General features: G+C 47.8%; 48 protein-coding genes and 1 pseudogene (2 of these 49 cut by a window edge). 20 read left to right on the forward strand and 29 right to left on the reverse strand.

Annotated features, from left to right (window positions below; translation table 11 throughout):
• Both argS and NHN17_RS00540 read left to right on the forward strand, forming a co-directional pair.
• Positions 1 to 1025, forward strand: partial view of an arginine--tRNA ligase gene (gene argS, locus NHN17_RS00535; RefSeq protein WP_255040137.1) — the 3' portion only. It extends 706 nt beyond the left edge of the window; only the last 1025 of its 1731 coding nucleotides appear in the window; its start codon lies beyond the left edge, outside the window; the stop codon is at positions 1023 to 1025.
• A gap of 123 nt (positions 1026 to 1148) precedes the next feature.
• Positions 1149 to 2168: a GGDEF domain-containing protein gene (locus NHN17_RS00540; protein ID WP_255040138.1), complete on the forward strand. Its 1020-nt coding sequence runs from the start codon at positions 1149 to 1151 to the stop codon at positions 2166 to 2168.
• An 82-nt stretch (positions 2169 to 2250) separates the two neighbouring features.
• Here the strand turns inward: NHN17_RS00540 and NHN17_RS00545 are convergent, their stop codons facing one another.
• Positions 2251 to 2859 carry a DUF924 family protein gene (locus NHN17_RS00545; RefSeq protein ID WP_255040139.1) on the reverse strand — a complete coding sequence of 203 codons (609 nt, stop codon included), beginning with the start codon at positions 2857 to 2859 and terminating at the stop codon, positions 2251 to 2253.
• A gap of 308 nt (positions 2860 to 3167) precedes the next feature.
• Between NHN17_RS00545 and NHN17_RS00550 the strand changes: the two genes are divergently transcribed.
• The 3 genes from NHN17_RS00550 to NHN17_RS00560 all read left to right on the forward strand — a co-directional run bounded on the left by NHN17_RS00550 (position 3168) and on the right by NHN17_RS00560 (position 6327).
• Positions 3168 to 3602 carry an HIT domain-containing protein gene (locus NHN17_RS00550; protein ID WP_255040141.1) on the forward strand — a complete coding sequence of 145 codons (435 nt, stop codon included), beginning with the start codon at positions 3168 to 3170 and terminating at the stop codon, positions 3600 to 3602.
• A 118-nt stretch (positions 3603 to 3720) separates the two neighbouring features.
• Positions 3721 to 5511, forward strand: a complete 1791-nt coding sequence (locus tag NHN17_RS00555; RefSeq protein WP_255040143.1) for an IS1/IS1595 family N-terminal zinc-binding domain-containing protein — start codon at positions 3721 to 3723, stop codon at positions 5509 to 5511.
• Positions 5512 to 5565: 54 nt separating this feature from the next.
• On the forward strand, positions 5566 to 6327 hold the full coding sequence (locus tag NHN17_RS00560) for a hypothetical protein (protein ID WP_255040144.1): 762 nt from the start codon (positions 5566 to 5568) through the stop codon (positions 6325 to 6327).
• A gap of 121 nt (positions 6328 to 6448) precedes the next feature.
• Here NHN17_RS00560 and NHN17_RS00565 read toward each other — a convergent pair whose 3' ends face one another.
• From NHN17_RS00565 to znuA, 5 genes are all read right to left on the reverse strand, one after another.
• Positions 6449 to 6694 (reverse strand): FeoC-like transcriptional regulator, encoded by a 246-nt coding sequence (locus tag NHN17_RS00565; RefSeq protein ID WP_255040146.1) that lies wholly within the window; start codon positions 6692 to 6694, stop codon positions 6449 to 6451.
• Entirely contained in the window at positions 6691 to 8970 is a 2280-nt protein-coding gene (feoB, locus tag NHN17_RS00570; RefSeq protein ID WP_255040147.1) for a Fe(2+) transporter permease subunit FeoB, read from the reverse strand. Before feoB ends, NHN17_RS00565 begins: the two co-directional genes overlap by 4 nt.
• Positions 8970 to 9197, reverse strand: coding sequence for a FeoA family protein (locus NHN17_RS00575; protein WP_255040148.1), 228 nt, complete (start codon positions 9195 to 9197; stop codon positions 8970 to 8972). The genes feoB and NHN17_RS00575 overlap by 1 nt, the downstream gene beginning before the upstream one ends.
• A 354-nt stretch (positions 9198 to 9551) precedes the next feature.
• Positions 9552 to 13133, reverse strand: a complete 3582-nt coding sequence (locus NHN17_RS00580) for an ATP-binding protein (protein ID WP_255040149.1) — start codon at positions 13131 to 13133, stop codon at positions 9552 to 9554.
• Positions 13134 to 13437: 304 nt separating this feature from the next.
• Positions 13438 to 14397 (reverse strand): zinc ABC transporter substrate-binding protein ZnuA, encoded by a 960-nt coding sequence (gene znuA / locus NHN17_RS00585; protein WP_255040150.1) that lies wholly within the window; start codon positions 14395 to 14397, stop codon positions 13438 to 13440.
• A gap of 93 nt (positions 14398 to 14490) precedes the next feature.
• Here znuA and znuC point away from each other — a divergent pair, with 93 nt between their 5' ends.
• Together znuC and znuB are read left to right on the forward strand one after the other, a co-directional pair.
• Positions 14491 to 15276: a zinc ABC transporter ATP-binding protein ZnuC gene (gene znuC / locus NHN17_RS00590; RefSeq protein ID WP_255040151.1), complete on the forward strand. Its 786-nt coding sequence runs from the start codon at positions 14491 to 14493 to the stop codon at positions 15274 to 15276.
• Positions 15269 to 16054 carry a zinc ABC transporter permease subunit ZnuB gene (gene znuB, locus NHN17_RS00595; protein ID WP_255040153.1) on the forward strand — a complete coding sequence of 262 codons (786 nt, stop codon included), beginning with the start codon at positions 15269 to 15271 and terminating at the stop codon, positions 16052 to 16054. The genes znuC and znuB overlap by 8 nt, the downstream gene beginning before the upstream one ends.
• Before the next feature lie 277 nt (positions 16055 to 16331).
• Here the strand turns inward: znuB and NHN17_RS00600 are convergent, their stop codons facing one another.
• From NHN17_RS00600 to sdhC, 9 genes are all read right to left on the reverse strand, one after another.
• A complete protein-coding gene (locus NHN17_RS00600; RefSeq protein WP_255040154.1) occupies positions 16332 to 16634 on the reverse strand; it encodes a VF_A0006 family four-cysteine protein in 303 nt (100 codons plus the stop codon).
• Positions 16635 to 16760: 126 nt separating this feature from the next.
• Positions 16761 to 17633 carry a succinate--CoA ligase subunit alpha gene (sucD, locus tag NHN17_RS00605; RefSeq protein ID WP_255040155.1) on the reverse strand — a complete coding sequence of 291 codons (873 nt, stop codon included), beginning with the start codon at positions 17631 to 17633 and terminating at the stop codon, positions 16761 to 16763.
• Complete coding sequence (sucC, locus tag NHN17_RS00610) at positions 17633 to 18799, reverse strand: ADP-forming succinate--CoA ligase subunit beta (protein ID WP_255040156.1); 1167 nt, start codon at positions 18797 to 18799, stop codon at positions 17633 to 17635. Before sucC ends, sucD begins: the two co-directional genes overlap by 1 nt.
• A 129-nt stretch (positions 18800 to 18928) precedes the next feature.
• A complete protein-coding gene (gene odhB / locus NHN17_RS00615; protein ID WP_255040157.1) occupies positions 18929 to 20146 on the reverse strand; it encodes a 2-oxoglutarate dehydrogenase complex dihydrolipoyllysine-residue succinyltransferase in 1218 nt (405 codons plus the stop codon).
• A 31-nt stretch (positions 20147 to 20177) separates the two neighbouring features.
• Positions 20178 to 22988, reverse strand: coding sequence for a 2-oxoglutarate dehydrogenase E1 component (gene sucA / locus NHN17_RS00620; RefSeq protein WP_255040158.1), 2811 nt, complete (start codon positions 22986 to 22988; stop codon positions 20178 to 20180).
• A 108-nt stretch (positions 22989 to 23096) separates the two neighbouring features.
• The gene (locus tag NHN17_RS00625) at positions 23097 to 23810 is read right to left on the reverse strand and encodes a succinate dehydrogenase iron-sulfur subunit (RefSeq protein ID WP_255040159.1); all 714 of its coding nucleotides are present in this window, start codon (positions 23808 to 23810) and stop codon (positions 23097 to 23099) included.
• Between the two features lie 15 nt (positions 23811 to 23825).
• Positions 23826 to 25592: a succinate dehydrogenase flavoprotein subunit gene (gene sdhA / locus NHN17_RS00630; RefSeq protein WP_255040160.1), complete on the reverse strand. Its 1767-nt coding sequence runs from the start codon at positions 25590 to 25592 to the stop codon at positions 23826 to 23828.
• On the reverse strand, positions 25593 to 25940 hold the full coding sequence (gene sdhD / locus NHN17_RS00635) for a succinate dehydrogenase, hydrophobic membrane anchor protein (RefSeq protein WP_255040161.1): 348 nt from the start codon (positions 25938 to 25940) through the stop codon (positions 25593 to 25595). It lies immediately after the preceding gene.
• A complete protein-coding gene (gene sdhC / locus NHN17_RS00640) occupies positions 25934 to 26314 on the reverse strand; it encodes a succinate dehydrogenase cytochrome b556 subunit (RefSeq protein WP_255040163.1) in 381 nt (126 codons plus the stop codon). The genes sdhD and sdhC overlap by 7 nt, the downstream gene beginning before the upstream one ends.
• Positions 26315 to 26721: 407 nt before the next feature.
• Here sdhC and NHN17_RS00645 point away from each other — a divergent pair, with 407 nt between their 5' ends.
• The gene (locus NHN17_RS00645) at positions 26722 to 28011 is read left to right on the forward strand and encodes a citrate synthase (protein ID WP_255040164.1); all 1290 of its coding nucleotides are present in this window, start codon (positions 26722 to 26724) and stop codon (positions 28009 to 28011) included.
• 255 nt (positions 28012 to 28266) lie between these two features.
• Here NHN17_RS00645 and NHN17_RS00650 read toward each other — a convergent pair whose 3' ends face one another.
• The 3 genes from NHN17_RS00650 to NHN17_RS00660 all read right to left on the reverse strand — a co-directional run bounded on the left by NHN17_RS00650 (position 28267) and on the right by NHN17_RS00660 (position 32587).
• Positions 28267 to 31020 (reverse strand): cation-translocating P-type ATPase, encoded by a 2754-nt coding sequence (locus NHN17_RS00650; protein WP_255040165.1) that lies wholly within the window; start codon positions 31018 to 31020, stop codon positions 28267 to 28269.
• 449 nt (positions 31021 to 31469) lie between these two features.
• Complete coding sequence (locus NHN17_RS00655) at positions 31470 to 32228, reverse strand: Nif3-like dinuclear metal center hexameric protein (RefSeq protein WP_255040166.1); 759 nt, start codon at positions 32226 to 32228, stop codon at positions 31470 to 31472.
• A gap of 152 nt (positions 32229 to 32380) precedes the next feature.
• Positions 32381 to 32587 (reverse strand): DUF2517 family protein, encoded by a 207-nt coding sequence (locus NHN17_RS00660; protein ID WP_255040167.1) that lies wholly within the window; start codon positions 32585 to 32587, stop codon positions 32381 to 32383.
• Positions 32588 to 32720: 133 nt separating this feature from the next.
• Between NHN17_RS00660 and NHN17_RS00665 the strand changes: the two genes are divergently transcribed.
• Positions 32721 to 33524, forward strand: a complete 804-nt coding sequence (locus NHN17_RS00665) for a DUF1853 family protein (RefSeq protein ID WP_255040168.1) — start codon at positions 32721 to 32723, stop codon at positions 33522 to 33524.
• A 97-nt stretch (positions 33525 to 33621) separates the two neighbouring features.
• Here NHN17_RS00665 and pgm read toward each other — a convergent pair whose 3' ends face one another.
• Both pgm and seqA read right to left on the reverse strand, forming a co-directional pair.
• Positions 33622 to 35268 (reverse strand): phosphoglucomutase (alpha-D-glucose-1,6-bisphosphate-dependent), encoded by a 1647-nt coding sequence (pgm, locus tag NHN17_RS00670; RefSeq protein WP_255040169.1) that lies wholly within the window; start codon positions 35266 to 35268, stop codon positions 33622 to 33624.
• A gap of 39 nt (positions 35269 to 35307) precedes the next feature.
• Positions 35308 to 35862: a replication initiation negative regulator SeqA gene (seqA, locus tag NHN17_RS00675; RefSeq protein WP_255040238.1), complete on the reverse strand. Its 555-nt coding sequence runs from the start codon at positions 35860 to 35862 to the stop codon at positions 35308 to 35310.
• Positions 35863 to 35964: 102 nt separating this feature from the next.
• On the opposite strand from seqA, the gene NHN17_RS00680 reads away from it, so the two are divergent.
• The 3 genes from NHN17_RS00680 to fldA all read left to right on the forward strand — a co-directional run bounded on the left by NHN17_RS00680 (position 35965) and on the right by fldA (position 37713).
• Positions 35965 to 36732: an alpha/beta fold hydrolase gene (locus NHN17_RS00680; protein WP_255040170.1), complete on the forward strand. Its 768-nt coding sequence runs from the start codon at positions 35965 to 35967 to the stop codon at positions 36730 to 36732.
• Between the two features lie 77 nt (positions 36733 to 36809).
• Entirely contained in the window at positions 36810 to 37031 is a 222-nt protein-coding gene (locus NHN17_RS00685) for a DUF2788 domain-containing protein (RefSeq protein WP_255040171.1), read from the forward strand.
• 154 nt (positions 37032 to 37185) lie between these two features.
• On the forward strand, positions 37186 to 37713 hold the full coding sequence (fldA, locus tag NHN17_RS00690; RefSeq protein ID WP_107350255.1) for a flavodoxin FldA: 528 nt from the start codon (positions 37186 to 37188) through the stop codon (positions 37711 to 37713).
• 82 nt (positions 37714 to 37795) lie between these two features.
• Here the strand turns inward: fldA and NHN17_RS00695 are convergent.
• Positions 37796 to 38046 (reverse strand): annotated as a pseudogene (locus NHN17_RS00695) (DUF4442 domain-containing protein); the annotation flags it as partial.
• 201 nt (positions 38047 to 38247) lie between these two features.
• Between NHN17_RS00695 and fcrX the strand changes: the two are divergent.
• Positions 38248 to 38694 (forward strand): ferric iron uptake transcriptional regulator FcrX, encoded by a 447-nt coding sequence (gene fcrX, locus NHN17_RS00700; RefSeq protein ID WP_255040172.1) that lies wholly within the window; start codon positions 38248 to 38250, stop codon positions 38692 to 38694.
• Positions 38695 to 38826: 132 nt separating this feature from the next.
• Here fcrX and glnS read toward each other — a convergent pair whose 3' ends face one another.
• Together glnS and nagE are read right to left on the reverse strand one after the other, a co-directional pair.
• Positions 38827 to 40491 carry a glutamine--tRNA ligase gene (gene glnS, locus NHN17_RS00705; protein WP_255040173.1) on the reverse strand — a complete coding sequence of 555 codons (1665 nt, stop codon included), beginning with the start codon at positions 40489 to 40491 and terminating at the stop codon, positions 38827 to 38829.
• A gap of 490 nt (positions 40492 to 40981) precedes the next feature.
• The gene (gene nagE / locus NHN17_RS00710) at positions 40982 to 42472 is read right to left on the reverse strand and encodes an N-acetylglucosamine-specific PTS transporter subunit IIBC (RefSeq protein ID WP_255040174.1); all 1491 of its coding nucleotides are present in this window, start codon (positions 42470 to 42472) and stop codon (positions 40982 to 40984) included.
• A 255-nt stretch (positions 42473 to 42727) separates the two neighbouring features.
• On the opposite strand from nagE, the gene nagB reads away from it, so the two are divergent.
• The 5 genes from nagB (at position 42728) to asnB (ending at position 49726) form a co-directional block, all read left to right on the forward strand.
• Complete coding sequence (gene nagB / locus NHN17_RS00715; protein WP_255040175.1) at positions 42728 to 43528, forward strand: glucosamine-6-phosphate deaminase; 801 nt, start codon at positions 42728 to 42730, stop codon at positions 43526 to 43528.
• A 14-nt stretch (positions 43529 to 43542) separates the two neighbouring features.
• Positions 43543 to 44679 carry an N-acetylglucosamine-6-phosphate deacetylase gene (nagA, locus tag NHN17_RS00720; protein ID WP_255040176.1) on the forward strand — a complete coding sequence of 379 codons (1137 nt, stop codon included), beginning with the start codon at positions 43543 to 43545 and terminating at the stop codon, positions 44677 to 44679.
• Positions 44680 to 44681: 2 nt separating this feature from the next.
• Positions 44682 to 45896, forward strand: a complete 1215-nt coding sequence (gene nagC / locus NHN17_RS00725; protein WP_255040177.1) for a DNA-binding transcriptional regulator NagC — start codon at positions 44682 to 44684, stop codon at positions 45894 to 45896.
• Between the two features lie 230 nt (positions 45897 to 46126).
• A complete protein-coding gene (locus tag NHN17_RS00730) occupies positions 46127 to 47713 on the forward strand; it encodes a cation:proton antiporter domain-containing protein (protein WP_255040178.1) in 1587 nt (528 codons plus the stop codon).
• Positions 47714 to 48061: 348 nt separating this feature from the next.
• Positions 48062 to 49726 carry an asparagine synthase B gene (asnB, locus tag NHN17_RS00735; protein WP_255040179.1) on the forward strand — a complete coding sequence of 555 codons (1665 nt, stop codon included), beginning with the start codon at positions 48062 to 48064 and terminating at the stop codon, positions 49724 to 49726.
• Positions 49727 to 49807: 81 nt separating this feature from the next.
• On the opposite strand, the gene NHN17_RS00740 is transcribed toward asnB, so the two are convergent.
• The 5 genes from NHN17_RS00740 to htpG all read right to left on the reverse strand — a co-directional run bounded on the left by NHN17_RS00740 (position 49808) and on the right by htpG (position 55862).
• Complete coding sequence (locus NHN17_RS00740) at positions 49808 to 50347, reverse strand: outer membrane beta-barrel protein (RefSeq protein ID WP_255040180.1); 540 nt, start codon at positions 50345 to 50347, stop codon at positions 49808 to 49810.
• Positions 50348 to 50488: 141 nt separating this feature from the next.
• On the reverse strand, positions 50489 to 51793 hold the full coding sequence (locus tag NHN17_RS00745; protein WP_255040181.1) for an inosine/guanosine kinase: 1305 nt from the start codon (positions 51791 to 51793) through the stop codon (positions 50489 to 50491).
• A gap of 163 nt (positions 51794 to 51956) precedes the next feature.
• On the reverse strand, positions 51957 to 52952 hold the full coding sequence (gene hemH / locus NHN17_RS00750) for a ferrochelatase (protein ID WP_255040182.1): 996 nt from the start codon (positions 52950 to 52952) through the stop codon (positions 51957 to 51959).
• Positions 52953 to 53134: 182 nt separating this feature from the next.
• Positions 53135 to 53779 (reverse strand): adenylate kinase, encoded by a 645-nt coding sequence (gene adk / locus NHN17_RS00755; protein ID WP_255040183.1) that lies wholly within the window; start codon positions 53777 to 53779, stop codon positions 53135 to 53137.
• A 184-nt stretch (positions 53780 to 53963) separates the two neighbouring features.
• A complete protein-coding gene (htpG, locus tag NHN17_RS00760; protein WP_255040184.1) occupies positions 53964 to 55862 on the reverse strand; it encodes a molecular chaperone HtpG in 1899 nt (632 codons plus the stop codon).
• A 257-nt stretch (positions 55863 to 56119) separates the two neighbouring features.
• Between htpG and NHN17_RS00765 the strand changes: the two genes are divergently transcribed.
• Together NHN17_RS00765 and NHN17_RS00770 are read left to right on the forward strand one after the other, a co-directional pair.
• Positions 56120 to 56986, forward strand: coding sequence for a winged helix-turn-helix domain-containing protein (locus NHN17_RS00765; RefSeq protein ID WP_255040185.1), 867 nt, complete (start codon positions 56120 to 56122; stop codon positions 56984 to 56986).
• Positions 56977 to 57525, forward strand: coding sequence for a regulatory protein ToxS (locus NHN17_RS00770; RefSeq protein ID WP_255040186.1), 549 nt, complete (start codon positions 56977 to 56979; stop codon positions 57523 to 57525). The genes NHN17_RS00765 and NHN17_RS00770 overlap by 10 nt, the downstream gene beginning before the upstream one ends.
• A gap of 19 nt (positions 57526 to 57544) precedes the next feature.
• On the opposite strand, the gene NHN17_RS00775 is transcribed toward NHN17_RS00770, so the two are convergent.
• On the reverse strand, positions 57545 to 57671 hold the 3' portion of the coding sequence (locus tag NHN17_RS00775) for a hypothetical protein (RefSeq protein ID WP_255040187.1). It continues 32 nt past the right edge of the window; 127 of the gene's 159 nt are visible here — the last part of the coding sequence; its start codon lies off the right edge, out of view — the gene reads right to left on this strand; the stop codon is at positions 57545 to 57547.

Here is a 57671-nt window from a genome sequence, read left to right on the forward strand (position 1 = left end):
CTATGATCCAGAACCAGCGCAACTACGACCGCCTAAACGTATCGCTAAGCCGTGATGACGTGATGGGTGAGTCAATGTACAACGACATGCTGCCTGGCATCGTTGCTGACCTAAAAGAAAAAGGTCTAGCGGTTGAAGATGACGGCGCACAAGTTGTGTTCCTCGAAGAGTACAAGAACAAAGACGGCGAGCCTATGGGTGTGATCATCCAGAAGCGCGACGGCGGTTTCCTTTACACCACCACTGATATCGCTTGTGCCAAATACCGTTACGAGCAACTTGGTGCAAACCGTGTGCTTTACTTCATCGATTCCCGCCAGCACCAGCACCTAATGCAGGCTTGGACTATTGTCCGTAAAGCTGAATACGTACCAGAAGCGGTAAGCCTTGAGCACCATGCTTTCGGTATGATGCTGGGTAAAGACGGCCGTCCATTCAAGACACGTGCCGGTGGTACCGTTCGCCTAGCCGACCTTCTTGACGAAGCCGAAGTGCGTGCAGCGAAACTTATTGAAGAGAAAAACCCAGAGCTAGGTGCTGAAGAGAAAACCAACATTGCCAACACGGTTGCAATGGCTGCGGTGAAGTATGCGGATCTGTCTAAGCACCGTACAACAGACTACATCTTCGACTGGGACAACATGCTAGCGTTCGAAGGTAACACAGCTCCGTACATGCAGTACGCATATACCCGTGTCGCTTCTATCTTCAAGCGTGCTGATGTTGAGCTTGCTGATCTGACTCACCCTGTCGTGATTAACGACGAGAAAGAACAAGCATTGCTTTCTACCCTACTTCAGTTCGAAGAAGCAGTACAAAGTGTTGCTCGTGAAGGTCAGCCACACCTGATGTGTACTTACCTGTTCGATCTTGCCGGTAAGTTCTCAAGCTTCTACGAAGCCTGCCCAATCCTGAACGCTGAAGAAGAGATTAAGCAGAGCCGTCTGAAACTGGCCCTACTGACTTCGAAGACAATCAAACAAGGCTTGGATCTTCTGGGTATCGAAACCCTTGAGCGCATGTAATAAAACGCTGACATAATTCGGTAAATATCTAATAATTCATAGCCTTCTAAGGTATCCTTAGAAGGCTATTTTATTCTTTATAGCCACGTTGCGTCAGAAGACCCGTAATAATGGATGTTAGGTATGAGTAACGACAGCTTTGCGAAATCAACGGAGATCTTGAAACAAGCCGTTCCCCTGATGATTAAGCATAGGGTCCCCACCACTCCAACCAACTATGCTCTGTGGTATACCTATAGCTCTCAGCAAAACCCCTCGCTTAATATGGCGCTCGACCATGGTATCGAAGCAATTGGCCATTGTACGCCGACGTTGTGCGAGACCCTATACCAAAACCATCTCGCCAGCCAAACTGACAGCGACGTCAGGCAACTCAAACTTAGCCTCACTGCCATGATACAGGAACTCTCACACAGCATGGCTGATACCCTGTCGGATACCAACAGCTTCCACAATGCACTGGAGTCAACTTTCGGCCAGCTGGAGCAGGTTGGAAAAGATGGCATATCCCTTGAAGAAACCATAGGCTTGGTCCGCGAACTGCTCCGCGAGTCTCAGCAAATGCGCCAGTCAACCGGGCTATTCCAAGGCCAACTTTATTCAGCCCAACAAGAGATCCAAACCTTGCGGGCTGCGCTAAATAAAAGCCAACAGCAAGCCAATGAAGATGCACTGACCAAGCTCTACAATCGCCGAGCCTTTAATCAGGATATTCAAAGTTATCTCGACAACCAGATCCCCACCAGTCTCATTTTACTCGACATTGATCACTTCAAATTTTTCAATGATGAGTTCGGTCATCTTATGGGCGATCAAGTTTTGAAAATGGTAGCCAAAAGGCTAACGGAGTGTTGCCGTGATTATGCCAAAGCCTATCGCTTTGGAGGGGAGGAATTTGCTATTTTGCTGCCACATAAATCACTGCCTTCGGCCCGCCAGCAAGCGGAAACCATGCGTAGGGCCATTGAGAAAATTTCGGTACTCGACAAGAGGTCCGGACAGCGGATCAATTCAGTGGCCGCCTCTTTTGGGCTCAGCAGCTCCCAGGAAGGGGAGCACAGTATGGCACTTATCGAACGCGCCGATCATTTCCTCAACCAAGCCAAGCAGCTAGGTCGAAACCGCGTACTGCCGATTTCCTAGCCTAACACTGTCCAATAAAGCCCAACGCAACATGCTATCGCGATAAGTCAACCGCCGACTGACTAACCGCCTGAGCCCTTAGCTACTGACCAAACCGCTGACCGCCTTTATGCTGCAGCCACCCCAGCTCCTCCTGGGTCGATAAGCGACCAAAAGCCGCATTACGGTGCGGGAAGCGACCAAAGCGCTTAATGACATCATGATGGCTGACCGCATACTGATAGAACCCTTCGAAAGTCTCAGCATGTGCAGGGCTGACAGCCTGCATCAAACGGTCAAAACGAAATACCGCTTCCTCCTGATCCTCAATAGCTTCTGAATGTTCAAGAGGCAAATAGAAAAACACCCGTTCTATCGGCGTAAGTGCCAAGTCTTGATCCTTTGCCAAACCACGCTTGCACAGGGCCAGAGCCAATGAGTCATAGCGAAATGCCGCACTTAAGCCGCGGTAAATATTACGACTGAATTGATCGAGCAGAATAATCAGTGCGAGGGTTCCTCTTGGCTCCTCGGTCCAGGCGCTTAGTTCACCTAACCCAGCCTGGCTCACTTGCTGCTGGAAGCGTTCAGCGATAAGTTGATCCGTTTCTTCCCCACCACGGAACCATAGTTTATTCCGATCCGTGACCGTTACTTCCTCACCTATCTCACCGAACCAAAAGTCCAGCACATCTTGATATTGAGCACCCATGTCTCACTCCTATCTAGAACTTCGTCACGATACCGCTGATTCTTCAACGCGGATAAACCCGAACCCACTTTCTGATCACAACCTATTTCACTGACGCGCAATTAAATTACCGACAACCATGGCAGAAAGCATTGCTACTGCATTATATTCACATTATCGTATTGCCATCAGTGCAGCTCTTGATACCGGTATACCCAAGTAACCTACATCTTGAGGTTACTTGGGTATATCCTACCCCAAAGCCCATTTTTGGCTGTTGGCAAATATCTCAGCATGTGAGCTGCACAATACAATTAAGGAATAGCCCTATGCAATTTTCACTTCATCCGAGACTGGCCGCAGATACTACTATTGTAGGTAACCTTCCCTTGTGTCAGGTTTTGCTTTCCAAAGAAGCGCTAGGTCCTTGGTTAATATTGGTTCCCCGTAAAAACGACCTTCGCGAAATCCACCACCTGCCTGAAACCGAACAGCTTCAATTAATGAAAGAGTCCTGCGCTGTAGCGACGGTGCTAGAAAAAGATTATCAGGCCGACAAAATCAACGTCGGCGCCTTGGGAAACCTTGTCCCGCAACTGCATGTCCACCATATTGCCCGCTTTAAAAATGATGTTGCTTGGCCGGGCCCTATCTGGGGCAATACCGACGGCACCCAGCGCGATGACGCTCTGCAACAAGCTCTTACCGAAGAGTTAAGGACCGAGCTGAGCCACATCGACGGTTTCAGCGTCGTGGAATCATAAGGTAAAAAAAAAGGCAACCCGCAGGCCAAGGCGTTCGGTTAAAGTGTTGCTAAAACCTTGATTTAGTCAACAAACAGCCCTATATACAGTATGTTATGTACTTATATGGGGCTTTTTTGTGGGTAAAATATCTTTCTCAGATACGCTTAGACTCCCTCTTCCACATGATGGAGTGCAAGTTAACTTCTGTAAGAACCCTGCATGTAAAAATTTTGCTGAGCCACCCTTATTTTCCAACAGGTTCGACAACGAAGGGCTTCCCTTACCTGCTGGCAGCAGAACCGATCCTCTTTACAAGAAAAGTGGAGCTTCGAATGGTGAATGTTCGTTGCACTGTAAAGAGTGCGATGGTTATTCAGCAATAAAGAGCAATGAGGGTGTCAAAGAGGAACTGGACAGGATTAGTGCCTACCTGAAGCCTAAAGAATTGTCATGCCCAAATGAGGAGTGCGACAACCATAAGTTACCAATAAGCAGTAACTCAACAGCCTATAAGAAAAGCGGTAAGACCAAATCAGGCTCTCAGCGATATCAATGTCTATCTTGTAAAAAAACTTTCAGTGATACAAACCACCGAAGATCACAACGTCGTTCAGAGGTGAACAAAAGACTTTACCTGAGCATCGTTAATAAAGTCCCTGTTAGACGGGCTTGTGAGATGCTGGAAATTGCACCCGACACATACTATCGAAAACTGGATTTTCTTCATGAACAAGCTCTCACTTATATACGGGAGCGTGAACTAAAGTTGTTTGAGCAGTTTAGTAGCCGCCGCATTTATTTAAGCACTGACAGGCAAGCTCACTTTAGCAATTGGACAAACAGGAAAGATAAAAAGAACTGTGAGTTCCACGCTATTGGGACAGCTTGTAATCGCAGTGGTTACGTATTTGGTTGGCACTTCAACTTCGACAAGAATTCAAACAGTCAACAAGTAGAAGAAGAGATCCAATCTAGCCCTACCCAAAAACTTAGAGCCATGAGGAGGCATGCACGGCTATGGACGGAAAGCGACTTTGAGCAACTAAAGCGCTCCAGTAAGAACAATAGCTACCCTGCATCAATAACTGATGACATTGAACATCAGTGTCTAGATGAAAGTAAGCGTGGTAATCAAGAGCAAAGCGAAGTAATTGATGACACAATTACACTGCCAAGCGTTGGTATGCAAGTACACAGCGATTACACGATGTACGCACATTTCCACCTTCTGGAAAAGCTCCTTCATAACGTAGACAAAGTCTATTTCTATCTCGATCAAGATACGGGTATCAAAAACGCATTTCTTTCAGCATTTAATTCAAGAGTCTTGGATGGCTCAGCAGATGCTTTTTACGTTCGAGTGGAAAAAGAACTGACAGTCAATCAAAAGGAAGCAAAGGTTGCGCAGTGGCATCGAGATTTCTTCGACTTTGCGGGCTTTCATTTTTCTTCAGCAACAAAGGCAGAGCAAAGCCTAATACTTCAGCAAATGCTGATGAAACATATGGAGAAGCCACTATCCATAAAAGGCTCAACTGAGAAGTGGCTATATTACCCTAAGTCTACAATGGCAGAACCTAGCAAGGTTGTAGCGCCATTAACACTACCAATTGATCCTCATAGCAAAAGACTTTCTGCATTAATATCAAATGCGAGTCTTCATGGTATCGACCGATTCTTTATGCAAGCGAGGCGTAGAGTGAACATGTTTGAACGCCCATTTTCAAGCGGTACAAACAACCGTAGAGTTTGGCATGGTTACAGCCCCTATAAGCCTGATATGTATCTAAAACTAGCTGATCTATATCGCTTGTTCTATAACTTCGTTTCAAAAGGAAAGGATGGCAAGACTCCAGCGATGAGGCTAGGCATTGCAAAAGGGGCTGTATCTCTAGAAAAGATCATCTATCACAGTGAAACAACTTAAAGTAGGTATGATAAAGGTATTTATTATCATACAGTTAAATTAAAGAGGTAACTCATGGATACAGAGCAGTACGTAAAAGATATTTTAGAGAATCATTTTGAATTAACTGTTGAAAAAATACCTGAAACACAGACAAAAACTCCTGACTTTTTCGTTACAGGAGAAGAAGAACAGTACCTAATAGAAGTAAAAAGAAAAGAAGCTAATCCAGCCCTTGAAGAAGCTAGAGAGGAAGCATTTGCGAACGATGAAATGTTTGAAATTAGCCAAACGATTGATACTACGAACATTTTGCAGAAAGTCATCAGCAATGCTAACAAACAAATCAGAGCACATGCTGAAGGTGATGAACTACTTAGGGTTATATGGGTTCATTGTACAGGCGTAGCCCATGAGGCAATAGCTGATCAGTTAATAACTGGTCTATATGGCAGTGAAACAATTGTTAGCTTTGGGGACTCAAAGCAGCTATCAGGAAACTGCTACTACTTCGGTCACAGCCAGTTTTACAGATATCACGACATAGATGCTGTGATGGTTACGAATCAGAATGATTCGGCAATTCTCTGTCTGAACAATTATTCCCCACGCTATGAGCGTATGAAAGGCTCAAAGTTGGCCTCAAAAATGACCAAAGGTGTTAGAGACCCTATAGTCGAGGCGGAATCAGGAAAAGCATTAATAGTGGATGGCGAAGTTGACCGCAGGAATCCAGAGGAAGTGCTTAGGTTCCTCAAAGATAAGTACGAAGAGGAAAAGCTAATGGTTATGCCTATGACTCACTTTGAAGTACATACAGCGATTCCGCACCAGTAAAACAAAATCGGCGTGAAAAGCAACTATTTGCTCATCACGCCGATTTTTTTAGTTCAGCAACACATTATCCGAACGCCTTGCCCGCAGGCTGCCTTTTTCTTTTCGCTTGCTTGCTTGCTTGCTAGCCACGCATAACGGTGACTGAAAGCTCATCACTCTTGAGCGGGCGATACCAGATTTCTTGCGCGCTCTGGCAACACCCATCACTATCGCAGCCGATCAGCTCCTTGCCCAACTTGCCTTTGCGGATCCATACCTCCAGCATGGCCTCGACGCCGTCTTCGGACATTCCGAACCGCATTGCCAATGCCTTGCGGCTGGCGCGACCGTGTTGCTCAATATACTGTTTCAGCTGCTGCAGGATCATAGGGTGACGAGCTCCTCAGTTTGCATTTGCTGTCCCTTACGCTTGAAGGTAATAAATAGGCCAGCATTGATAGCCGTGAACAAACCAATCCACATCATGCTCGTTGCCGGGTGATCGGCAAAGTGAGCGATCTGGTAGTAATAAGTTGCAAAGGTATACGCCAGTAACATGGTATATGACGCAATGAACAGCGAATACTTCTGGCCAAATTCACGCACATAAGCCCCCATAGCTGCTGCACAAGGCGTGTAGAGCAAAATGAAGATCAAATATGCCATTGCCGCTGCAGAACTCACAAAGTGCGCCTGAATGTTACCAAAGATTGATACATCGACTTCCTGCTCTTCTGCAACCGCCGCTGTATCATCTAATTCCCCGACATCAATACCTAATGGGTCAGAGTAGCTTAGTCCAGATAGGTTATCACCAATGCTCGCTACCGCTTCTTGTAGGCTTCCCGCCAAGTCATACTCGGCTTCTTCCTCTCCTTCAGCAGGCGCATACAAGTTATTCAGAGTTCCCACTACAGCTTCTTTGGCAAAGATCCCCGTCAGAATCCCCACGGTTGCAGGCCAGTTATCGTCCTTCACACCAATGGGGGCCAGCACAGGTGTTATTACCTGAGCCGTTTTTGCCAGTACCGAGTTTGGCGTATCTTCGTTACCGAACGAGCCATCGGTACCCAATGAGTTGAAGAAGCTCAAAATAGCCACAACCATGACGATGGTCTTACCGGCACCCAACACAAACTTTTTCAGCTTCTGCCAAGTTTTGATGCCCACATTACGCAGTGTCGGCATCTCGTAGTCTGGCATTTCCATGATAAAGCTATCGCTGCTACCTGGATAAATAGTATGGCGTAGCACCAAACCGGTCAGAACGGCAGCCGCAATACCCAGCAGGTACAAGCCAAACACCACATTCTGGCCGTTTTCAGGGAAGAAAGCCGCCGCAAATAGCGCGTAGACCGGAAGTCGAGCACCGCAAGACATGAATGGCGCCATTGCGGCTGCCAGTTTGCGCTCACGCTCTTGCTCCAGCGTACGGGTTGCCATGATTGCCGGTACGTTACAACCAAAGCCCAGCACCAATGGTACGAACGCTTTACCCGGTAAGCCGACTTTTTGCATCACCTTATCAAGAACGAAAGCTGCACGTGCCATATAACCTGAGCTCTCGAGCATTGCCAAGAACAGATACAAACAGGCAATAACCGGAATAAATGTTGCGACAGTCTGGATACCACCACCGATACCATCGGCAATCACAGTCACCAGCCATACCGGCAGGTGATCATCAAGTAGGTAATGGCCTCCATCCACCAGAATTGCGCCAACACTGATATCGAAAAAATCGATAAAGGCGCTACCGATGTTAATGGAGAACATGAACATCAGGTACATCACGACAAAGAAGAAGGGGATACCGAATGCACGGTTGAGCAATACGCTGTCAATATTGTCACTCAGACTACGACTCAGTTTACCTTCCTGACGGCGGACTTTGCTGCAAAGTTGATGCAAGTAGCTATAGCGGACATCGGCAACCTGGATATCAGGATCGACATCAACCATCAAGTTATTGCGAACATTACATACCTGATTCTTTTGCTCTTCAGAGAGCCCGTTGATCACTAAGGTGTCATTTTCCAGCACCCTGATTGCTTGCGCGCGACTGTTTAGTTGATCAGCGGTAAAAAATGTTTCTGTCTCGGCAATAGCTTGCTCAAATTGGGTACCGTAATCCAGTGTTAGTTCGTTAACCGCAATCCCCTGAGCCAGCATTTTGTGCAGATGGATTTTAAATTCATTCACCTGCTTGAGGTTATTTGCCGACAGACTCAATACCGGACAACCCAACGCTTTTTCGAGCCCTTTGATGTCCAATTTCTGGCGCTGACGTTCTAGCACATCCATTTTATTCAGCACGACAACCATTGGTCGGCCCAACTCACGCAACTGAAGGGTCATGTACAGGCTACGCTCAAGACAAGAAGCATCAACCACGTTGATGATGACATCCGCCGGCATGGTCAATATAGCGCGAGAAGCAATCGCTTCATCCAAACTATTGACGTCGTTGGCACTATCAAGATTGTAAATACCTGGAAGATCAGTCAGCGCAAAGCTATCGCCAGCACACTCGTAACGGCCCGTTTTCTTTTCTACTGTTACCCCAGCCCAGTTACCAACCTGCTGCTTGGCCCCTGTCAGGCCGTTGAACAAGGTTGTTTTACCGCTGTTAGGGTTACCTACTGTCAGAATACTGTACGGCATCAGTTCACCTCCACATCAATGCTTTCTGCAAGTTGTTTACGCAACGCAATATCCACACCGCGTACTCGCACCTGCAGAGGATCCCCTAAAGGTGCCACACGAATAACACTCACAGGCGTATTGGGCAGCATCCCCATAACCATGAGCTTTTTACGGGTAGCGGCTGGTAAGCCAGCTAAACTGATAACCCTTCCTTCGGCCCCGCATGACATTTCTGACAGTTTCATTCTGAATCGCCACCCTAAATAAGAATAATTAGCATTAGTGCTTACAATGTTACAGATTGAAACACATTGTTTGTTGTTTTAAATCAAAAAAAAGCCCTCATTTTTGCAGTAATTGTTTGCAAAATTGACAGGTGGCACACTTAAAAATCCAACTGGTTGCTTTTTAAGCATTCGGATAAAAACATCAACGCACATACTTTAAAACAATTATTTATATTAAAGCTGGGTCATGGATTGTTCGATTTCATATATGAGCGCCACATATACCCAGGCGGCATTGCGCCACCTAGGTAAATAAGCATAAAAGGAAGAATATGTTAGGTACGTGATATGATCGGTCGACCATATCACGCGCTATTCTTTATCAGAGGAGACGCCACTGGCAAACTCAGAAGGTGATTGACCACAATAGGCCTTGAACCTAGCGTTAAAGTAGGAAGCATCCTTAAACCCACATGCAAGAACAACATCTGACACCTTGTCTCCTTGCCTAAGCATTACCGCCGCTTGTTCAAAGCGAAACTGAGTGACGTAGTCTGTGAAAGGTGCACCGAACTCCCGCCTGAAACGACGCTGGAAAGTCCGCTCCGACATCAGAAGCGTCTTGGCTGCTGCTGAGGAACCAAAATCCGGGTAATGAAAATGATCCGAGACCAAAGACTGAACATTATCTTGCCATTTACTTCCTTGATACTCTTCAAAAGATGGCCCCTTCTCTAGATTCGCTTGCTGTTGCCTAAGCAAGTGGTCAATTTCAACGAGCATCGATTGAGCCTGCAGTGGCTTCGTCAATACTCTATCGGCCCAGCTGACGGAGAGAAGCTCATGTTGGTTACTCTTTGTCGCACTGCTGACAGCTACCATTATCGGTCCATGTTTGCCAAAAAAGTCATCCCTTAAACCTTTAAGCAACTCAAAATCACTTGGCTCAAGCACTGACAGGTCAACAAGTAAAACATCAGGGAAGGGGCCATCAAGCAACATTAGATCCTCATAATCTCCCCGTGTATGAGTAACATGAAAGCGCTCAGATAACTGTTTGCTCCACTCAGTATCAGCGTCAGCCTCTTCACCGATAGCCATAATCCAAAAGCCTAATTCTAGCGACTCTTTCTGGACTCTTTGCACTGAACTCCCTGAGAGGCTGGCAATTAATGGCAGGCGAAGAATAAATTCACTCCCTACACCTTGATAACTAATTACCGAAATTGTCCCCTGGTAAGTCTCCACCAGTTGCTTAACGGAACTCAGACCCAGGCCAAAGCCTCCTTCGGGACTGTATTGTGGCTTTTCTTGGTAATAGCTATCGAACAAATGGGCTTTCGTCTGCTCTGACATTCCACGGCCGGTATCACTGACCGAAATAACCAGCTGCTGTTCCTGCTCCTTAACATTGACGGTGATCCCCCCTTTGCTATCCGTGTATTTCATTGCATTGGATAATAAGTTGCCCAGCATGATCTCGAGGTGATAAGGGGCAAGATCAATACATGTCTCAGCTGAGATATGATCTTCAAGACAAAGGGCTATCTGCTTTTTCTCGGCTTCGATTTGCCAGCTCATACAGCAAGCCTGAATAATCGGGCCGACTAATTGTTCACAAGGTTTGTCAGGTTCGACCAACGCAAAAACATCGCGGGCCAACAGTTGCTCGGTGACGTGCAAGGCGTGGGTTATATTCCTCTCGGTAATATCAATTTTGCTCGGGGTCTGGCAGTACGGTCGAAGATCTGACAATAAACCGAGCGACAGCTGCAATGGGGTTCTCAGCTCATGGGAAAGGTGTGCCATGATATGCTGCCGAACATCCAATATTCGCTGCAAATGCACATTACTCGCATTGAGTTGTTTCTTCTGCAACTCAATTTTGGCCGTCTTATGAAATACAGCCTGCTTGAGCTGCTGCGTTTGATCCCGAAATACCCGACTACGCCAGTAGAAGAGCAACAACACCAGTAACAACACCGATAAAACCACAAAGCCTATCAACGCTTGATAAACTCGCCACGCAGATTGGACCGTGAAAACATGGCTCAGTTCGCCGCCTTCGTCAGCAGATGGCTTAACTCGACGAACTTGCAATGTGTAACGCCCGGCAGACAAGGCCCCTACGGATAACAGTGGCTGCGTGGCAATTTGCCACTCTCCAGCCTGTTCGTTTTCATCAACCAAACGATATTGATACAAGAGTGAGCTTGACGGCATGGTCTCGAGCTTAAAGGCAATTGTCGATCCGTAAGGCAAGCGTCTCAGCTGGCTCCAAGAATCTCCCAGTGGCCAAATATCATCATCAACCCATACCGCACTCAGCGACAATTCAGGCTCGACGATATTTTCGTCGAACAATACCTCATCAGGAATACTCAGCAGCCCTTGTCGATACCCTAGCACCAACGCGTTCATGTCATCATGCAAGCAGGCACGAGAGCCCACATCATCAGGCAGTAAACCGCTACCGAAGCCAAAGTGCTGCTTTAAATCTGCATAATAGCTTACAAACGAAAGCCCATTGCTTGAGGAAAGCCATACCCCATTACTGCCACCAGCTAGACAATATGGTCGAACAAGCTCGGACGAAAGTTGAACTTCTTGCAATTTGATCGGCTTCAGGCCCTGAGATACCAACAGCGTGTAATTCGTCGCCACCCACAATTGTCCCATTCGATCTTCATAAATATCAACGATCCCCCCATGCTCATCAGTACCCGGCACGAAGTGGAGCATGCCTGCATCAAACTTGTACATACCATAGGTTGTGCCTACCCAGATCTGATGTTCACTGTCTTCCACGATACTGGTGATATGCTCGCCGCCCACCGGATCCCTCAACCAGTAATTGCCAAAAGGCATCCACTCCCTGAACTCCGGCCAATATCGGTACAGCCCGTTTTCAGCCCCGACCCAAACCGAGCCGAAATGATCCACCTCGACCCGATTGATTGTATGGCCTTGTATATCTTGCGGCATGCTGATGCGCTGTATACGGGACTGTCCAACCTCATAAAACGCCAACCCTTTCTCCAGCAATATCCAAAGTCGACCCTCAAACAAAATCAGCTGTTTGATTGCACCTAAGTCAGGGACGTGCTGGATAACATCGAACATTGGCGAGAGTTCAAATAAGCCATTATCGGTCGCCAACCAATAATGACCATTACTGGCATAGGCAACATCAGTAATCAAACCAGCATCTATTTTCCCACTCCCTTTACCCAGCAGCATTCGGTTTAGCCGCTGAGAACCCACTGGCAACTGACTCACTCCCTTTGGAGTAGAGACCCATAAGTTCCCCTGACGATCTTGGTGAAGATCCAACACACGGCGGTCAGGTAACGCATACTGATCGTAATCAGAGGGCATAAAATGCTGGCTTACCGTCATATCCAGCCCCATCAAATAGAGCCCCATGGTGCTGCCAACCCACATTCCTTCATGGGTTGCTTGCAGGCTAAGTACAGCCCTTTCGGTCCCTTGACCATCGAGAGACTGCAATATGCCGTCCTTGCCTTTGATTACCCCTCGCCGCGTACCAAACCATAGCTCACCGAGCAAATCTTGCTCCACAGCCGTAACATAGTGATCATCTAGTATTTTCGTGGGTGGTAAGTCCGGTGACTGGTATTCGTAAACCCCCTGCTGGGCGGCAACATACAGGTAATTGTCAGCCACATATAAACCCGATAGCTTTATCGGATGGGGAAAGGGCAAGAAGTGCACATTCGGTTCGTCCTCCGAAAGGCGGTACAATCCCCTGCGATTGGCAAACCAGGCGTCATTGTCCAGTTGGACTACCGACTCAATCGGGATCTGACTAATATTGTGCCTTTCCAGTAGGGCTAGTTGCGGAGAATAGGAGTAGGCATGGCTGTCTTTGACCAACCAAAGTGTTTTGTTGACCACGGATATCAACCAGCCACAGCCCCTTATTGGAATCATTGACAACTTTACGAACGGACAGTGTGCTTATCCCGTTTAGTTCTGACATTGAATGGAAGAGGAAGCTCGAGGCAAAAGCTGGCGTCGAATTAACCAGTCCCATGACCAAGATAAAGGCCACAAGTAATAATCGTCTGTCCATAACAGCGTAAATTAAATCCCAACCTCATGAAAACCCCGTTATTATGCAGTATTGACCATTTTAATATAAGCTGAGATTTATAAAATGAGGCAAAATGCATAAAAAAACGCACCTGAATGCGTTTTTTTATCTTTCTCATGCATCAAACCACAGGGAGAAAAACTATTCTGATTTCAGGCACTGGCTAAAACTGTTGCCCAATGTCTGGAGGAATTCCACATAGCTACCATCACCATAGGCAATATCGGTACCCATTGGATCCAGCGTTCCAATATTGACTCCCGTCCCCCTTACAACACTGTCAACCACAGCAGGTGAGAACTGAGGCTCACTGAAAACACAGTGCGCGTGCTGATCTTTCAATGAATTACGAATTGAAATCAAAGTTTTAGCACCTGGTCGACGGTCCGGTTCAACCGTAAAGTGACCAAGGTTGTTAAGACCAAATTGCTCTTCAAAATAACCATAACCATCATGGAAGACAAAATAGCCGCGATCAACGACAGGGGTTAACGTCTGCTCGATAGCCACCATTGCCGTTTTCACTTCATCAATAAAATTAACAAGGTTTGCTTCAAACTTATCTTTATGGGCTGGGTCAAGTGCTACCAACTTGTCAGTGATCACTTGCGCGGCTTGGACTGCCTGCTCTGGGCCTAACCAAAGGTGAGGGTCAATACCATCGTGGCTGTGGCCATGGTGATCGTGATCGTCGTGATCATGACCTGCGTGGTCATCATGCCCGTGATCATCGTGATCATGACCTGCATGTTCGTCGTGAGCTTCACCATAATGGCGGAAGTGAATGCTGTCCTGCTCCGTCAACGTCAGGACGTTTTCCTTGTCCTCAAGAATCTTGGTCAGGAACCTCTCCAGTTCAGGGCCAACCCAAATAACCAAGTCTGCATCATTGAGCTTTCTCGCATCCGAAGGACGCAGCGCATAATCATGTGGTGATGCACCTGCTGGCAGCAGTGTCTCTGTCGACGTTACGCCTTGGGTCAACTCCTGGACAATCATGGTGATTGGCTTCATGGTCGAAACCACTTTGAGGTCTTGAGCGTAAAGTGAAGGTGAACACAACAAGCCAAGGGTGCTACATGTAAGGAGTAAACGGCGCATATAAGTTTCCCTGAATAATTCTTGATTACAACATTTGCCGAAGATGTTATATTATAACATCTCACTTTGGCAAATATCTAAGCAAAGAAATATATGACCTCCTTAGTTGAATTACAGTCGGTCACAGTCACATACTCGGAAAGGCATGTGCTGGATCAGGTTTCCCTGAAATTAGAGCGGGGCCAGATCACTACCCTGATTGGCCCTAATGGTGCCGGCAAGTCGACACTTGTCAAAGTCATCACGGGTTTGACCAAACCAACAGTAGGAAACATTATTCGCCAGAAAGGACTTCGGATTGGCTATGTGCCGCAAAAATTGGCACTCAACAACACACTTCCGCTTAGCGTTGACCGCTTCATGCGCTTAGCCGGTCGTTACAAAGATGCACAGCGTATCGAGGCACTCGAACTTGTCAGCGGTAAGCACCTGCACCATAGCAATATGCACTCGCTATCCGGAGGTGAGATGCAACGCGTATTGCTCGCTAGGGCGCTACTGCAAAAACCAGACTTGCTGGTGCTTGATGAGCCAGTGCAAGGGGTTGATGTCAATGGTCAGCTAGAGCTGTACAGCCTGATCCAAACCCTGCGTGATAAGCTTAACTGCGCCATTTTGATGGTCTCTCACGACTTGCACCTGGTAATGGCAAAAACTGATCATGTTATTTGCCTGCACCATCATATTTGCTGCTCTGGCGAACCAGAGGCGATCACCAGTCATCCATCGTATGTTGCACTGTTTGGCCGCCACCAATGTGAACAACTGGCGCTATATCAACACCACCATAACCATGAGCATGATTTATCTGGCAACCCAGTCGGTCCCTGCCAGCATGAACACCAGCATTCAGAACAACAAGAGATAAACAATGCTTGATTTATTGCTGCCCGCACTGATTGCGGGCATTGGCATCGCCGTGCTTGCCGGCCCACTGGGCTCCTTCGTCGTTTGGCGTAAAATGGCGTATTTTGGTGACACCCTATCTCATGCCTCACTACTGGGTATTGCGCTTGGGTTCTTGTTCAATATCAACCTAAACCTTGCATTGCTCATTTGCTGCCTGGCATTAGCTGTTATTCTTGTCGGCCTACAAAAACAAAAATATGTGGCGACCGACACCCTACTCGGCATACTCGCGCACAGTGCCCTGTCGCTTGGCTTGGTGGCTGTCAGCTTCCTTGATCATGTCCGTATCGACCTGATGTCATACCTATTTGGTGATTTGCTCGCGGTCACACCTTCTGATCTACTGTGGATATATGGTGGCGGTGCGATTGTGATGACGATGCTGATCACCTTATGGCGACCATTACTATCAATGACCATCAATGAAGAGTTGGCACTGGTCGAAGGGGTAAATGTCGATCTAATGCGCCTGCTGCTGATGATTATGGTGGGTATGGTAATTGCCGTTGCGATGAAATTTGTTGGCGCGCTGATCATTACCTCCTTGCTGATCATCCCTGCCGCCACTGCACGCAAATTCTCACGCAGCCCGGAAATGATGGCCGCGCTGGCATCAGGATTGGGTATTATTGCCGTTATGTGTGGTCTAGCCATGTCTTGGCACTATGACACTCCGGCAGGTCCGTCTGTGGTAGTAGCTGCCGCTGCTTTGTTCCTGCTCAGCCAATTCAAGCGAGCCGAAGCCTAATTTCTATAAAAAAGGTAAACACAGCAGTCCATCCCGGGCTGCTGCCCTTCTCTTCCCCACAGCTATGCCAACATTTCAAACCAACAAACTGTAATCAAATTATACCAATCTGGATAAGTCGTTGATCAAGTATTTGCACTGGAAAAATCGTTGTTATCAAGGCAGAGATTGCAGTAACTAGTGGCTCTAATTACAAAATATCTAACGCAGAGAACAGCGATTTTAACCTGCAAGACTGATCAAATATTTATGTAGGTTGGTATTAAGCCTCACCTTGTCAGTTAAACAAACTGCGATGACGACTATTGCACGCGCTCTTTACTTGCATGGCTGTTCGTAGGTGCTTGGTTTCTGGTAGGTAGTCAAGCAGGCATTGGAAATACGCCTCATCTTTGTCCGACAACATGAAGTTATCGATATAGAGCCGATGACAGGCGTTGGTCATCAAGTTGGCTGATGTACCATTTTCGGCCAATGATACATGTTCGAGAATGCAGGTCTCGTAACCTTCCTTGTCTTCTTTCGCCACGCTAAACGCCGGACTTAACGCGAATATCAGCAGTAAGGCCACCTTTCTCACTGTCAGCCCTCCGGATCACTTACCTCTCCTAAGCATATACGTATACCCATCTAGCTACCTACGACCATGTGTAGCCAATAAAAAACCCGCCATTGGCGGGTTTGATATATGCGAGTATTTGGGAATTTACCAACCAGTCACTTCACGCAATGCTTTACCGATATCGGCAAGGCTCTTCACAGTTTTCACACCTGCCGCTTCCAATGCCTGGAATTTATCTTCTGCGGTACCCTTACCACCAGAAATAATCGCACCAGCGTGGCCCATGCGCTTACCCGGAGGCGCAGTAACACCTGCAATGTAAGAAACGACCGGCTTGCTGACGTGTTCTTTGATATAGGCAGCCGCTTCTTCTTCTGCGGTACCACCGATCTCACCGATCATAACAATTGCTTCGGTTGCCGGATCTTTCTCAAATAGCTCAAGCACATCAATGAAGTTCGAACCTGGAATTGGGTCACCACCGATACCGACACAGGTCGACTGGCCGAAGCCTTCGTCTGTGGTTTGCTTGACCGCTTCATAGGTCAATGTACCCGAACGAGATACAATACCGACTTTACCCGCTTTGTGGATATGGCCCGGCATGATACCGATCTTACACTCATCCGGTGTGATCACACCCGGACAGTTAGGACCGATCATACGTACGCCAGCTTCATCAAGACGAACTTTAACATCCAACATATCCAGCGTTGGAATGCCTTCTGTAATCGTCACAATCAGCTCGATACCTGCGTCAATCGCTTCAAGGATCGCATCTTTACAGAACGGCGCTGGTACATAGATAACCGTTGCCGTTGCGCCTGTGGCTTCAACGGCTTCACGAACAGTATTAAATACCGGCAAGCCGAGGTGCTTGGTGCCACCTTTACCCGGTGATACCCCACCGACCAACTGCGTTCCGTACTCAATGGCTTGCTCTGAGTGGAATGTCCCCTGACCGCCAGTAAAACCCTGACATATCACTTTGGTGTCTTTATTAATTAGTACAGACATTATTTACCCTCCGCTGCAGCAACAACTTTTTCCGCTGCTTCAGTTAGGGAAGTCGCAGCAATGATATTCAAACCACTCTTCGCTAAGGTTTCAGCCCCTAGCACCGCATTGTTACCTTCAAGACGGACGACAACCGGCACTTCGACACCGACTTCTTCGACCGCACCAATGATCCCTTCAGCGATCAGATCACAGCGAACGATACCGCCAAAAATGTTAACCAATACCGCTTTTACATTGGTATCAGACAAGATGATCTTGAATGCTTCAGTAACACGCTCTTTGGTCGCACCACCGCCGACATCAAGGAAGTTCGCTGGCTGACCACCGTGCAGGTTTACAATATCCATAGTCCCCATTGCCAAGCCAGCACCATTGACCATACAGCCAATATTGCCATCAAGTGCAACGTAGTTTAGCTCCCACTGTGCTGCATGTGCTTCACGCTCATCTTCCTGCGAAGGATCGTGCATTTCGCGAAGCTTAGGCTGGCGATATAGCGCATTGGAGTCAATGTTGATCTTGCCGTCAAGACAAAGCAGGTTGTCATCACCGGTGATCACCAATGGGTTGATCTCCAGTAGAGCAAGGTCATAATCAGCAAACATGTTACCCAGGCCTAGGAAGATCTTAGTAAATTGCTTGATCTGGTCGCCTTTCAGGCCCAATTTGAATGCCAGCTCACGGCCTTGATAAGGCTGCGGGCCAACGAGCGGATCAATCGCCGCTTTGTGGATTAGCTCAGGGGTTTCCTCAGCCACTTTTTCAATTTCCACACCGCCTTCTGTCGACGCCATGAACACGATACGACGTGTACCACGATCGACAACTGCACCTAAGTACAATTCATTGGCAATATTCGAAGCTTCTTCAACCAGGATCTTGGTCACTGGCTGGCCATTTGCATCTGTCTGGTATGTTACCAGGTTCTTACCCAACCACTTCTGGGCAAAACCCTTGATTCCTTCTTTGGTGTCATGAAGCTCCACACCACCCGCTTTTCCACGGCCGCCAGCATGAACCTGGCATTTCACGACCCATTTATCGCTACTGATTTTACCTGCTGCTTCTGCAGCTTCTTGTGGCGTATCGCAAGCATAACCTTCTGGAACTGGCAGACCGTACTCGGCGAACAGCTGTTTCGCCTGATATTCATGCAAATTCATGATGTTCTATCCGTTTTCTTATCCCTTGAGGGATTGTTATATCCATGTGAAATACTCTTCGGTATTTCTTCGATTGTAACTGCAAGAATGGCAGGCCAACTGTCGAGCCACACCGGCCTGCCTGCAAGGTTACACGTCTAAAAGCAGACGTGTAGGATCTTCAAGTAGTTCTTTGATGGTAACCAAGTAACCTACTGACTCACGACCATCAACCAAACGGTGATCATAAGACAGGGCTAGGTACATCATCGGTAAGATTTCAACCTTGCCATCAACAGCCATTGGACGGTCAGCAATCTTGTGCATACCCAAAATTGCAGACTGAGGCGGGTTGATAATTGGCGTCGACATCAATGAGCCAAATACACCGCCATTGGTAATGGTGAAGTTACCGCCGATTAACTCATCAACGGTCAGTTTGCCATCGCGTCCCTTGATTGCCAACTCACGGATACCTTTTTCAATTTCCGCCAAGCTCAGCTTGTCACAGTCACGTAGAACCGGCGTCACCAAGCCACGTGGCGTTGATACCGCAATGCTGACGTCAAAGAAGTTGTGATAAACGATATCGTCACCATCAATCGAGGCATTGACCTCAGGAAAACGCTTCAGCGCTTCAACAACAGCTTTCACATAGAAAGACATAAAGCCCAGGCGAATACCGTGGCGCTCTTCAAAGATGTCTTTGTACTGCTTGCGCAGATCCATGATTGGCTTCATGTTGACTTCATTGAAGGTCGTCAGCATCGCCGTGCTATTCTTCGCTTCAAGCAAACGCTCTGCCACACGCTTACGTAGGCGAGTCATCGGTACGCGCTTCTCGCTACGGTGAGCAAGCGGCGCTTCAATCTTGGCTTCCACAGCAGGTGCTACTGGCGCAGGCGCTGACTTGCCCTCTTTCACATAGGCTTCAACATCATCGCGTGTAATGCGGCCACCGACACCGGTACCTTTTACATCACCGGCGTTAATGCTGTGCTCAGCCAGCAGGCGACGCACAGCAGGGCTTAACGCTTCATTGGTCTCATCCCCCAGCGCTGCAGTATTGCGCTTGTTAGGCGATGACTCTGCTTCAGCAGGGACGTCCTGAGTCGGTTCGCCAGCAACTGCACCCGCCTTGATCTTACCGATCAGCTGCTTGGTCAGTACTGTGGTACCTTCACCTTCGAGAATTGCTTCAAGAATACCGTCTTCCGGTGCCGGTACTTCCAACACCACTTTGTCTGTTTCGATATCAACCAGAACTTCATCACGGCTTACAGTATCGCCTGGCTGCTTGTGCCAAGTAGCTACTGTTGCATCTGCAACTGATTCAGGTAAATCGGGAACCAGAATTTCGATCGTCATATCGGTTTTGTCCTTTTTGTTCCAGTTCTTACTAATTTATTGTCAATGCGTCTTCAATCAACGCTTTTTGCTGTTTCAGGTGAACCGACATGTAGCCTACAGCCGGTGATGCCGAGGCTGGGCGGCCTGCATACTCTAGCTGAGCACCGGCCGGAAGCGCAGAACGGAAGTTGTGCTGGCTGGAGTACCATGCACCTTGGTTCTGAGGCTCTTCCTGACACCAAATAAAATCAGTCACATGCTGATAGTCTGACAGGGCAGCTTCAACGTCTTCTTTCGGGAATGGGTAAATCTGCTCAATACGAACGATGGCAACGTCAGTTTGCTCGTTCTTACGACGCTGCTCCAGCAGGTCGAAATACACCTTGCCCGAACAGAACACCACGCGTTTGACCTGTTTCGGATCAAGATCGTCCACTTCACCAATCGCTGGTTGGAAAGACCCGTTAGCCAAATCATCCAAAGTGGACGTACATAACGGGTGGCGCAATAGCGATTTCGGTGACATCACCACCAGTGGACGACGCATAGGACGAACGACCTGGCGGCGCAGCATATGATATACCTGAGCAGGCGTAGATGGGATCACCACCTGCATATTCTGCTCGGCACACAGCTGCAAGTAGCGCTCAAGACGCGCCGATGAGTGTTCTGGACCTTGACCTTCATAGCCGTGAGGCAGCAGCATGGTCAAGCCACACATACGGCCCCATTTCTGCTCACCGGAGCTAATGAACTGATCAATCACTACCTGGGCACCATTGGCGAAATCACCAAACTGGGCTTCCCAAAGCGTCAGGCCACTTGGCTCTGCCGTTGCATAACCATATTCAAAGGCCAGCACCGCCTCTTCTGACAATACCGAGTCGAAGACTTGGAATGGGCCCTGTTTGTCATGGATATTGGCAAGCGGGATATACGTACTGGCGTCGCCTTGATTATGAAGCACCGAGTGACGGTGGAAGAACGTACCACGGCCTGAATCCTGACCAGTGATCCGGATACGGTGACCTTCATCGACCAAGGTGGCATACGCTAAGGTTTCAGCCATCCCCCAGTCTACAGCCTTCTCTCCGGCAGCCATCGACAAGCGATCGTTGTAGAGTTTCTGCACTCGACTCTGAAGCTTGTGACTTTCTGGGAACTGACACACTCGCTGGGCCAATTCGTTCAAGCGTATTGGATCAACCTTGCTCGGCCAATCGACTGTCCAGTCATGACCGATATACGGTTCCCAGTCAACAGAATGGAGCTTCATCGGACGCCATTCTTTGACCACACACTCACCACGATCAAGGGCATCACGGTATTCATTAATCAACGAGGTTGCCGTTTCCAGAGATACAGCCCCTTCATCGGTCAAGGCATCAGCATAGATCTTACGCGGCGTTGGGTGCTTCTTGATTTTTTGGTACATCAACGGCTGAGTCGCATTGGGCTCGTCCGCTTCATTGTGACCATGGCGACGGTAACAAACCAAATCAATCACTACATCGCGCTTGAAGGTGTTACGGAAATCAAGGGCGATACGGGTAACAAATGCTACGGCTTCAGGATCATCGGCATTCACATGAAAAATCGGCGCCTGCACCATCTTGGCGATATCGGTACAGTACTGGGTTGAGCGCATATCGCGTGGGTTAGACGTAGTAAAGCCAATCTGGTTATTCACCACAATACGAACAGTACCGCCGACACGGTAGCCGCGCGACTGTGACATATTGAATGTTTCAGCAACCACCCCTTGCCCCGCAATCGCCGAATCACCATGGATAGTGATCGGAAGTACTTGTGAGCCGTCTTTATCACCCAAGCGGTCTTGTCTTGCTCGTACCGAGCCGACAACCACCGGGTTTACAATTTCCAGGTGAGACGGGTTGAATGCCAATACGAGATGGACGTCACCGCCTGGTGTTGCAAAGTCAGCCGAGAAACCTTGGTGATACTTCACATCACCGGTACCCCACGTGTCATCATGCTTACCGGCAAACTCGTCGAACAAGTCCTGTGGCTTTTTACCCAGAACGTTAACTAGCATGTTCAGTCGACCACGGTGAGCCATGCCGACCACTACCTCACGGGCACCATTGGTACCAGCATAGCGGATCAGCTCTTTAACCATAGGGATCAGGGCGTCACCACCCTCGAGTGAAAATCGTTTTGCGCCAGGGAATTTAGCGCCTAAATAACGCTCAAGCCCTTCAGCAGCCGTTAGCTCATCCAAGAAAGTCAGTCTTTCCTCCTCGGAGAATGCGCCACGGCCCACCACCGACTCAAGACGCTGCTGAAGCCAGCGTTTTTCATCAGTATTGGTAATGTGCATGTATTCAGCACCGATTGAACCACAGTAGGTTTTTTTCAGTGCGTCATAAAGTTCTGACAGCTTCATGGTCTCCTGCCCAATGGCAAAAGAACCGACATTGAATGTCTCGTTGAAGTCGTCGACGGTCAGGTTATGGTACTCAGGATCGAGATCGGATACTCGCTCCTGCTGCCATAGCCCCAACGGATCTAAGTTTGCATGCTGGTGCCCGCGGAAACGGTATGCGTTAATCAACTGCAATACCTTAACCTGCTTAGCATCAACATCTGGATCGCTGACGGTAGCACTTAGATGGGTTGTTTCCTTCGCTAGACGCCGGAAGTAGTCACGAACCCGCGAGTGAGGCTGTTCAACAACCGTCTCATTCACGACAGGCAGCTCACTGAAAACGTGACGCCATTTCTCATCTACTAATTCTGGGTCGCTAAGATACAACTCGTAGAGTTCCTCTACATAAGTTGCATTGGCGCCAGCCAGGTGTGAAGACTCAAGCCAAGCCTTCATAACGCCGTTTTGCATTGTTTTCCCTTAACCACTAGTTATCGCCATTTTCCCGGTTATCAGACCGGAATTGAAGCTGGCTCCAGAGAGCGAATCATAAAGCCAGCATATCGATAATACTTATATTTATACCGCGCGTTTTAACAACATCGTCTTGATGTGTCCAATCGCTTTCGTCGGATTTAACCCTTTAGGACAAACATTTACACAGTTCATGATGCCATGGCAACGAAAAACGCTAAAAGCGTCGTCCAGATCGGATAAACGTTCATCAGTTGCAGTATCACGACTATCAATTAGCCAGCGATAGGCAGCCAGCAGACCAGCTGGTCCGATGAATTTATCCGGATTCCACCAAAATGATGGGCACGACGTCGAACAACATGCACACATAATGCACTCGTAAAGTCCATCAAGGTGAGCACGCTCTTCCGGCATCTGCAGGTTTTCACGCGCCGGCGGCTGGGCACCGTCATCGATCAGAAATGGCTTCACTTTGGCGTAGTTGGTGTAGAACTGTTCCATATCAATGATCAAGTCACGGATAACGGGCAGGCCAGGCAACGGGCGAATCACTATCGTGCTCTTGTCGGTCAACACTGACAGCGGTGTGATACAAGCCAAGCCATTTTTACCATTCATATTGATGCCGTCGGAACCACATACCCCTTCGCGGCACGAACGACGGAATGACAGGGTCGGATCTTGCTCTTTGAGCAAAATCAGCGCATCAAGCACCATCATGTCAGAGCCTTCTGGCACCTCAAGGGTATAGCCCTTCATGTGCGGCGCATTGTCTACATCAGGGTTATAGCGGTAAATCGAGAAATTCAGTTTCATAATTCTATCCTCCCCTTAGTATGTACGCGCTTTCGGCGGAAATGCCTCACGATGAACCGGTGCCATATTGACATCACGCTTAGTCATCTGCTCTGTCTCTGGGTTGTAGATAGAGTGGCACAGCCATTGTTCATCATCACGCTCAGGGAAGTCGAAACGGGCATGGGCTCCTCGGCTTTCGGTACGGTAATTCGCCGCGACTGCCGTTGCGTATGCCGTTTCCATCAGGTTTTCAAGCTCTAGACACTCAACACGCTGGGTGTTGAACTCGGTCGATTTATCCGACAAATGCGCATTTTTCAGGCGCTCACGAATCACTTTCAGCTCTTCCAAGCCTTTCGCCATTGCATCTCCTTCACGGAATACCGAGAAGTTGTTCTGCATGCACTGCTGAAGATCTTTACGGATTTGCGTCGGATCTTCACCACCCGTACTGTTTTCCCAGCGGTTATAACGCTCAAGAGACGCCTCGATATCCGCTTCAGTGGCAGGTTTCGCTTCCGCTTGCTTCTGCAGTGTTTCACCAAGATGAAGCCCTGTTGCACGGCCAAAGACCACTAAGTCAAGCAAGGAGTTACCGCCAAGACGGTTCGCACCATGCACCGATACAGAGGCAATTTCACCACACGCAAATAGGCCCTGAATCTCAACATCAGTGCCACGTTCATCTTGTTTGATCGCTTGACCAGACACTTGGGTTGGGACGCCACCCATCATATAGTGACAAGTAGGAATAACAGGAATAGGCTCTTTAACAGGATCGACATGAGCAAAAGTACGCGACAGTTCACACACACCCGGTAGGCGAGACTCCAGCACCTCTTTGCCTAAGTGATCAAGCTTCAGCTTGATATGTGGCCCCCAAGGGCCATCACAGCCGCGACCTTCACGGATCTCAACCATCATTGAGCGAGCAACCACATCACGGCCAGCCAAATCCTTCGCATTTGGTGCATAACGCTCCATAAAGCGTTCGCCGTCTTTGTTGAGCAAGTAGCCACCTTCACCTCGGCAGCCTTCTGTCACAAGTACACCAGCCCCCGCAATTCCCGTCGGGTGGAACTGCCACATTTCAATGTCCTGCATCGGTACGCCAGCACGAATTGCCATCCCCACGCCATCACCGGTATTGATGTGTGCGTTGGTTGTTGAGGCGTAAATACGACCGGCACCGCCGGTAGCAAGAATGGTGGCCTTCGATTTGAAGTAACACACTTCACCCGTTTCCATACAAAGCGCAGTACAGCCTAAAATAGCGCCGTCTTCGTTCTTGACCAGATCAAGTGCATACCATTCAGAGAAAATTGTTGTTTTATGTTTAATATTCTGCTGGTACAGGGTATGGAGCAATGCATGGCCAGTACGGTCTGCTGCCGCTGCCGTTCGTGCCGCTTGCTCACCACCAAAGTTCTTCGACTGGCCGCCAAATGGACGCTGATAAATAGTGCCATTATCAAAGCGAGAAAACGGTAGACCCATTTTTTCTAGTTCAATAACAGATTTTGGCCCGTTCTTACACATGTACTCGATTGCATCTTGGTCACCGATATAGTCCGACCCTTTAACGGTATCGTACATATGCTGTTCCCAGTGATCTTCATGTGCATTACCAAGGGCGACTGTGATGCCCCCTTGTGCCGATACGGTATGAGAACGGGTTGGAAATACTTTGGAAAGCAACGCACACTTTAGGCCCTGCTCAGAAATTTGTAGTGCGGCACGCATTCCTGCACCACCAGCACCGATTACTACGGCATCAAACTCTCGTACTGCAATGCTCACTTACGCACCCCACACAATAAAGAAACCTGAAAACAGGTAAACAAAAAGAACAGCGACGACACCAAATTGAATACCCGCTCGAAGCGCGGCAGGCTTAATGTAGTCCGTTAGTATTTGCCAGAGGCCGATCCAGGCATGAATTAAGATCGACAACAAAGCCAACATGGTGAAAACCTTAGTACTTAGCTTGCCAAAAAAGGCCGTCCAGGTTGCAAAGGTCAGTTCTGGGCCAAAGGCGAAGAAGCCCACCATATAAAGGGTGTACAGCGTAAGAATGATGGCGGTAGCACGGATCAGAATAAAATCATGAATTCCATTGCGGCCGATTGTTGAGACGTTGCTTACCATACCAGGCCTCCTGCAAACAAAGACAGAACACCGACGATGACAAAACTCACTTTGGCACTTTTGATCCCGGTTTCCATTTCTTCAAAATACCCCATGTCCATCATCAAATGACGGATACCCACCACGATGTGATAGAACAGCGCTGTCAGAATGCCCCACAGCACCAGTTTCACGAAAAAGCTGTCTACGATACCAGCAGCGCTCGCGAATCCGTCAGGGGATGAAAGGGAAAGGCTTAACAGCCATAGCAGGATAGCCACGGCAACGAAGGTGATCACGCCGGAGACGCGATGCAAGATAGACGCTATCGCAGTTAGGGGAAAGCGAATCGTCTGTAGGTCGAGGTTGACAGGTCTTGGCTTATTTACTTTCACGGTGATTGCCCACTCAGCTCCATTGAAGCAATGTTATTGTTATCACTCCCTGCTTCCACTGACGCCGAACAAGTGCATTAACACAACTGTAACCCTAGGTTGCAATTATGTTTTACATGCAAATGTAAAACAGTGCCTTACCTAACTTACTCTAATTATTGACAACTTTGGCAATTGTGTCTGGCGGCGGCAGAACCAGAGACCTGCCGCGAGTATACGCCCCGCAACAATCAAATACAAACACTGTTACATGACCTCTAACACGGTTTTAGAAATTTGCATCTTTTTATCCAAAGTTATTAACAAGTGCACACAAGCGGGCACAAAAATTGACATTTGGGCCGCTGAACGGTACAACAAACGTACATCCGCCTTGGATTAGGATTATAAAAACAAAGGAGATTGTTATGGCAGACAAGAAAGCTACTCTTCACATTGAAGGGAAAGCACCCGTCGAACTGCCGATTATCGGGGGCACTGAAGGGCCTGAAGTAATTGATGTACGTAAGCTTGGAGCTAACGGTTATTTTACATTCGACCCTGGTTTTCTAGCCACTGCATCATGTGAATCTCAAATTACTTACATTGATGGTGATAAAGGTATTCTGCTTCACCGCGGATATCCGATTGACCAATTAGCCAATAACGCCGACTACCTGGAAGTTTGTTACATCCTTCTTTACGGTGAAGTTCCGACCCGCGAGCAGTACGAAACATTCCGTACCACTGTTACTCGTCACACCATGGTGCATGAGCAAATCTCAAGCTTCTTCCATGGCTTCCGCCGTGATGCGCACCCGATGGCTGTAATGTGTGGCGTAGTGGGTGCATTGGCTGCGTTCTACCACGATTCACTGGATATCAATAACGATACCCACCGTGAAATCACTGCATTCCGCCTATTGTCGAAAATGCCGACATTGGCAGCAATGTGTTACAAGTATTCAAACGGTCAACCTTTCATCTTCCCACGTAATGATTTGGATTATGCAGAGAACTTCCTGCATATGATGTTTGCTACACCGTGCGAAGAGTATGAAGTTAGCCCTGTTGTCGCGCGTGCAATGGATAAAATCTTTACCCTACATGCCGATCACGAGCAAAATGCATCAACCTCAACCGTTCGACTAGCAGGCTCTTCAGGCGCTAACCCATTTGCCTGTATTGCCGCAGGTATCGCTTCACTATGGGGTCCTGCGCACGGCGGAGCCAACGAAGCTTGTCTGAAGATGCTGGAAGAAATCGGCAGTGTTGACAAGATCCCTGAGTTTATTGAACGCGCGAAAGACAAAGATGACCCATTCCGTCTTATGGGCTTCGGTCACCGTGTTTACAAGAACTACGATCCACGTGCAACAGTGATGCGTGACGCCTGCCACGATGTTCTTCAGGAGCTGAATATTCAGGATCCTCTATTGGATGTCGCGATGGAGCTTGAGCGTATTGCCCTATCCGATGAGTACTTCGTAGAGAAAAAACTGTACCCGAACGTCGATTTCTACTCCGGTATTATCCTGAAAGCGATCGGTATCCCAGTTTCAATGTTTACGGTTATCTTCGCTATGTCACGAACGATTGGTTGGATTGCCCATTGGAATGAAATGCATAACGATCCTGGCAACCGCATTGGCCGTCCTCGTCAGCTGTACACCGGTTACAACCAGCGTGAATTCAGTCCGCTGCATGAACGTGAATGATAGATAGTCTTCACTAAGTGAAAGGGCCTTCGGGCCCTTTTTTGTTATCGGGCGATGGGCGATGGGCGATGGGCGATGGGCGATGGGCGATGGGCGATGGGCGATGGGCGATGGGCGATCACAATTATTGATAAATCCTCCACATGTCAAACTATTACTTTTACTGTTTGTTCTTCCACTAGCCAATAGCCGTTCCTGCTATAGCCAGAAATACAAAAGGGCCCGAAGGCCCTTTTTATATTTAGCTATTTGCGATTAAACAAACTTGATCTTAGTCACTTCTTTCAAGCCAGATAGTACTAGCGTTGGAAGAGATGCAGCTAGGAACACAGTGATTAGGTGACTAGCCGTTAGACCTTCAGTGCTGAAGATGAACTGACCAACGCCTGTATAAATCACACCTAGAGACAACGTTGCAGAGACCGCTACCGCACCCAACAAAGATTTGTTGGTGAATGGGTTCTTGCGGAATAGCGTAGTAAACGAACGTGAATCAAAGATGTGCCATAGCTGACAGAACACTAGCATTGCAAAGGCCATTGTCTGTGCGTAGTTAGCACTTAGGCCAGCGTTCATTGCCCAGTTGAATGCCAAGAAGCTCATGCCACCCTGGGTAAGACCGCGAATCACGATACGCGTACCTAGGTGATCGCTAAAGAAGCTTTCGTTACGCTTACGAGGTTTACGCTCCATCAGATCTTTTTCTTCTGGATCAACACCTAGTGCTAGTGCTGGTAGACCATCAGAAACCAGGTTGATCCATAGGATCATCAATGGCGTTAGTGGCAGTGCCACTTCTGGACCCATGAACAGGAAGGCAAACAGGATTACCGATACTTCACCCACGTTCGCAGTCAGTGCCTGACGGATAAACTTGCGTAGGTTATCGAAAATCTGACGACCTTGACGTACAGCCTTAACAATGGTGCTGAAGTTATCGTCCAGCAAGATCAGGTCACCTGAGTCTTTAGCAACCGATGTACCAGTAATACCCATAGCAACACCAATGTCAGCACGACGAAGGGCTGGTGCATCGTTCACACCGTCACCTGTCATCGCAGCAACTTCGTTGTTGTGCTGTTGAGCCTGAACGATACGCAGTTTGTGCTCTGGTGTTACACGGGCAAATACGGCAACGTTCGGACAGATACGACGTAATTCTTCATCGTCCATGTCATCTAGCTGGCTACCCGTCACAACCAAGTCTTCTTCGCTGCGGATAATACCGATTTCACGGGCAATTGCAGCAGCTGTAAGCGCATGGTCACCAGTGATCATTACCGTACGCACACCAGCGTCGTAACAGCTATCAACCGCGGCACGTACTTCAGGGCGTGGTGGATCCATGATGCCGTATAGGCCAAGAATCGTTACATCTTTCTCAAGCTCTGCAGGATCACGCTTTAGGTCAGCTTCAGACAGCTCACGGATACCTACCGCTAGTGTACGAAGTGCCTGGTGTGCAAAATCCTGAATCGCAGCTTCATAGCTAGCGACTAGCTCTTCTGCTGGGTTTGCTGCAACGGCTAGGTTACCTTCAACAGCGGCTGGCTGGTTAGCAACCACTTCACCGTTAACCATGAAACCAGAAGCGTTGCGTAGAACAACATCAGGCGCACCTTTGATTGCAAGGAAGTGCTTACCTTCTGGACCCTTAACAATGACGGAAGCCATTTTACGAGATGAATCGAACGGGAACTTATCAACAATCGAGTAGCCACCCGTAGACAGCATTTCAGCTTGCTGAAGACCTGCTTTAGCAGCAGCAACAATCAGTGCACCTTCGGTTGGGTTACCACGTACAGAAGACTTGTCGCCATCTTGAAGGTACTCAGCATCGTTACATAGTGTCGCAACAACCAAGCCTTGCATCATCTCAGGGCTGTCTTTCACATCAGTACTGTGTGAAAGCGGCTTAAATTCACCTTGAGGGGAGAAACCTTTACCACTTACTTCCCAGTTACGGCCAGATGCATCGTAGGCTTTCATCACCTGCATTTGGTTCTGAGTCAGGGTACCTGTCTTATCAGAACAGATAACCGTTGTAGAGCCTAGCGTTTCAATTGCTGCTAGCTGCTTAGCCAGTGCATTGCTCTTAACCATACGGGTTGACCCCATGGTAAGAACGATAGTAACAACAGTTGGCAGACCTTCAGGGATTGCTGCAACAGACAGTGAAATACCTGTATTTAGGATTTCAAGCCATGGCATACCGTGGTACAGGCCAATAACACAAACAACCGCAACCACGCCCAACGCTACAGCCATTAGTGTTTTGGCGATAGTGTCCATGCGCTCTTGCATCGGAGTCTTGGTTTCTTCAGTGTTTGCCATCATATCAGCGATGTGACCAACTTCAGTCTGCATGCCGGTACTCACTACGATACCCAAGCCAGTACCTGAGGTAACCATAGTCGTCATGAAGCCCATGTTAATCTGGTCGCCTAGGCCAATATGGCCATCTTCCAGCGCATCAGCTGTTTTATCAACAGGCTCAGATTCACCAGTTAGTGCAGCTTCATCAATTGATAAGCGATTCGATTCAACGATACGAACATCAGCAGCAAGAATGTCACCTGTGCTGATCTTTAGGACATCACCCGGGACAATATCGCGCGCTGGGATATCCATCCATTCGCCATTACGACGAACCTGCGCCATCGGTGCAGCCATATCGCGCAAAGCTTCCATCCCTTTCTGGGCTTTAAATTCCTGCCAAAAAGCGATAAGTACGTTGATAACGATGATGACACCGATTGCTACGGCATCAATCAAGTGACCAGTAAAGAAGGAAACAATCGCACCGACCCCTAGAATAAAGATCAATGGATTCATAAATTGGTGGGCTAGCAGCTCAAGCACAGTCTTACCGGCTTGCTCTTGCAGTTCATTGGCGCCAAATTGCTCCTGGCGCTGTTTCACTTCTTCAGAAGATAAGCCATTCTCGGTTGACGTACCCAAATTGGACACAGTACTGGCAACCGTTTCGGTAAACCATTTTTTAGTCATGGGGGGAATCTCCAATTAAATACATTCAGTCGACATCAGTACAAATTCAAACTGATAAAAAGCATTCGCTGAATAGGTCAAAGTAATTTAAAACTCGTTATTAAAGGCATCGTGCCAATTAATTTTTATTACATCCCTGAACGCTTACTGAATAAAGCATTCGAGTTCATTAAAACGAGTAAATTTAAATTACCTGAAACAACGGTGAGTTGTAATTAAATTTCGCATGACCATACGATAATTCAGGTCGAATCTTTGACAATTATCAAGTTTCAGACCGAATCCAGCTTAAAACCCAACAAAAATTTGAAACAAAGTATGAGTTAGACCCAGATCTAACAGAAACAATACCTCCAAAATAACGAAAGATGAAATTTTACAACACAAATTAAAAGGCTTAATGCGCTCGCATTAAGCCTTTTTGCGCCACCAAAATGGTTAATTTAGTGTTAAACTGGGTTATCTATATCGATAAACTCTACATCTAAATTATTTTTTTCCGCTAAGTAATCACCTAATGATTTAATTCCATAGCGCTCAGTTGCATGATGACCAGCACTAAAATAATGAATGCCTAACTCTCGGGAAATATGAACTGTTCTTTCGGAAATTTCTCCTGAAATAAATGCATCCAACCCTTTATTTGCGGCTAATTCTATAAAGTCTTGGCCACCACCAGTACACCATCCCACCGTTTTTATTTCTTGTGGCGCATTATCGCTAATATGCAACGGCTCACGATGTAAGGTAATGGAAAGCCTCGCAGCCAACTCTTCACCACTTAGCGGCTGAGCTAACTGACCATAAATTGCCACCGAATTCGGATTACCCTCTTCCAAGCCTCCTAGCACTTCGATATCCAGCAATTCAGCCAGTTTTGCGTTGTTGCCTAATGTCGGATGTACATCCAAAGGCAAGTGGTAAGCATATAGGTTGATACCATTTTCAATAAGCGCTTTGATACGACGATATTTCATGCCGCGAATTTCAGCGGGCTCTCCCTTCCAGAAAAAACCATGATGTACTAATAGCGCATCAGCTTGCTCTGAGATCGCTCGGTCTATCAAGGCCTGACAGGCTGTTACCCCAGTGATGATCTTCTTAACCTCTGACTTACCTTCAACCTGCAAGCCATTTGGACAATAGTCTTTGATCTGGTGTGGGCTCAGCAACTCGTTAAGCACTGATTCTAATTGGATATTGTTCATCGTCTATTTCCTTCTCCGCAATCTCGATATTTTATACCCAAACCCCAGTGCCTGTTGACCTAAAAAAACTGCCGATTGGCAGCTTTATTTAGTAAGGTCACTATATAACCAAGCTTTTTGAGGTTACTGATGTGTAGGAATGGCAGTCATACTCAATAGAGATGCTGAGCTGCAAGCTCGGTCTGGCTCAACCAAACGGGTTTGGTACTGGTTTTCAACCATACCCGATGCAGGTAACTATAAAGCCGTGAGCGTGTTTCCATTGCGGTGAACATCATGACAGGAAAAGTGACCACACCAACAGTGACAACAAATGTACGGCGAACCAAAATACGCAATGGTGAATAGCGAGTATACATAACGCCTCCTTGGCCAAGCAAAACAACAGACTGGTCTTACCTCTATAAGATATGTAATTTCATTAGGCATCACTACCTAAAAACAAGGACTTATTAGTCTTTATCATTATAAAAAGAAGGGCCTTATAGCAAAATGTCTAACCTTTACAATAAAACAACAGCTAGAGAGCATGTTAATAACAGCCTCAATGCCATCCTAAAGCTCTCTCCTCTCCTGGCCGCCCACCCTTTTATTGCTGACCAAGAATGGCTTGACGATTTTGCTAGCCAAGCCGTACTCCCCAATGAGGTTGAATATCAAGGTGGGCGCCGTTTGGGTTACTTCTACCAATGGTTGTGGCAACAACTGATCCTACACCACCCTCGTTATGAACTGCTTGCTGAGGAAGTCCAACTGACGGTCAACAAGCGCACTCTTGGCGCGATTGATTTTCTGGTAAAGGATTTACACAGCGGGCGGGTCGAGCACTGGGAGGTGGCGATTAAATTCTTCCTTGCCTATGAAGGTAGTTGGCCCGGCCCCAATGCCCGAGATAACCTGGATAAAAAAGCCAATAAGATGCTCAGCCATCAACTGATGATTTCTGACCATCCCGCTTTCATTAAGCAGTACCAAACGCAATTTGGAAAGATTGAGCGCCGCCGCCTGATCATGCAAGGTCGCTTGTTCTACCCAGCCTTCGAGGGTTATACCGGCTCAGATATCAAATTAGCAAAAGGTGCCACGCATGGATTGTGGTGCTACTCTCAGCAAGCGGCGGGCTTAGATCTGCGTCCCATCGCCAAACCGGAGTGGATCGCGCCACCTTGCTTCAGACAAATTGCCGATGAGCCAGTGCTGACATCCGTCAGCAATCCGACTATGGCTATCGCACCTGATGATAAAGTGTGGTTCGTAATGCCCGAACACTGGCCACAGTCTTCAATGAAAAAATAGCCAATAGCCAATAGCCAATAGCCAAAGATACAGACATAAAAAAACGCCCGCTATTAACGGGCGCTTTCAATACCATTCGCGAAAGAACAGCGAAAAGTTACAGGCCAGCGTCGGCAAATACCTTACTGACAATTTCCTGCGCTTCTTTCTCAAGCAAAGCCAAGTGTTCTTTGCCTTTGAAGCTCTCGCAGTAGATCTTGTAGATATCTTCCGTACCTGACGGACGGGCAGCAAACCAGCCATTTTCAGTCGTCACTTTCAGACCACCAATCGCAGCACCGTTACCTGGCGCATGCGTCAGGCGTGCAGTGATCGCATCACCCGCTAACGTTTCAGCGGCAACCATTTCTGGAGACAGCTTGCTCAGTACCGCCTTCTGCTCACCGTTAGCTACAGCCTGCAGGCGGTTGTACTCAGACGCACCGTGTTTGGCAGCCAGCTCTTCGTAGTATTGTTGCGGGTTCTTACCCGTTACAGCGGTGATTTCTGCCGCAACTAAGCAAAGCAGGATACCGTCTTTGTCGGTAGACCAAGGTGTGCCGTCCATGCGTAGGAATGATGCTCCCGCACTTTCTTCACCACCGAAACCAAGCTCGCCGCTGTAAATACCATCAACAAACCATTTGAAGCCTACCGGTACTTCGCAAAGCTCGCGGCCAAGATCAGCAACAACGCGGTCGATCAGCGCACTGGACACCAATGTTTTACCAACAGCAACTTCCTGTGCCCAATCAGGGCGGTGGCGGTAAAGATAGTCAATACATACCGCTAGGAAGTGATTAGGGTTCATCAGGCCAGCAGGCGTCACAATACCGTGACGGTCATAATCAGGGTCGTTACCGAATGCCAAGTCGAACTTGTCTTTGTGTGCCAGCAAGCCAGCCATCGCGTAAGGCGACGAACAGTCCATGCGCACCACACCATCTTTGTCCAAAGACATGAAACGGAATGACGGGTCGATAGACTCATCCACCAGCGTAAGATCCAAGCCGTAATGCGCAGCAATCTGACGCCAATACTCAATGCCTGAACCACCTAGTGGATCAACACCAATTTTCAGGTTGGCTTTCTGGATCGCGGCCATATCAATAACATTGACCAGATCGTCAACGTAAGGTGCCACCAAGTCACGCTCTTCAACCAGGTCGCTAGCAAAAGCGTCTGCGATTGGTACGCGCTTAACATCAGCCATACCCGCTGCAATGATTTCATTGGCACGAGTTTCGATTGCTGTTGTCAGTGCACCTTCCGCCGGGCCACCATGGACCGGGTTATATTTGATCCCACCGTCTTGCGGTGGGTTATGCGATGGCGTGATAACAATACCGTCGGCTTTGTCTTCCTGTACCTTGTTGTGGCACAAAATAGCATGGGAAATACCCGGTGTTGGGGTATAGCCATTATCTTGCTGAATCACAACCTGCACACCATTAGCGACCAATACTTCAAGCGTCGAGGTAAATGCTGGCTCAGACAGTGCGTGGGTATCTTTACCGAGGAAAAGTGGACCTGTTACGCCGTTGGCAGCTCGAACTTCAGCCACAGCCTGGGTAATAGCCCAAATGTGGTGCTGGTTAAAGGTTCCTTTGTCGGCAGTTCCACGATGGCCAGAAGTACCAAATGCGACCTTCTGTTGCGGATTTTGAGCGCTTGGCTCAATCAGGAAATAATTTGCCACCAACGCGGGAATATTGTGCATATCTTCTTGCAGGGCGCGCTGCCCCGCACGAGGATGAATAGCCATTAACGTATCCTTGTAAAAACTAAATTGACATAATGCCGGTTAAATTTCACCGCAAACTTTTTCAATGATGTCGCCACCGAAGCCCATCTTGACCATCAGCTGTTCAACCATCTGACGTTTACGATCTGTATTCGTGTTCGTGATCACCCAAAAAGGTGTTTCCGGAATTGGCTTAGGCTTAGTGGTTTTGCCACTCGCTAGCAGCTTCTCTTCAGTATCGGCAAAATAAATACGGGTACGCCCTTTAATAGCAGCCGCTTCAGAGAAGCCTTGAGGATCAATACGATAAAGCGAGGTTAATACCAACATAAATCGGCCAATCGCTTTTTCCTGCACAGCAAACTCGTCAGAAATCAGCAACGAACGCATTTCTTTCACGCGATCATTATTAGGTACCACGTTGCCCGCATCTTTGCTCACCACGACCCCTTTAGGACGTACGGGCATGACTACATCATGTTGCAAGGTCGCAACAGATTGATGGTCAGGCACCATCAGCAAGCGGCGCAGGATATCCGAGGCACTTTCACCAATGTGCTGGGTCTGGCTCGCGATATAACGATATAGCTCTTCGTCTACCTCAATAGTCTTCATCGTAGTGTTCATTATCGTTCCGTTTAAAAATCACCGAGAGATTATAACGTGATCCGAGGTTATACTCTACGGTAAAGCGTTAACTACAAGAGAAAATAGTCTGTGAATCTTCATTACCAAGTCGATGGGCAAGGCGATGTGATCGTCTTGATCCACGGCCTGTTTGGCAGCGCTGATAATCTTGGCCTAATGGCCAGATCATTGAAAGATAAATATAAAGTGATCAGCGTTGATCTGCGTAATCATGGCCGCTCCCCACACAGCAATCAGTTCACCTACCGCGAAATGGCACAGGATATCCTTACCGTTATCAACCAACTCGACATCGAGCGCTTCTCGCTGATTGGTCATTCTATGGGCGGCAAGGTGGCAATGGCAGCAACCGAGCTCGCCGCTGCCCGGATCAACCATTTGTTGGTCTTGGATATGGCTCCGGTTCACTACCACGTCCACCGCCACGAAAACGTGTTCAACGGGCTGCGCGAAGTCTCTCGCCACACCGTCAGCAAACGCAGTGAAGCCGAACCTTTGCTTGCTAAGCATGTGGTTGAGCCGGGTGTTCGCCAGTTCCTGCTCAAATCCTTTGCCAAACAAGAAAGCGGTGTGTTTGACTGGCGCTTCAATGTCGAAGGTCTGATTGCCAACTATGGCACTATCATGGGCTGGCAAGATATCGCACCGTTCACTGGCAAGACCTTATTTATCAAGGGCCAGAATTCTGAGTATATTCTACCGGAACACCGCGCAGCGATTGGTACCCAATTTCCCAATGCTAAGGCACACTTGGTGGCCAATACTGGCCACTGGTTGCATGCTGAAAAACCTGAAACGGTTAATCGTATCATTTTGAACTTCTTGCAGGCTGCTTAGCGTTAACAGGCGGGTATTGTCTATGATATAGTGCGCGCCTGGCTCAAAAGTGACGATAATGTGGAAAGGAGACACAGATGTTGTATGAGCACATGGATTTGCTTGAATCTATTGGGCTAGATTTGCTCTTTGCCGCGATATTTTTCTTTATCGGCATGGCCATTAAAGACGTGCTAAAACAAGGCAATGTTCCGCCTTTTGGCCGAAAAATCGTCTGGCTGGTTCTTTTCCTTGGGTGTGCCGGTTTTGTAACCAAAGGCCTGATCCAAATCAGCTGGGAAGGCGCAGGCATCGGTTAATACTTAACGAATACTGTCATTGATTGCCAAAAGCAGCAGCGTGCTGACTTTACTTACCGCGATCATTGACCATCAGGGTAACTCCTGACAAGGCTATTTCTATACGTTGGCAAGCAAGCTAACGGTCAAACATTAATAATGGGTAATTTCTACTATGGCAAGTGTAGGACTCTTCTTTGGTAGCGACACTGGTAACACAGAAGCGGTCGCTAAAATGATCCAGAAACAGCTGGGCAAAAAGCTAGTTGAAGTCAAAGATATCGCAAAATGCAGCAAGGAAGATATCGACAACTTTGACCTACTGCTGCTAGGTATCCCAACTTGGTACTACGGTGAAGCACAGTGTGACTGGGATGACTTCTTCCCAGAGCTAGAGCAAATCGACTTCTCAACCAAACTGGTTGCTATCTTTGGCTGTGGTGATCAGGAAGACTACGCTGAATACTTCTGTGATGCGATGGGCACAGTACGTGAAATCGTGGAAGGTCGTGGCGCGACTATCGTTGGCCACTTCTCGACTGAAGGCTTTGAGTTCGAAGCATCTAAAGCTCTGGTAGACGACAACCACTTCATTGGCCTGTGTGTTGACGAAGACCGTCAGCCAGAATTGACCGAAGAGCGTGTCCAGAAGTGGGTCAACCAGATTTTTGATGAAATGTGCCTAGCAGAGCTTGCTGACTAATATTTTATCGACCTGAGACTTAATGCCGGGCTTGATGCCCGGCATTTTTATATCTGAAAAACTTATACCAATCTGGATATATCCAAACGAAATATTCTTTACCGAGGTTCCCTATTAGCATCAAGGCGCACACCGGATCGGTCAGCGAAAAACCCCAACGACGTATTGAGTATGATTAGCATTTTTATTCCACAATATTAACTTTAGCTTGATCCGTACATCTCGGTAATCATCAGAAATGCAAACAATACGTATTCCCAAACCCCAGAAGGAAGGCCTTATATTCAGGGCAAAGTTAACAATTAACGGTCGGAAAAATAGGTATACGAAAATACTCGTCACAACGGATACGATGAGCTTGCTTTACCTCGCAAATGTACATTCCCACAACAATCAGGCAACAAAAAGAAAAGTTAGATATCAGCAAGATTGACCTGTTTTTAGGTTTATTGTTACCTTGTGGTCACTTATAATGAGGAAAGAAGAGCAAGACTACCGTATCATGAGGGTGCGGGTAGCCAATAGGAAACTCCAATGTCAGATAACAATCACGCACTAAAACAAGCTGGCCTGAAAGTAACCCTTCCACGCCTAAAAATTCTGGAAGTGCTACAGCAGCCGGATTGCCAGCATATCAGTGCTGAAGACTTGTATAAGAAGCTAATCGATATCGGTGAAGAAATTGGCTTGGCGACGGTATACCGCGTTTTAAACCAATTTGACGATGCAGGCATTGTTACGCGTCACCACTTTGAAGGCGGTAAATCGGTATTCGAACTGGCAACACAGCATCACCATGACCACCTAGTATGCCTAGACTGTGGTAAAGTTATTGAGTTCTCTGATGACATCATCGAAGAGCGCCAAAAAGAAATCGCTGCTAGCTTCAATGTTCGCCTTACCAACCACAGCCTGTACCTGTACGGTCACTGTGCAGAGGGCAACTGCCAAGAAGACAGTTCACTACACGACAAAAAATAATTAGGCCCAAGTAAAAAACAATAAGGCCAGGATCTCAACACTTGGCCACTCAAGCAGCCGCGTTTTTGTTGTTGTACACAAATAAAAAAACCAGCCAATAGGCTGGTTTTTTCTTATCAGGCTCAGGGAAGCTTAGTCGCCAATCTTCGCCCAAGTATCACGCAGGCCAACAGTGCGGTTGAAGACTAGCTTCTCTTTCGAAGAGTCTTTGCTGTCGACACAGAAGTAACCCATACGCTCGAACTGGAACGCTTTTTCCGCTTCACCTTCAATCAATGATGGTTCAACCACGCCATTCATCACGCTGAGTGACTCAGGGTTGATCACAGAGACGAAGTCATCTGCTGCACCTGGGTTTGGCACTGTGAATAGGCGGTCGTACAAACGGATTTCAGCTGGGATACCCTGCTCTGCAGATACCCAGTGGATCACGCCTTTAACCTTGCGGCCATCCGCTGGGTTTTTACCTAAGGTTTCGTTATCGTAAGAACAGAAGATAGTCGTAATATTACCCTCTTCGTCCTTTTCGATACGCTCAGCCTTGATCACATACGCACCACGCAGGCGAACTTCTTTGCCGAGCACCAAACGCTTATACTTCTTGTTCGCTTCTTCGCGGAAGTCTTCACGCTCGATGTATACCTCACGAGTGAACGGTACCTGACGGCTCCCCATCTCTGGCTTGTTCGGGTGATTAGCCACTTCCAGCATTTCAGCGTCGCCATCGAAGTTTTCGATCACAACTTTTACTGGATCCAGAACAGCCATCGCACGCGGTGCGTTCTCGTTCAGGTCATCACGGATACAAGATTCCAACGAGCTCATTTCAATGGTGTTATCTTGCTTGGTCACACCAATACGCTTACAGAACTCACGGATCGACGCTGAAGTGAAACCACGGCGACGCAAGCCCGAGATAGTTGGCATACGCGGATCGTCCCAACCATTTACCAGGTTCTCGGTTACCAGCTGGTTAAGCTTACGCTTAGACATCACTGTGTACTCAAGATTCAAGCGGCTGAACTCGTACTGGCGAGGCTGACAATCAATAGTGATATTGTCCAGCACCCAGTCATAAAGACGACGGTTATCCATGAATTCCAAGGTACAGATAGAGTGCGTAATGCCCTCTAGCGCATCCGAAATACAATGGGTGAAGTCGTACATCGGATAGATGCACCACTTGTCACCGGTTTGGTGGTGAGTGGCAAAACGCACACGGTAAATAACCGGATCACGCAACACCATAAACGGTGATGCCATGTCGATTTTAGCGCGTAGGCTCATTTTGCCTTCTTCAATTTCGCCGTTCTTCATTTTCTCGAACAGCTCAAGGTTTTCTTCTACGCTGCGATCACGGTACGGGCTGTGCTTACCGGCTTCGGTAAGAGTGCCACGGTATTCGCGCATTTGCTCTGGACTTAGCTCATCAACGTACGCTAAGCCTTTATTAATCAATTCAATAGCAAACCCGTGCAGCTTATCGAAGTAGTTCGATGAGTAACAAATCTCACCGCTCCACTCAAAGCCCAACCAGTTAACATCGTTCTTAATAGACTCAACGTATTCGATGTCTTCTTTCTCAGGGTTTGTATCATCAAAACGAAGATTACATTGACCCTGATAGTCCTGAGCAATACCGAAGTTCAAACAAATAGATTTAGCATGGCCGATGTGCAGGTAACCATTCGGCTCCGGCGGGAATCGGGTATGTACGCTTGTATGTTTGCCACTAGCTAAATCCGCATCAATAATCTGGCGGATAAAGTTAGTTGGACGAGCTTCAGATTCACTCATCAATTAGACCTCGTGTGCTTACAGGATTTTTAAGTCCCCTATGATCCATAAATATAGGGGCCGACTCAACAAATAGTGTACATTGTTTGTCGATATGAATAAAAAAACCCCGTAATAGCACGGGGTATCTAAAAGAATAGGTCGAAACTGGCAAGGTTAGCCCCGCCAATTGCAATTACAGCGTGACTGAGCGACGAAAACGCTGGCGGTCCGCACTCACTGCACGTACCTCTGCCCCCGACATCAGTCGAATATTGCCGCGCCAAACCCGGCATGCTGATTTTCATATGCAACGGCCCCCAGTACAGCACCAACCGCTGATAGCCTTCAGGGAAAACAAACATAACAATAAGCGAAAACCGCAGGCACAAACCTGAAAGGAAGGCGTTTCTTTGAAGTGTATGGTCGCAGGTGACTATTGAGTCTGATGGAATATCGGCCTCCGATTGGAGGCCGATAAAGTCGTTATCTATGACTTAAGAAAAAGTCATTAAGGCAGTTTTACCGCTGATAGATCTTCACTTGGAGAGACTTTCTTCATCTCACCAGCAACGATTTCAGCTAGAGGGCCCAGGATAACCTGTAGGTTGTTAGAACCCAGTTTAACCACACCCATTGCACCCAGTGCTTTCAATGTCTTCTCATCAGCAAGGCTGCTGTCTTTTAGCGTTAGACGTAGACGAGTAATACATGCATCGATGTTTTCTAGGTTAGATACACCACCTAGAGCAACAACGTACTGCTTAGCTAGCTCACCCGTTTCCTGAGAACCACCTGCATTCGATGCTGTTTCATCTTCGTCTTCACGGCCAGGCGTCTTCAGGTTGAACTTAACGATAACCGTACGGAAGATTGCGTAGTATAGGCCGAAGAATACTAGGCCCTGTACAATCAGCATGTACCAGTTAACCGCTAGCGGGTTACGTGTTGATAGAACCATATCAACCAGACCTGCAGAGAAACCGAAGCCTGCAATCCACTGCATTGACGCTGCGATGTATACAGAGATACCCGCTAAGAATGCGTGAAGTACGTATAGGCCTGGTGCTAGGAACATGAATGAGAATTCTAGCGGCTCAGTAACACCGGTGAAGAATGAAGCGAAACCTGCAGCAATCATGATTGATGCAACTTTATCTTTGTTCTCTGACTTAGCAGTGTGGTAGATCGCTAGCGCCGCACCTGGTAGACCAAACATCATGATTGGGAAGAAACCAGCCTGGTACATACCAGTAACACCTGGGGTTGCAACGCCTTCTGCAATTGACTTCGCGCCACCTAGGAAGTTAGGGATATCGTTGATGCCCGCGACGTCGAACCAGAATACAGAGTTCAGTGCGTGGTGAAGACCCACAGGGATTAGCAGACGGTTGAAGAATGCGTAGATCCCCGCACCTAGCTCACCCATACCCTGAATACCTTCACCGAAGCTTACTAGACCACCGTAAACTGTTGGCCATACGTACATTAGTACGAAGGCAATAAAGATACCAGCAAAAGAGGTCAAGATAGGTACAAGACGCTTACCAGAGAAGAATGCCAGTGCTTTATGCAATTCAACGTGTGAGAAGCGGTTGTAGATCTCAGCAGACACGATACCCACCAAGATACCAACAAATTGGTTGTTGATTTTGCCGAAGGCCGCTGGAACAGCGCTTGCGTCAATACCTTGAATCTGAGCAACTGCGCCCGGAGAAAGTAGTGTGGTAACAACAAGGAAGCCAACGAAACCAGATAGTGCCGCGGCACCGTCCTTATCTTTAGACATACCGTAAGCAACACCAACGGCAAACAGTACAGACATGTTATCGATGATTGCGGCACCAGCTTTAATCAAGAAGGCTGCCAGTGCACTGTTCGCACCCCAGCCGTTCGGATCAATCCAGTAACCAATACCCATTAGAATTGCAGCTGCAGGAAGCGTGGCGACTGGCACCATCAATGCTTTACCTACTTTTTGAAAATATCCAAGAATATTCACCCTTAGTTCCCCCTATGGTTTTCTTAGAATCGATTTGGATAACTTATTTTAGTTATCCGATTAAGTTACTTGCAGTTTAAGAATTTTATTTCGCCCCGCAAATTAAAAGGTCGTCATTTGTGATCTTAATCACCAGTATGGGCAATTAGCAGGCGATTTTGCTAGCTCGATCATAAAACTTATTTTATCATGCGAAACAAATGCGATATCACGCTATGATTTGACTGTAATTTAATTTTGGAATGAGGTGTCACTGTGAGACTAATCCCACTGAATGAAGCTAAAGATGTAGGTTTGTGGTCAGCCCGCTATATTGCTGATCGTATTAACAAATTTAAGCCAACAGCGGAACGTCCCTTCGTGCTGGGCCTACCAACAGGTGGCACCCCGCTAGCTACGTACAAGCGTCTTATCGAGCTTTATCAAGCAGGCGAAGTAAGCTTCAAGCATGTTGTTACCTTCAACATGGATGAATACATTGGTATCCCTGCTGACCACCCAGAGTCATACCATAGCTTTATGTTCAACAATTTCTTCAATCATGTTGATATTAAAAAAGAAAACATCAATTTGCTTAACGGCAACACAGAAGATCACGACGCTGAATGCCTACGTTACGAAGAGAAAATTAAGTCATATGGCAAAATTAACCTATTCATGGGCGGCGTGGGCAACGACGGCCACATTGCCTTTAACGAGCCCGCCTCTTCTCTTGCCTCTCGTACCCGCATTAAGACCCTGACGGAAGATACCCGCATCGCGAACTCCCGATTTTTCGATGGCGATATCAACCAAGTACCGAAATACGCACTGACCATCGGTGTCGGTACCCTACTGGATTCAGCCGAAATTTTGGTACTCGTAACCGGTCACAATAAAGCCCTAGCGCTACAAGCGGCGGTAGAAGGCTCAGTTAACCACTTATGGACAGTGTCTGCGCTTCAGCTTCACCCTAAGTCTCTTCTTGTGTGCGATGAACCATCCACACAAGAGCTAAAAGTGAAAACAGTGAAGTACTTCCGTGAGCTTGAAGCTGAAAACATCAAACATCTATAATCAAGGAGTTATTCATGTACGCGCTAACCCATTGTCGTATTTACACCGGTAGCGATGTGCTGAATAACCACGCCGTCATTATTGACGGCGTGAACATTCACGCTGTCTGCCCCGTTTCTGAACTTCCTGCTGATATTGAAATCCGCGACCTTGAGGGTGCCAATCTGACACCTGGCTTTATTGACCTTCAGCTGAATGGCTGTGGTGGAGTCATGCTCAATGATGAGATCAATGCCGACACGATCCATACCATGCACCGTGCCAACCTGAAATCAGGCTGCACCAGCTTTCTGCCAACGCTGATCACCTCTTCAGACGAAGATATGAAAGCAGCTATCGCTGCCGAGCGCGACTACCAGGGTCAATACCAAAACCATTCACTGGGCTTGCACCTCGAAGGTCCTTACCTGAATGTGATGAAAAAAGGTATCCACTCTGTTGACCATATCCGCCGCTCTGACAATGCAATGATCAACACCATATGCGAAAACGCCGATGTGGTGACCAAGGTAACCCTAGCGCCGGAGCAAAACGACCATAGCCATATTGAGCAATTGGTTGAAGCCGGGATAGTAGTATCTGCAGGTCACACCAATGCCACTTACGTCGAAGCCCGCAAAGGCTTTGCGTCAGGGATCAGTTTCGCTACCCACTTGTTCAATGCTATGACCCCTATGGCCGGTCGAGAGCCAGGCATGGTCGGTGCCATTTATGACACGCCAGAGGTCTATACCGGTGTGATTGCTGATGGTTTCCATGTCGATTATGCCAACATCCGCCTGGCCCACCGTATGAAAGGCAACAAACTTGTTTTGGTCACCGATGCAACTGCACCTGCAGGAGCAGACATGGATCACTTTATTTTTGTCGGCAAGAAAGTATATTACCGTGATGGTAAGTGTGTTGATGAAAATGGCACACTTGGTGGTTCGGCACTCACAATGATCGAAGCGGTTCAGAATAGTGTCGAACATGCAGGTATCGCCCTGGACGAAGCGATTCGAATGGCTACCCTCTACCCTGCTCGCGCTATCAGCGTTGATCAGAAACTGGGTGCCATCAAAAAAGGCATGGTTGCAAACTTAGCCATTTTTGATCGTGACTACAAGGTTCAGGCGACTGTTGTTAACGGCGAATACGAGCAGAATTAACTATGACAGGCGGACAAATAGGTAATGTTGATCTGGTAAAACAGCTGAATAGTGCAGCTGTTTACCGGCTCATCGACTTGCAAGGCCCTATATCTCGAATCCAGGTTGCTGATATCAGTCAGCTTGCACCTGCAAGTGTTACTAAAATCACCCGCCAACTGCTGGAGCGCGGCTTGATTAAAGAGGTCGCGCAGCAGGCTTCCACCGGAGGCCGGCGTGCAATTTCGCTGACCACAGAGTCAGCACCTTTCCACTCGATTGCGATTCGTCTTGGGCGCAACTACATCGAGCTAACGATTTATGATCTCAGCGGCAAGCACATTGTCGGTACAGCGCATTCTTTCCACTATACCAACGCGCAAGGACTTATTGATGGCTTGCTTGAACATATCCGCAAGTTCATTGCCGATAACCAGAATATCCTGCGCGAACTGGTTGCCTTCGGGATTACCCTACCGGGCCTGATTGATCCGGAAAGTGGTGTGGTGGAGTACATGCCACATATTGATGTCGATAACTTGCCGTTGTCGGAAATTATCACTGACAAATACGGTGTTGCCTGTTTTGTCGGCAATGACATCCGCGGCTTGGCACTGGCTGAGCATTATTTCGGTTCGAGCAAAGACTGCAAAGACTCTATTTTGGTTAGTGTCCACCACGGTACCGGTGCGGGGATCATCGTCAACGGTCAGGTCTTCTTGGGCTTTAACCGAAATGTCGGTGAGATAGGTCATATCCAGATCGACCCACTTGGCGACAAGTGCCAGTGTGGCAACTTTGGCTGCCTAGAAACCGTCGCTGCCGATCCGGCGATTATCCGCCACGTTCAAGCCCTGCTTGACCAAGGCTACCCGAGTTCACTGCAAGAGCTGGAAGATGTCACCATGCCAGCCATCTGCGAAGCAGCCAATAAGGGCGACGAACTGGCAAGCCAAGCATTAATCAAGGTGGGTAATCAATTGGGCAAAGCCCTGGCAATGACCATCAACTTGTTTAACCCCCAGAAAATTATCGTTGCGGGTAATATTACCCAAGCTAAAGATGTGATTTTTCCGGCGATTCGCCGCTGCGTGGAAACCCAGTCACTTTCGACCTTTAACAAAGACTTGCCAATCGTTGAATCAGTGCTCTACACCCAGCCGACCATCGGTGCATTTTCGATGATCAAGCGTGCGATGCTTAACGGTGTCTTGCTGCAACGCTTGCTAGAAGAGTAACGAAAACAAAGGGTAAAGCGAAAAACAAAGCAATAAGATAGCTTTTCAGATTGTTCATCCTGTTACAAAATATTAAGGGCAGACTTCAGACAGAAGACTGCCCTTCGTGTTATATTTTGCCGTCAATAAAGTACCCTCATCGATAGAGGTACATACCCAACAGCCAGTCCACACATCTAATTTATCCATATTTGGCCTGGCGAAAAACCATAAAGGAATGTCAGCCTAGCATGGAACTTATCTACATCATCGCCGCCTTCTTGGCTGGCTTTATCGCACTTAGGTGCAAGTTGCCCCCGCTCGTGGGCTTCCTTGTCGCCGGCTTTGCCCTGAATACCGCAGGCTATGAATCAACCCCGGTATTATCGACCCTGGCTGATCTCGGTGTAACACTACTGCTTTTTACCATCGGCCTAAAGCTCGATGTCAAAACCCTGCTAACCAAAGAAATTTGGGGGGGGGCCACCCTGCACAACCTGCTTACGACCGGCCTGTTTACCCTCGCTTTACTTGCCCTAAAGCAACTAGGGGTTGGTATGATGGCAGGTCTCGATGTGGCGCAAATTGCCTTGCTTGCTTTTGCTCTGTCGTTCTCCAGTACCGTATTTGCCATCAAGGCACTACAGGAAAAAGGCGAGCTCAACGCAACTTACGGTACCCTAGCCATCGGGATCCTGGTTATGCAGGATATCTTCGCGGTGCTTTTCCTGACCGTGTCGACCGGTAAGATCCCTGAAATCACAGCCCTTGCCTTGTTTGCCCTGCCACTGCTGCGCCCTTCGCTGTTTAAAATCCTTGACCGTGCCGGGCACGGTGAAATGCTGGTGCTCTATGGTATTTTCCTCGCGCTAGTCGCCGGTGCCGGCCTGTTTGAATTCGTCGGAATGAAGGCAGATCTCGGCGCGCTGATCATGGGCATGATGCTCGCTGCCCATCCCAAATCATCAGAGATGTCAAAATCGCTGTTCAACCTTAAAGAGCTATTGCTAGTCTGTTTTTTCCTCAACATTGGCTTGGCAGAGCAGCCGACGCTCGACGGATTACTGATGGCACTGCTACTGATGCTCATGCTACCGATCAAGGGGATTTTGTACTACGTTATCTTTAATTTGTTCCGATACCGGGTCCGCACCTCCCTGCTCGGTACCCTGACTCTGTTTAACTACAGTGAATTTGGTCTTATCGTCGGCGGTCTCGCCTACAAGATGGGGATGCTTCCAGGCAGCTTCTTGGTCGCTATCGCGATTGCGGTCTCCCTCTCATTTCTTGTTGCCGCCCCGCTCAACAGCTTGGGGCATCGCCTGTACAAAGGAGCCTCAAAGTGGCTCAAGGAATTTGAACCTGAAAAACTCAATGTCAGTGATCGCCTGATTGATCTGGGAAATAAGCAAATTCTGATCTTGGGGATGGGCCGGATTGGCAGTGGGGCCTATGACGAGCTGGTTGCAACCTACGGCAATAAGATCATCGGTGTCGAGGCCCGAGAAGACTCTGTTGAGCTACACCAAGCTCAAGGCCGCCATGTCATTCACGGCGATGCAACTGACTCAGATTTTTGGGCCCGAGTGATCTCCAAGCAAAATATCCAGCTGATCCTACTTGCCATGCCGCACAGCCAAGCCAATAATTTTGCCCTCGAGCAAATCCGTGAGCGAAATTACCAAGGCCAAATCGCCGCTATCGCCAAATACAGTGATGACGAAGAAGAGCTCAAAGCACTAGGAGTCGATGCTGCCTTCAATATTTACCATGAAGCCGGTAGCGGTTTTGCCCGTCATGTATGTGAACATTTGACGCCACAAATTAAGTCGAACTAATTTCACCTCTTCACGGTAAAACGGCAGCTTCGGCTGCTGTTTGTTTTTGTGCGCAAAATATCACCCACAGTTAACTTTCATTCGGAATTTGGCGTTAATTTTGAATATTATTCATCATCAGCTCTTTTTATTTATTGAATTGAAATTGATGGTTGCAATTCATTGTTGAATACGCAATTTTAACAATTAACAAAAGGACAGCGATGATGTGGACAAGACTGCCTAGCACATAACAAAGTGCTAACGCATCAGAAATGCAAACCTATACAAATATGGTTATGCACTCCGCCACGCTGATTCCGGCAATTTTCATGGATAGCAACATTTAGTAATTTTGGGGTAGGTAGTATGTGTTCAGTATTTGGGATCCTAGACATCAAGAGTGATGCAACGGCATTACGTCAAACCGCATTGGAAATGTCTAAAAAAATGCGCCATCGCGGACCTGACTGGTCTGGCATTTATTCATCGGATAAAGCCATTCTTGTTCACGAACGTCTGGCTATCGTCGACCTGAACAGCGGTGAACAGCCTCTTTACAATGCTGATAAAACACATGCCCTTGCGGTAAATGGTGAGATCTACAACCACAAAGAGCTACGTGCTGAATTTGCCCCAGACTACCCGTTCCAGACCGAGTCTGACTGTGAAATCATTCTGGCGCTATACAAAGAGAAAGGCCCTGAGCTACTTGATTACCTCAACGGTATTTTCGGCTTTATCCTGTACGATGAGCAGGAAGATGCCTACCTGATCGGCCGTGACCATATCGGCATCATTCCGCTATACCATGGCTATGACGAGCACGGTAACTACTACGTAGCCTCAGAAATGAAGGCATTGGTTCCGGTTTGTAAATCAATCAGTGAATTCCCTCCTGGCCACTTCCTATGGAGCAAAGCCGGTGAACCAACCCGCTACTACAAGCGCGACTGGATGGAATTTGATGCAGTGGTTGACGCCAAGACGGATAAAGTTGCGCTGACCGATGCATTGGAAGGTGCGGTTAAACGCCAGCTAATGACTGATGTACCTTACGGTGTACTGCTTTCCGGTGGCTTGGATTCCTCTGTAATTTCAGCTATTACCAAGAAATTTGCCGCTCGCCGTATCGAAGATAACGAAGAGTCTGATGCTTGGTGGCCAACCCTGCACTCCTTCGCCATTGGCCTAGAAGGCGCACCGGACCTAAAAGCAGCCAAGGTTGTTGCCGATAGCATCGGCACCGTGCACCATGAACTAACTTATACCGTTCAGGAAGGTCTTGATGCTATCCGTGATGTGATTTACCACATCGAGACTTACGATGTTACCACCATCCGCGCATCGACTCCGATGTACCTGATGTCACGTAAGATCCGCGCAATGGGTATCAAAATGGTACTGTCAGGCGAAGGTGCCGACGAAGTTTTCGGTGGCTACCTGTACTTCCACAAAGCGCCTAACGCTCAAGAGTTCCATGAAGAAACGGTCCGCAAGCTACTCGCACTAAACATGTTTGACTGCGCCCGTGCCAACAAATCAATGGCAGCATGGGGCATCGAAGCTCGCGTTCCTTTCCTCGATAAAGAGTTTCTGGAAGTGGCTATGCGCCTTAACCCAGAAGACAAGATGTGTGGCAACGGCAAGATGGAAAAACACATTCTGCGCGAGTGTTTCGGCCATTACCTACCAGAATCGGTTGCTTGGCGTCAGAAAGAGCAGTTCTCTGATGGCGTAGGCTATAGCTGGATTGACTCCCTGCGTGAGGTTGCTGAAGCCAAAGTGTCTGATCAACAGCTTGAAACAGCGAAGTTCCGCTTCCCATACAACACACCAACAACCAAGGAAGCTTACGTGTACCGTGAGATTTTCGAAGAGCTGTTCCCACTCGAAGATGCAGCTAAATGTGTGCCAGGTGGCCCATCAATCGCTTGCTCTAGTGCCAAAGCCATCGAATGGGATGAGAGCTTCAAGAACAGCGCGGACCCATCAGGCCGAGCGGTGGCTGCCGTCCACAACGAAGCTTACTAACCCCACCGTCTAGTTTTATGGTGTGATATAAAAAAACGAGAGACTTGGCCTCTCGTTTTTTGTGTTAACTGGCTACGCAAACTAGAAGTAGAAGCGTGTACCAAAGACAAAGCGAGTGAAACTATCTTCGAGGCCATCTTTCGTCACATTGATATCATCCGTCGCGATGCTGTAATTCACCTCGGCACTTATCGCTACATGTGGGTTAACAAAATACTTAATCCCGCCTGCAAATTTAAGCGTCATCGCAGTCGCATCTTCAAAGTCGAAGTCAAAATCACCATCACTCCCTGACAGGTTTGCGACTTGGGCTGCTAAACCCAAATATGGCACCCAGTTAGTGCTATTGGTAAAGTTATACTCAGTAAAAGCACCTAGCTGGAACTGCTGTGAGCTGTCACTCATGCTTACATCCAACACGCCACCGATTTCCCAATCTTCACGAATAAAATAGCCATAGGATGTGTTAAGGACAAACAGATAGTCATCAACATAGTCAAGGTCTAGACTACCTTGGAGGCCAAACTCTTGTGTCCCCTGCTCCAAAGTAACCCCTGCTAACGCTGGCGTTGCCGCCCCCAACGCTAATAATGTTGCTATTGCCACTGCATGCTTCTTCATGATTATTCTCTCCTTGTTGTATGCTGCAAAATAATCATAGATGCTAGAGCAAAAAGTTACTAAATTGTTTCATTATCTTTGTGACACAAAAAAGGCCAACTTACGTTGACCTTCTTTTTCAGCGTCTATTGGCACTAAAACTTAGCGTTCCCAATATGCTTCTTCCAGGCTGTCTTCACGCTCAGGCAGGCCACGAGACAGACGCGGAGAATGCTGCGCCAATACTTCGTAGCTCACTCGGTTCGAGTACAAGCAAACCTGTGAGAAAGACGAGTAAGTCAGGAAATCAAACTGATGCTTGCTCGACTTCGGTACATTGTCTTTGTGGTAACGGTTCGCAGACATATCGTGCAACAGTGCAGACAATGCACCATCACCGGCACCGTTGGTGTTCTTGATACGTTCAGGGCCACCCATATATGGGGCAATGTGAGAGTACACCTTGATCGGGGTCTGACACTCTGATTTCAGCATTGGGCGGCTGAATTCGTAACGGTTGAACTCAGGAATTTCACCCGGTAGCAACGGTAGGCTGGTTTCACGCTTGGCTTCATCTTCAGTGTAGCCAGCCGTGTAAAGACCGACAGGGCCTGCAGTGCAAAGCACCAAATCAACCCACTCAAGGGTTTTTTCAGAGGCGATCAATGGATCAGATTCACCGGTCAGGGCTTCGGCTTCATCTTCGTTCATCGCAACAACCGTCACATGATCACGAAGGAAGTCACGCCACCACTGTGGATCATCCTCAATCACAAACTTGGTCCCCAATGTCAGAACGACAGGTACATCATGCTTCTTGGCGTATTCAATGGCCTGCATGGTAGCTGCTGGCATTGGGTCGCCGTCTTTACAACGTACCAGGTAAGCGGTGAGTACCAAGGCTGAAGCGCGTTTAAACACATCTTCCGGAATGCTGCTTGGGTCAAGCTGGTTCATGCGCCCTTCGTTGATCGCGAAAGTGCGCTCGCCTTCTTTAGAGATCAGAGCGAAACAACGGCCGATAGGGCCATTGACCGGTTGCAGGTGGTTCATATCCATACGGCTTGATGTGTTGCACAGATAACGATAGGCATAGCTGCCAATTTCGATATCTTTACTCATCACACCCAATAGGACCGATTTATCATCAGCCAACACCGAGTAGTTATGGAGGGTATTACCGATAGTACCACCAGCGAATTCATGGCTGATCAGTTCTTTTTCTTTCAGCTCACGGTATAGCGCTTCAGCTTTCTCATCGGAGATCACCAACGAGTGACCTTTACTTAGCTCATAGCGTTCCAGGAATTCATCTTCGACGCATGCTTCAATATCAACCAGTGTCTGGTCAATACCGACAATATGCGTGCGTGTTAATCGCTTGTCTTGCTTAGCTTGACTAAGAAGGGGATCACGAGCATGGACCGGGAAATAATGCTTCGATTTGCGTTGGCCTGGAAATTTCATGTCAATGAGCTGTCTGTTGAGAAATTTTTGCGAATTCTATCACAGAATATAGAACAAAAAAGAAAAAGCTCTCACAGAATGTGAGAGCTTTGTAGCTAATCAGGAAAGTTATCCATACAGGGCGTTAAGCTATGGCGACACTCGGTCGCTATTAGGTTAATCCCTACCAACCTTGGCTATGTTGCTTTACCAGCGAAGCCATTAATTTGATATGGTCTGGGCTGTCATTCAGGCAAGGGATCAAATTGAAACTCTCCCCGCCGGCTTCAATAAAGACCTCTTTGCACCCTTCGGCGATCTCTTCCAGCGTTTCTAGGCAGTCCACCGAAAATGCCGGGCAAATCACATCAAGACGCTTCACGCCTTTTTGAGCCAACTCTCGAATCGTCCCTTCAGTATAAGGCTTGAGCCATTCTTCACGGCCGAAAATAGACTGATAGCTCATACTCATTTGCTCACGCGGCATGTCGAGTTGTTCAGCCAGCAGAGCCGTGGTGCCATTACAGTGTTCAGGATACGGGTCGCCATTGTCAGCATAGCGCTTTGGTATCCCATGGTAAGAACACAGCAGATAATCAGCCTTGCCGTTCTCTTGCCAAAAATCAGTAACAGATTCAGCCAGCGCTGAGATGTAATCAGGATGGTCAAAATAGTGGTTCACAAAGCGCAACTCGGGGATCTCCGCCCTCGCCTTAAGCACCTTCGCCACTTTATCGAACACCGCCGCAGTGGTGGTACGTGAGTACTGCGGGTATAAAGGAAGCACCAATACGCGTTCGCAGCCCTGCTGCTTGAGTGCATCAAGGCCATCGAGCATACTCGGACTACCGTAGGTCATGCCCAACTCAACGGGTACTCCCAGGGAGTCTTGCAATGCCTGCTGCTGACGTTTCGAATACACCATCAGTGGAGAGCCTTCATTCATCCATACTGACTGGTACAGCTTGGCAACTTTCGGCGCGCGGACAGGCAAAATTACCCCGTGTAAGATCGGACACCATAGCCAACGGTTCATATCAACCACACGATGGTCATGAAGGAATTCAGATAGAAACCGCTTCACTCCAGCCGGTGTTGCTTCATCTGGTGTTCCCAGATTAACTAGCAGAACCCCATACGGGCGGGTTTGATTATTGTTATCTATGTTTTGCTCGCTCATATCATCCTTCACGCTAACGGCGGTAATGGCCGATCAAGTCAACTATGGGTTGATATAACTGTATCAGTTTTCTTTTCAGTCGGTTATACCTTATCAGATAATAATTAGATCATTTTTCTGCAATAAAAAAGCGGGCTGACCCAATGGCCAGCCCGCTTGAAAACTTGCTAAGCAACGTGCGATTAAGCCAGTGCTTTTTCCAGCTCTGCGCTTACTGTTGCTACAGGTTGAGTACCGTCAAATTTAAGGTACTTAGTGTTGCCTGCGTCTGCTTCTTTGTTGTAGTAAGCAATCAAAGGAGCTGTCTGCTCATGGTATACACCTAGGCGAGCACGTACAGTTTCTTCTTTGTCGTCATCACGAACAACAAGATCTTCACCTGTTACGTCGTCTTTACCTTCAACCTTCGGCGGGTTGTAAATTGCGTGGTAAGTACGACCAGAAGCTAAGTGGGCACGACGGCCAGCCATACGCTCAACGATCACGTCGTCAGCTACGTCAAATTCGATCACGTAGTCAACTTCAACGCCAATTTCTTTCAGGCCATCAGCCTGAGGAATTGTACGTGGGAAGCCGTCAAGCAGGAAGCCTTTTGCACAGTCGTCTTCAGCAATACGCTCTTTAACCAGACCTAGGATGATGTCGTCTGACACAAGCTGGCCAGCATCAATGACGGATTTCGCTTGTTTACCTAGCTCAGTACCTGCCTTGATTGCCGCACGTAGCATATCACCAGTAGAAATCTGTGGAATACCAAATTTCTCCATGATGAATTGTGCCTGAGTACCTTTACCTGCACCTGGAGCGCCCAGAAGAATGATGCGCATCTTGTTCCCCTTTAGATTTGAATGGAGTTTTCAAAGAAGTGAAAAATACACTGATTAAGCCGTAGTCGCAAGCCCAGTCCCTGACTGGGCTGCGATTACATGCTGTATCAGAATACAATTTGACACCGGTAGCTGGCGATTAGACCTTCGTCATACCCTACTCCGGCGCTATTTTTCCCTTACATTAGCCAAGCAGTTTATTCACCGCGGCAAGGAACTGGGATGGATCGTCCATCGTGCCCTTCTCCGCCAGCATCGCCTGCCCCAACAACATTTCCACCCAACGGCCAAAGACTTCCTCGTCAGCTTCATCAGCCATCTTAATCACCAATGGGTGCTCCGGGTTCAACTCAAAAATGTATTGGACTTCTGGTGCGTCATGGCCTGCAGCAGCCAAAAGTTTCGCCATTTGGGTACCCATCTCATTTTCATCGGTGACCACAACAGCTGGAGTGTCTTTTAGCTTGAACGTAGTACGTACGTCTTTCACCCTTTCGCCAAGGTACGTTTTGCTTCGCTCAACTACCGATTGGAAGGCTTCTTCTGTTTCCTTGCGTTTCTCTTTCTCTTCTTCCTGTTCAAAGGCAGACAGATCAAGGTCGGCTTTGGTGATCGCTTGGAATGACTTACCGTCGAATTCTGGCAGATGGCCCATCAACCACTCGTCGATGCGATCATGCATTAGCAGCACTTCCAACCCTTTGCTGCGGAACTGCTCTAGGTGTGGGCTGTTCTTCGCCGCGCTGAAGCTGTCAGCCGTCAGGAAGTAAATTTTATCCTGACCTTCTTTCATCCGCTCGATGTAACCAGAAAGCGAAACAGTCTGCTCAACGGTTTCGGCATGGGTTGAACTGAAGCGAAGTAGCTTGGCGATCTTCTCGCGGTTAGTGAAATCTTCCACCGGGCCTTCTTTCAGTACCTGACCGAATTCATTCCACAGCGTTTGGTATTTGTCAGCGTCTTTGCTCGCCAAACGCTCCATCATGGTCAGAGCACGCTTGGTACATGCCTTGCGCAGTGACTGAGTTACCTTGTTGTCCTGTAGGATTTCTCGCGATACGTTCAGCGGTAAATCGTTCGAGTCAATTAGGCCGCGCATAAAGCGCAGGTAAGACGGCATAAACTGCTCAGCGTCATCCATAATGAAGACGCGTTGAACATACAGTTTCAGGCCGTGCTTGCTGTCGCGATTGTGCATATCCCAAGGCGCTTTCGATGGGATATACAGCAGGCTGGTGTAATCCTGCTTACCTTCAACGCGGTTATGACTCCAGGTCAACGGCTCGGCAAAATCATGGGATACATGATTGTAGAATTCTTTGTATTCTTCTTCAGAAATATCTGACTTATTGCGGGTCCAAAGCGCTTGCGCTTTATTGATTTGCTCCCACTTACGACCTGTTTCCTTCCCTTCCTCGTCACGCTCAACGGTTTGGATATGAACAGGAATACCGATATGATCCGAGTATTTGCCGATGATCTCACGCAAGCGGTGCTCACTCAGGAATTCCTTCTCGTCTTCACGAAGGTGAAGCACGATTTCGGTACCTCGGCTCTCTTTTTCGATATCTTCAATCGTGTAGTCACCTTCACCACCCGACTGCCATGACACCGCTTGATCGGCTGCAACACCCGCTGCACGGGTATTCACGGTCACGGAATCTGCCACGATAAAAGCAGAATAAAAGCCGACACCGAATTGGCCAATCAGCTGAGAGTCTTTCGTCTCATCTTCGCTCAGCTTGGCGAAGAAGTCCTTAGTACCTGACTTGGCAATCGTACCCAGGTGCTCAATCACATCATCGCGACTCATACCGATGCCATTGTCACTGATGGTTAGCGTACCAGCCTGCTCGTTGAAAGATAGCTTCACGCCAAGCTCGGCATCATTTTCATACAAGTCTGGCTGAGATAGTGCACGGAAACGCAACTTATCTGCGGCATCGGACGCATTAGAAATCAACTCGCGCAAAAAGATCTCTTTGTTGGAGTACAAAGAATGAATCATCAATTGCAGCAGCTGCTTCACCTCAGACTGAAAACCACGGGTTTCCTTGTTTTTATGGATAGTGTGTTCGCTCATTTCAACTCCGAAACTTGTATCAATAAACATTCAGGGGTCTAAAACAGCCGCATACCTGGTGCTGCATCCCTTTACATTTCACTTTAAGCAAAGTGTCTGAGTATATAGATGTGGCCAAACGCATCAATTTCAACCTAAAATGCAGCTTTTATGTTTTTGATGTTTTTTCAGAACCGTTTTTTATAATTTTTACATTCAGATGAGATTCAGGGTATGCATGGTATATATTCGCCGCAGGCGTACCCTTGGTGCTAAAAATGAATAAATTAGAAAGTAAATTCCTTATTGGTCAACGTTTTTTGTTTGATCCATATGACAACAGCTTGATCGACCAACACGAAAGTGATGAGCTTACTCGCCTCGGCAGTAATGAAAGCCGGGCTCTCAGTTTGCTTATCGAAGATCCAGGAGCCATCATCACTCGCCACCGCCTACATGAATATGTATGGCGAGAGCAAGGTTTTGAGGTGGATGACTCAAGCCTGACCCAAGCCATTTCTACCTTAAGAAAAGCGCTTAAAGACTCCACAAAATCACCGGAATTCATCAAAACCGTACCCAAACGCGGTTACCAGATGATTGCCATGGTTGAGTCGCTGTCAGAGATCGACTCTAGCACCAGTGCCGAGCAGGCTGAAACACTGGCCGAGAAATTGGACGAGCCGTCTGAAATTGAACGTGAACTGTTTGAGCACAGCCAGCAGGTCACGACAGCCAAAACGTATTCACCTGCTTCTCATTCACAGACTCCAAAACGCCCACTACCGATGGCAGCGATCTCTGGTGTACTGGTACTGATGGCCCTGCTATTACCTATTCTTGTTAACCTCGGAATGCCACCAAAGTCAGCGGCTTTCGAGCCTTTTGCCGTTGTCGATGATGTTCCGGTCCTTACCCCGGCCAACCATCCTTCGCTAACACAATGGCAAGGCATGATCACCCAATGCGTTGAAAGCTATCTTAGCTACCACCCGGCAGACAAGCGTCCAATGGAAGTCATTGTGTCTGGCGGCCAACACTCTCAGCTGTGGGTTAACTATGTTCACTCGTTTGATAATCCAGCTGAGAATGTGACCCTTCGTTTGTTGACTAGCCATAAGGACAATGTTTCGATATGTCAGTAAATACTCACAAACAGACCGCAAAACATTTTGTTTATCGGTATTGGGCATTTATCCTGTTTGGCCTATCCGTCCTGTTCAGTACTTGGCTTTATTACTCCAGCGACTACATGCAAGAGCAACTCCTGCTCTCTCGCGAGTGGCAATCAAAGACTGTAAGCCGCATCGAAGAGACCGAGATAGAGCAACTCGGTATGCTGCGCCGTGTCGAGCAAACCAGCCATGTGGTATACCTACCGAACTACACTTATTCGCGCATCACCTTGATGAGGCTTTTCAGTGACAATGAACAACCACTCACCATCCATATATCGGAGTCAGGCAAGTGGGATGTCAGCGGTAAGTACCTACTGACCGAACCTCTGGAATTCAAAGATATTACTTCAGGCACCAATGAAGACTTCCAACCAGAACATCTGCAGATCATCAACCAAATTTACCGTATGGATGCTCAGCAGAGCCGAAGAATGGATATCATTGACGAGAAGACCATCTTGCTTACCAGCTTGTCGTACGGCTCGCATATTCTTTACTCGCTGTAAGCCAAACATTCGAACTTAATTAACCGCTCAGCAATGGGCGGTTTTGTTTTTTGGGCGATAGGCGATAGGCGATAGGCGATAGGCGATAGGCGATAGGCGATAGGCGATAGGCGATAGGCGATAGGCGATAGGCGATAGGCGATAGG

The organism is Photobacterium pectinilyticum (genome assembly GCF_024357955.1).
Lineage (GTDB): Bacteria > Pseudomonadota > Gammaproteobacteria > Enterobacterales > Vibrionaceae > Photobacterium > Photobacterium pectinilyticum.

Bases quoted from the DNA above. Each gene is read 5' to 3' on its own strand.
- NHN17_RS00545 (WP_255040139.1), bottom strand. From the start codon at position 2,859: ATGGGTGCTCAATATCAAGATGTGCTGGACTTTTGGTTCGGTGAGATA.
- feoB (WP_255040147.1), bottom strand. From the start codon at position 8,970: ATGCCGTACAGTATTCTGACAGTAGGTAACCCTAACAGCGGTAAAACA.
- NHN17_RS00575 (WP_255040148.1), bottom strand. From the start codon at position 9,197: ATGAAACTGTCAGAAATGTCATGCGGGGCCGAAGGAAGGGTTATCAGT.
- NHN17_RS00770 (WP_255040186.1), top strand. From the start codon at position 56,977: ATGTCAGTAAATACTCACAAACAGACCGCAAAACATTTTGTTTATCGG.
- asnB (WP_255040179.1), top strand. From the start codon at position 48,062: ATGTGTTCAGTATTTGGGATCCTAGACATCAAGAGTGATGCAACGGCA.
- fldA (WP_107350255.1), top strand. From the start codon at position 37,186: ATGGCAAGTGTAGGACTCTTCTTTGGTAGCGACACTGGTAACACAGAA.
- sdhD (WP_255040161.1), bottom strand. From the start codon at position 25,940: ATGGTAAGCAACGTCTCAACAATCGGCCGCAATGGAATTCATGATTTT.
- NHN17_RS00565 (WP_255040146.1), bottom strand. From the start codon at position 6,694: ATGATCCTGCAGCAGCTGAAACAGTATATTGAGCAACACGGTCGCGCC.
- NHN17_RS00745 (WP_255040181.1), bottom strand. From the start codon at position 51,793: ATGAAATTTCCAGGCCAACGCAAATCGAAGCATTATTTCCCGGTCCAT.
- sucD (WP_255040155.1), bottom strand. From the start codon at position 17,633: ATGTCTGTACTAATTAATAAAGACACCAAAGTGATATGTCAGGGTTTT.
- znuB (WP_255040153.1), top strand. From the start codon at position 15,269: ATGCTTGATTTATTGCTGCCCGCACTGATTGCGGGCATTGGCATCGCC.
- NHN17_RS00655 (WP_255040166.1), bottom strand. From the start codon at position 32,228: ATGAACAATATCCAATTAGAATCAGTGCTTAACGAGTTGCTGAGCCCA.
- fcrX (WP_255040172.1), top strand. From the start codon at position 38,248: ATGTCAGATAACAATCACGCACTAAAACAAGCTGGCCTGAAAGTAACC.
- sucC (WP_255040156.1), bottom strand. From the start codon at position 18,799: ATGAATTTGCATGAATATCAGGCGAAACAGCTGTTCGCCGAGTACGGT.
- NHN17_RS00625 (WP_255040159.1), bottom strand. From the start codon at position 23,810: ATGAAACTGAATTTCTCGATTTACCGCTATAACCCTGATGTAGACAAT.
- NHN17_RS00645 (WP_255040164.1), top strand. From the start codon at position 26,722: ATGGCAGACAAGAAAGCTACTCTTCACATTGAAGGGAAAGCACCCGTC.
- znuC (WP_255040151.1), top strand. From the start codon at position 14,491: ATGACCTCCTTAGTTGAATTACAGTCGGTCACAGTCACATACTCGGAA.
- NHN17_RS00685 (WP_255040171.1), top strand. From the start codon at position 36,810: ATGTTGTATGAGCACATGGATTTGCTTGAATCTATTGGGCTAGATTTG.
- seqA (WP_255040238.1), bottom strand. From the start codon at position 35,862: ATGAAGACTATTGAGGTAGACGAAGAGCTATATCGTTATATCGCGAGC.
- NHN17_RS00560 (WP_255040144.1), top strand. From the start codon at position 5,566: ATGGATACAGAGCAGTACGTAAAAGATATTTTAGAGAATCATTTTGAA.
- glnS (WP_255040173.1), bottom strand. From the start codon at position 40,491: ATGAGTGAATCTGAAGCTCGTCCAACTAACTTTATCCGCCAGATTATT.
- adk (WP_255040183.1), bottom strand. From the start codon at position 53,779: ATGCGCATCATTCTTCTGGGCGCTCCAGGTGCAGGTAAAGGTACTCAG.
- pgm (WP_255040169.1), bottom strand. From the start codon at position 35,268: ATGGCTATTCATCCTCGTGCGGGGCAGCGCGCCCTGCAAGAAGATATG.
- htpG (WP_255040184.1), bottom strand. From the start codon at position 55,862: ATGAGCGAACACACTATCCATAAAAACAAGGAAACCCGTGGTTTTCAG.
- hemH (WP_255040182.1), bottom strand. From the start codon at position 52,952: ATGAGCGAGCAAAACATAGATAACAATAATCAAACCCGCCCGTATGGG.
- nagC (WP_255040177.1), top strand. From the start codon at position 44,682: ATGACAGGCGGACAAATAGGTAATGTTGATCTGGTAAAACAGCTGAAT.
- NHN17_RS00765 (WP_255040185.1), top strand. From the start codon at position 56,120: ATGAATAAATTAGAAAGTAAATTCCTTATTGGTCAACGTTTTTTGTTT.
- NHN17_RS00665 (WP_255040168.1), top strand. From the start codon at position 32,721: ATGTCTAACCTTTACAATAAAACAACAGCTAGAGAGCATGTTAATAAC.
- sucA (WP_255040158.1), bottom strand. From the start codon at position 22,988: ATGCAAAACGGCGTTATGAAGGCTTGGCTTGAGTCTTCACACCTGGCT.
- NHN17_RS00660 (WP_255040167.1), bottom strand. From the start codon at position 32,587: ATGTATACTCGCTATTCACCATTGCGTATTTTGGTTCGCCGTACATTT.
- NHN17_RS00650 (WP_255040165.1), bottom strand. From the start codon at position 31,020: ATGACTAAAAAATGGTTTACCGAAACGGTTGCCAGTACTGTGTCCAAT.
- NHN17_RS00540 (WP_255040138.1), top strand. From the start codon at position 1,149: ATGAGTAACGACAGCTTTGCGAAATCAACGGAGATCTTGAAACAAGCC.
- NHN17_RS00740 (WP_255040180.1), bottom strand. From the start codon at position 50,347: ATGAAGAAGCATGCAGTGGCAATAGCAACATTATTAGCGTTGGGGGCG.
- NHN17_RS00580 (WP_255040149.1), bottom strand. From the start codon at position 13,133: ATGATTCCAATAAGGGGCTGTGGCTGGTTGATATCCGTGGTCAACAAA.
- odhB (WP_255040157.1), bottom strand. From the start codon at position 20,146: ATGACGATCGAAATTCTGGTTCCCGATTTACCTGAATCAGTTGCAGAT.
- NHN17_RS00550 (WP_255040141.1), top strand. From the start codon at position 3,168: ATGCAATTTTCACTTCATCCGAGACTGGCCGCAGATACTACTATTGTA.
- NHN17_RS00730 (WP_255040178.1), top strand. From the start codon at position 46,127: ATGGAACTTATCTACATCATCGCCGCCTTCTTGGCTGGCTTTATCGCA.
- znuA (WP_255040150.1), bottom strand. From the start codon at position 14,397: ATGCGCCGTTTACTCCTTACATGTAGCACCCTTGGCTTGTTGTGTTCA.
- nagA (WP_255040176.1), top strand. From the start codon at position 43,543: ATGTACGCGCTAACCCATTGTCGTATTTACACCGGTAGCGATGTGCTG.